At 58.0% G+C, this 57671-nt stretch carries 56 protein-coding genes and 2 pseudogenes (1 of these 58 running past the window's edge); 22 read left to right on the top strand and 36 right to left on the bottom strand.

Going from position 1 to position 57671, the window contains the following annotated elements; genetic code table 11:
* Both F560_RS0115365 and F560_RS0115360 read left to right on the top strand, forming a co-directional pair.
* A protein-coding gene (locus tag F560_RS0115365) for an ABC transporter ATP-binding protein (protein WP_019006637.1) crosses the window boundary here: on the top strand, positions 1-713 show its 3' portion. It extends 1096 nt beyond the left edge of the window; only the last 713 of its 1809 coding nucleotides appear in the window; its start codon lies beyond the left edge, outside the window; it ends in the stop codon at positions 711-713.
* Between the two features lie 91 nt (positions 714-804).
* Positions 805-1578, top strand: a complete 774-nt coding sequence (locus F560_RS0115360; RefSeq protein ID WP_019006636.1) for a Cof-type HAD-IIB family hydrolase — start codon at positions 805-807, stop codon at positions 1576-1578.
* Between the two features lie 84 nt (positions 1579-1662).
* Here the strand turns inward: F560_RS0115360 and F560_RS0115355 are convergent, their stop codons facing one another.
* From F560_RS0115355 to isdC, 8 genes are all read right to left on the bottom strand, one after another.
* Positions 1663-2463, bottom strand: a complete 801-nt coding sequence (locus F560_RS0115355) for a (2Fe-2S)-binding protein (protein WP_019006635.1) — start codon at positions 2461-2463, stop codon at positions 1663-1665.
* Positions 2464-2540: 77 nt separating this feature from the next.
* Positions 2541-3248 (bottom strand): hydantoinase B/oxoprolinase family protein, encoded by a 708-nt coding sequence (locus F560_RS23390; protein WP_019006634.1) that lies wholly within the window; start codon positions 3246-3248, stop codon positions 2541-2543.
* A 98-nt stretch (positions 3249-3346) separates the two neighbouring features.
* Positions 3347-3718: an OsmC family protein gene (locus F560_RS0115345; protein ID WP_169449905.1), complete on the bottom strand. Its 372-nt coding sequence runs from the start codon at positions 3716-3718 to the stop codon at positions 3347-3349.
* A 251-nt stretch (positions 3719-3969) separates the two neighbouring features.
* Entirely contained in the window at positions 3970-4758 is a 789-nt protein-coding gene (locus F560_RS0115340; protein ID WP_019006632.1) for an ABC transporter ATP-binding protein, read from the bottom strand.
* Positions 4745-5731, bottom strand: coding sequence for a FecCD family ABC transporter permease (locus F560_RS0115335; protein WP_019006631.1), 987 nt, complete (start codon positions 5729-5731; stop codon positions 4745-4747). The genes F560_RS0115340 and F560_RS0115335 overlap by 14 nt, the downstream gene beginning before the upstream one ends.
* Positions 5728-6639: a heme ABC transporter substrate-binding protein IsdE gene (gene isdE, locus F560_RS0115330; protein ID WP_019006630.1), complete on the bottom strand. Its 912-nt coding sequence runs from the start codon at positions 6637-6639 to the stop codon at positions 5728-5730. The genes F560_RS0115335 and isdE overlap by 4 nt, the downstream gene beginning before the upstream one ends.
* Positions 6640-6738: 99 nt before the next feature.
* Positions 6739-9060, bottom strand: a complete 2322-nt coding sequence (locus F560_RS0115325) for an NEAT domain-containing protein (protein ID WP_019006629.1) — start codon at positions 9058-9060, stop codon at positions 6739-6741.
* A 22-nt stretch (positions 9061-9082) separates the two neighbouring features.
* The gene (gene isdC, locus F560_RS26080; protein WP_019006628.1) at positions 9083-10234 is read right to left on the bottom strand and encodes a heme uptake protein IsdC; all 1152 of its coding nucleotides are present in this window, start codon (positions 10232-10234) and stop codon (positions 9083-9085) included.
* Positions 10235-10493: 259 nt separating this feature from the next.
* Between isdC and F560_RS0115315 the strand changes: the two genes are divergently transcribed.
* From F560_RS0115315 to isdG, 3 genes are read left to right on the top strand one after another with little or no spacing between them, the layout of a single operon-like run.
* Complete coding sequence (locus F560_RS0115315; RefSeq protein ID WP_026298320.1) at positions 10494-11459, top strand: ABC transporter substrate-binding protein; 966 nt, start codon at positions 10494-10496, stop codon at positions 11457-11459.
* A gap of 4 nt (positions 11460-11463) precedes the next feature.
* On the top strand, positions 11464-12462 hold the full coding sequence (locus F560_RS0115310) for a FecCD family ABC transporter permease (protein WP_019006626.1): 999 nt from the start codon (positions 11464-11466) through the stop codon (positions 12460-12462).
* Complete coding sequence (isdG, locus tag F560_RS26450; RefSeq protein WP_019006625.1) at positions 12459-13700, top strand: heme oxygenase; 1242 nt, start codon at positions 12459-12461, stop codon at positions 13698-13700. Before F560_RS0115310 ends, isdG begins: the two co-directional genes overlap by 4 nt.
* Before the next feature lie 222 nt (positions 13701-13922).
* On the opposite strand, the gene F560_RS0115300 is transcribed toward isdG, so the two are convergent.
* From F560_RS0115300 to F560_RS0115270, 7 genes are all read right to left on the bottom strand, one after another.
* Positions 13923-14756, bottom strand: a complete 834-nt coding sequence (locus tag F560_RS0115300) for an undecaprenyl-diphosphate phosphatase (protein WP_019006624.1) — start codon at positions 14754-14756, stop codon at positions 13923-13925.
* Between the two features lie 133 nt (positions 14757-14889).
* Entirely contained in the window at positions 14890-15321 is a 432-nt protein-coding gene (locus tag F560_RS0115295; RefSeq protein WP_019006623.1) for a threonine/serine exporter family protein, read from the bottom strand.
* Positions 15318-16106, bottom strand: a complete 789-nt coding sequence (locus F560_RS0115290; RefSeq protein WP_019006622.1) for a threonine/serine exporter family protein — start codon at positions 16104-16106, stop codon at positions 15318-15320. The genes F560_RS0115295 and F560_RS0115290 overlap by 4 nt, the downstream gene beginning before the upstream one ends.
* A gap of 343 nt (positions 16107-16449) precedes the next feature.
* Positions 16450-16833 (bottom strand): ArsR/SmtB family transcription factor, encoded by a 384-nt coding sequence (locus F560_RS0115285; RefSeq protein WP_019006621.1) that lies wholly within the window; start codon positions 16831-16833, stop codon positions 16450-16452.
* 1 nt (position 16834) lies between these two features.
* Positions 16835-17257 (bottom strand): SRPBCC family protein, encoded by a 423-nt coding sequence (locus tag F560_RS0115280; RefSeq protein WP_019006620.1) that lies wholly within the window; start codon positions 17255-17257, stop codon positions 16835-16837.
* A 219-nt stretch (positions 17258-17476) separates the two neighbouring features.
* The gene (locus tag F560_RS0115275) at positions 17477-18466 is read right to left on the bottom strand and encodes an alpha/beta fold hydrolase (RefSeq protein WP_019006619.1); all 990 of its coding nucleotides are present in this window, start codon (positions 18464-18466) and stop codon (positions 17477-17479) included.
* An 11-nt stretch (positions 18467-18477) separates the two neighbouring features.
* Positions 18478-19284: a TetR/AcrR family transcriptional regulator gene (locus tag F560_RS0115270; protein ID WP_019006618.1), complete on the bottom strand. Its 807-nt coding sequence runs from the start codon at positions 19282-19284 to the stop codon at positions 18478-18480.
* A gap of 197 nt (positions 19285-19481) precedes the next feature.
* Between F560_RS0115270 and pepT the strand changes: the two genes are divergently transcribed.
* Positions 19482-20717 (top strand): peptidase T, encoded by a 1236-nt coding sequence (gene pepT, locus F560_RS0115265; RefSeq protein ID WP_019006617.1) that lies wholly within the window; start codon positions 19482-19484, stop codon positions 20715-20717.
* A gap of 209 nt (positions 20718-20926) precedes the next feature.
* On the opposite strand, the gene F560_RS0115260 is transcribed toward pepT, so the two are convergent.
* The 4 genes from F560_RS0115260 to F560_RS0115245 all read right to left on the bottom strand — a co-directional run bounded on the left by F560_RS0115260 (position 20927) and on the right by F560_RS0115245 (position 24370).
* Positions 20927-22144 carry a CynX/NimT family MFS transporter gene (locus F560_RS0115260; protein WP_019006616.1) on the bottom strand — a complete coding sequence of 406 codons (1218 nt, stop codon included), beginning with the start codon at positions 22142-22144 and terminating at the stop codon, positions 20927-20929.
* A gap of 108 nt (positions 22145-22252) precedes the next feature.
* On the bottom strand, positions 22253-22861 hold the full coding sequence (locus F560_RS0115255; RefSeq protein WP_019006615.1) for an alpha/beta hydrolase: 609 nt from the start codon (positions 22859-22861) through the stop codon (positions 22253-22255).
* Complete coding sequence (locus tag F560_RS0115250; RefSeq protein ID WP_026298318.1) at positions 22858-23808, bottom strand: ring-cleaving dioxygenase; 951 nt, start codon at positions 23806-23808, stop codon at positions 22858-22860. The genes F560_RS0115255 and F560_RS0115250 overlap by 4 nt, the downstream gene beginning before the upstream one ends.
* Positions 23809-23920: 112 nt before the next feature.
* Complete coding sequence (locus F560_RS0115245; RefSeq protein WP_019006613.1) at positions 23921-24370, bottom strand: MarR family winged helix-turn-helix transcriptional regulator; 450 nt, start codon at positions 24368-24370, stop codon at positions 23921-23923.
* Positions 24371-24626: 256 nt separating this feature from the next.
* On the opposite strand from F560_RS0115245, the gene F560_RS0115240 reads away from it, so the two are divergent.
* Positions 24627-25235, top strand: coding sequence for a nitroreductase family protein (locus tag F560_RS0115240; protein WP_019006612.1), 609 nt, complete (start codon positions 24627-24629; stop codon positions 25233-25235).
* A 105-nt stretch (positions 25236-25340) separates the two neighbouring features.
* On the opposite strand, the gene F560_RS0115235 is transcribed toward F560_RS0115240, so the two are convergent.
* The 3 genes from F560_RS0115235 to F560_RS0115225 all read right to left on the bottom strand — a co-directional run bounded on the left by F560_RS0115235 (position 25341) and on the right by F560_RS0115225 (position 27838).
* Positions 25341-26264: an acetylxylan esterase gene (locus F560_RS0115235; RefSeq protein WP_033396238.1), complete on the bottom strand. Its 924-nt coding sequence runs from the start codon at positions 26262-26264 to the stop codon at positions 25341-25343.
* 85 nt (positions 26265-26349) lie between these two features.
* Positions 26350-26706 carry a GyrI-like domain-containing protein gene (locus F560_RS23375; RefSeq protein WP_019006610.1) on the bottom strand — a complete coding sequence of 119 codons (357 nt, stop codon included), beginning with the start codon at positions 26704-26706 and terminating at the stop codon, positions 26350-26352.
* Positions 26707-26719: 13 nt separating this feature from the next.
* Positions 26720-27838 (bottom strand): polysaccharide deacetylase family protein, encoded by a 1119-nt coding sequence (locus tag F560_RS0115225; RefSeq protein WP_019006609.1) that lies wholly within the window; start codon positions 27836-27838, stop codon positions 26720-26722.
* 269 nt (positions 27839-28107) lie between these two features.
* Between F560_RS0115225 and F560_RS0115220 the strand changes: the two genes are divergently transcribed.
* From F560_RS0115220 to F560_RS0115170, 11 genes are all read left to right on the top strand, one after another.
* Positions 28108-28617, top strand: a complete 510-nt coding sequence (locus F560_RS0115220) for a hypothetical protein (protein WP_019006608.1) — start codon at positions 28108-28110, stop codon at positions 28615-28617.
* Between the two features lie 213 nt (positions 28618-28830).
* Positions 28831-29307, top strand: coding sequence for a C40 family peptidase (locus F560_RS0115215; protein WP_019006607.1), 477 nt, complete (start codon positions 28831-28833; stop codon positions 29305-29307).
* Positions 29308-29495: 188 nt separating this feature from the next.
* Positions 29496-30536: a LacI family DNA-binding transcriptional regulator gene (locus F560_RS0115210; RefSeq protein ID WP_019006606.1), complete on the top strand. Its 1041-nt coding sequence runs from the start codon at positions 29496-29498 to the stop codon at positions 30534-30536.
* Between the two features lie 196 nt (positions 30537-30732).
* Positions 30733-32100 (top strand): ABC transporter substrate-binding protein, encoded by a 1368-nt coding sequence (locus tag F560_RS0115205; RefSeq protein ID WP_019006605.1) that lies wholly within the window; start codon positions 30733-30735, stop codon positions 32098-32100.
* Positions 32101-32134: 34 nt separating this feature from the next.
* Positions 32135-33028 carry a carbohydrate ABC transporter permease gene (locus F560_RS0115200; RefSeq protein ID WP_019006604.1) on the top strand — a complete coding sequence of 298 codons (894 nt, stop codon included), beginning with the start codon at positions 32135-32137 and terminating at the stop codon, positions 33026-33028.
* 18 nt (positions 33029-33046) lie between these two features.
* A complete protein-coding gene (locus tag F560_RS0115195) occupies positions 33047-33925 on the top strand; it encodes a carbohydrate ABC transporter permease (RefSeq protein WP_019006603.1) in 879 nt (292 codons plus the stop codon).
* A 53-nt stretch (positions 33926-33978) separates the two neighbouring features.
* A complete protein-coding gene (locus F560_RS0115190; RefSeq protein WP_019006602.1) occupies positions 33979-34434 on the top strand; it encodes a VOC family protein in 456 nt (151 codons plus the stop codon).
* A 65-nt stretch (positions 34435-34499) separates the two neighbouring features.
* Positions 34500-34985: a VOC family protein gene (locus F560_RS0115185; RefSeq protein ID WP_019006601.1), complete on the top strand. Its 486-nt coding sequence runs from the start codon at positions 34500-34502 to the stop codon at positions 34983-34985.
* Positions 34982-35683 (top strand): SDR family NAD(P)-dependent oxidoreductase, encoded by a 702-nt coding sequence (locus tag F560_RS0115180; RefSeq protein WP_019006600.1) that lies wholly within the window; start codon positions 34982-34984, stop codon positions 35681-35683. Before F560_RS0115185 ends, F560_RS0115180 begins: the two co-directional genes overlap by 4 nt.
* 15 nt (positions 35684-35698) lie before the next feature.
* Positions 35699-36364 (top strand): ThuA domain-containing protein, encoded by a 666-nt coding sequence (locus F560_RS0115175; RefSeq protein ID WP_019006599.1) that lies wholly within the window; start codon positions 35699-35701, stop codon positions 36362-36364.
* 38 nt (positions 36365-36402) lie between these two features.
* Positions 36403-36615, top strand: a complete 213-nt coding sequence (locus F560_RS0115170; protein ID WP_156829012.1) for a hypothetical protein — start codon at positions 36403-36405, stop codon at positions 36613-36615.
* 193 nt (positions 36616-36808) lie between these two features.
* Here the strand turns inward: F560_RS0115170 and F560_RS0115165 are convergent, their stop codons facing one another.
* Positions 36809-39823, bottom strand: a complete 3015-nt coding sequence (locus F560_RS0115165; protein WP_020621288.1) for a family 10 glycosylhydrolase — start codon at positions 39821-39823, stop codon at positions 36809-36811.
* 234 nt (positions 39824-40057) lie between these two features.
* Between F560_RS0115165 and F560_RS0115160 the strand changes: the two genes are divergently transcribed.
* Positions 40058-41098: a zinc-dependent alcohol dehydrogenase family protein gene (locus F560_RS0115160; protein ID WP_019006597.1), complete on the top strand. Its 1041-nt coding sequence runs from the start codon at positions 40058-40060 to the stop codon at positions 41096-41098.
* Positions 41099-41172: 74 nt separating this feature from the next.
* Here F560_RS0115160 and F560_RS24225 read toward each other — a convergent pair.
* Positions 41173-41373 (bottom strand): annotated as a pseudogene (locus tag F560_RS24225) (response regulator transcription factor); the annotation flags it as partial.
* A 257-nt stretch (positions 41374-41630) separates the two neighbouring features.
* On the opposite strand from F560_RS24225, the gene F560_RS0115150 reads away from it, so the two are divergent.
* The gene (locus tag F560_RS0115150) at positions 41631-42680 is read left to right on the top strand and encodes an LLM class flavin-dependent oxidoreductase (RefSeq protein WP_026298314.1); all 1050 of its coding nucleotides are present in this window, start codon (positions 41631-41633) and stop codon (positions 42678-42680) included.
* Between the two features lie 184 nt (positions 42681-42864).
* Here F560_RS0115150 and F560_RS0115145 read toward each other — a convergent pair whose 3' ends face one another.
* The 12 genes from F560_RS0115145 to F560_RS0115090 all read right to left on the bottom strand — a co-directional run bounded on the left by F560_RS0115145 (position 42865) and on the right by F560_RS0115090 (position 56864).
* Positions 42865-43689 carry a carbohydrate ABC transporter permease gene (locus F560_RS0115145; protein WP_019006594.1) on the bottom strand — a complete coding sequence of 275 codons (825 nt, stop codon included), beginning with the start codon at positions 43687-43689 and terminating at the stop codon, positions 42865-42867.
* On the bottom strand, positions 43686-44570 hold the full coding sequence (locus tag F560_RS0115140; protein WP_019006593.1) for a carbohydrate ABC transporter permease: 885 nt from the start codon (positions 44568-44570) through the stop codon (positions 43686-43688). Before F560_RS0115140 ends, F560_RS0115145 begins: the two co-directional genes overlap by 4 nt.
* Positions 44571-44582: 12 nt before the next feature.
* Entirely contained in the window at positions 44583-45875 is a 1293-nt protein-coding gene (locus F560_RS0115135; RefSeq protein WP_019006592.1) for an ABC transporter substrate-binding protein, read from the bottom strand.
* A gap of 117 nt (positions 45876-45992) precedes the next feature.
* The gene (locus F560_RS24675; RefSeq protein WP_019006591.1) at positions 45993-47543 is read right to left on the bottom strand and encodes a response regulator transcription factor; all 1551 of its coding nucleotides are present in this window, start codon (positions 47541-47543) and stop codon (positions 45993-45995) included.
* Positions 47521-49392, bottom strand: coding sequence for a cache domain-containing sensor histidine kinase (locus F560_RS0115125; RefSeq protein ID WP_019006590.1), 1872 nt, complete (start codon positions 49390-49392; stop codon positions 47521-47523). The genes F560_RS24675 and F560_RS0115125 overlap by 23 nt, the downstream gene beginning before the upstream one ends.
* A 193-nt stretch (positions 49393-49585) precedes the next feature.
* Positions 49586-50452: an SDR family oxidoreductase gene (locus F560_RS0115120; protein WP_019006589.1), complete on the bottom strand. Its 867-nt coding sequence runs from the start codon at positions 50450-50452 to the stop codon at positions 49586-49588.
* A gap of 479 nt (positions 50453-50931) precedes the next feature.
* The gene (locus F560_RS0115115) at positions 50932-51216 is read right to left on the bottom strand and encodes an alpha/beta-type small acid-soluble spore protein (RefSeq protein ID WP_026298313.1); all 285 of its coding nucleotides are present in this window, start codon (positions 51214-51216) and stop codon (positions 50932-50934) included.
* Between the two features lie 295 nt (positions 51217-51511).
* Positions 51512-52147, bottom strand: a complete 636-nt coding sequence (locus F560_RS0115110; protein ID WP_019006587.1) for a DUF2997 domain-containing protein — start codon at positions 52145-52147, stop codon at positions 51512-51514.
* A gap of 17 nt (positions 52148-52164) precedes the next feature.
* Positions 52165-53787 (bottom strand): AAA family ATPase, encoded by a 1623-nt coding sequence (locus tag F560_RS0115105; RefSeq protein WP_019006586.1) that lies wholly within the window; start codon positions 53785-53787, stop codon positions 52165-52167.
* A complete protein-coding gene (locus tag F560_RS24670) occupies positions 53774-54379 on the bottom strand; it encodes a 4Fe-4S single cluster domain-containing protein (protein WP_019006585.1) in 606 nt (201 codons plus the stop codon). The genes F560_RS0115105 and F560_RS24670 overlap by 14 nt, the downstream gene beginning before the upstream one ends.
* Before the next feature lie 39 nt (positions 54380-54418).
* On the bottom strand, positions 54419-55438 hold the full coding sequence (locus tag F560_RS0115095; RefSeq protein WP_019006584.1) for a hypothetical protein: 1020 nt from the start codon (positions 55436-55438) through the stop codon (positions 54419-54421).
* 598 nt (positions 55439-56036) lie between these two features.
* A complete protein-coding gene (locus tag F560_RS0115090; RefSeq protein ID WP_019006583.1) occupies positions 56037-56864 on the bottom strand; it encodes a metal-dependent hydrolase in 828 nt (275 codons plus the stop codon).
* 164 nt (positions 56865-57028) lie between these two features.
* Here F560_RS0115090 and F560_RS25090 point away from each other — a divergent pair.
* A pseudogene (locus F560_RS25090) lies at positions 57029-57163 on the top strand (SDR family NAD(P)-dependent oxidoreductase); the annotation flags it as partial.
* A gap of 58 nt (positions 57164-57221) precedes the next feature.
* Entirely contained in the window at positions 57222-57515 is a 294-nt protein-coding gene (locus tag F560_RS0115085; protein ID WP_019006582.1) for a transposase, read from the top strand.
* The last annotated feature ends 156 nt before the right edge of the window (positions 57516-57671 follow it).

Raw genomic sequence — 57671 nt, 5'->3', positions numbered from 1 at the left:
CCGACATCCGCTTGACCATCCGGCCGGGCCAGACCGTTGCGTTCGTCGGGCCGAGCGGCGCGGGCAAGACTACGATTTTCTCGCTGATCGAAAGGTTCTACGCTCCAACGGAGGGACGCATCCGGCTTGGCGAAACGGACATCGCCGACCTGTCCCTGCCGCTTTGGCGGCAAGCGATCGGCTACGTATCCCAGGACAGTCCGCTGATGTCGGGCACGATTCGCGACAATATCTGCTACGGCATCGACCGCCGGATCGACGACCGCGAGCTGAAGCAAGCCGCCGAGCTTGCGAACGCGGCCGAATTCATCGCCAGACTGCCGGCAGGCTACGATACCGAAGTCGGCGAGCGCGGCGTCCGGCTGTCGGGCGGACAGCGTCAGCGGATCGCCATCGCCCGGGCGCTGCTGCGCAATCCGCAGCTGCTGCTGCTCGACGAGGCGACTTCGAGCCTGGACAGCGAATCCGAGGCGCTCGTGCAGCAGGCGCTGCAAAATTTGAAAAAAGACCGGACCACCCTCGTCATCGCCCATCGCCTTTCCACCGTTTTCGAAGCCGATCAAATCATCGTGCTCGAACGCGGCCGGATTACCGGCCAGGGAACGCATGAGGAGCTGCTGAACACCCACCCGCTTTATCAAAAGCTGGTCAGCCAACAGATGAAAGCCGCCCTCGCTTCCGCCGACAGGGAACAGGATTTCGCCGCGATGTAAAGAAGTTGAAGGGTTGCCAGGCCCGAGTCTTCGGCTTTATGATAGGAGGTACACAAAGAGACAGCGGGATAGGGATAGGAGAATGGCGAGCATGGCATATAAAATCGTATTTTTCGATATAGACGGCACATTGGTGGACGAAGAGAAGCAAATTCCCGGGGACGCGGCCAAGGCGATCCGCGAGCTTCAGGAGAAAGGGATTGTAACCGCCATCGCCACGGGCCGGGCCCCTTATTTCTTTCAACCGATCGCGGCGGAGGTCGGCATTGCCTCTTATATCAGCCTGAACGGAGCCTACGTCGTTCACGACGGCGCTCCGATCTACAAGCATACGATCCCGCGGACCGCATTGGAAACGCTTGTCGGCCTGGCGGCTACGCACGGCCATCCGCTTGTCTTCCAAGGAAGCGAGGGGTATTTCGCCAACGCGGACGCCCATCCCCATGTGATCGAATCGATCAGTTCCCTTAAAGTCGAACTGCCGGGGTTCAACCCTTCTTTCTGGGAAACGGACGAGATTTTTCAGGCGTTCCTTCACTGCGAGGAGCATGAAGAGCATCTGTACGGGGAACTGCTGAACGAGCTTCGGCTCGTGCGCTGGCACCAGAAGGCGATGGACGTGCTGCCGAACGGGGGGTCCAAGGCGCGGGGCATCGAGCAGTTGCTCAAGCACCTGGGCATCGCGCCGGAGGAAGCCGTCGCATTCGGCGACGGGCTGAACGACAAGGAAATGCTGTCCTTCGTCGGACTCGGCATCGCGATGGGCAACGCCCACGAGCAGTTAAAGCCGTACGCCGACTATGTTACCGCCAGGGTGGACGAGGGCGGCATCGTGAGCGGGCTTCGGTATGCCGGGCTGATCTGAAGCCGGTTTAACGGGCAAGAGCCGAATCCGGCAACCCGGCTCCGCCGTTCGCGCGCCGCCATGCGCGCTTGAACGGGCGGACCCTTATCGGTTCTGGGCGGCGATCGCCTGCCGCATCGATTCCCGCTCTTCCGAGGTCAGCCGAGGGCAATTGTAGCACTTGGCTCCTTCGGCGCGGCAGTAATACATGCAGCACGACGAACGCATCATCATCCGCTCGCCGGGCCGGTACGGGTCTTCGATATAACGGGGGCGGTACACGAACGGGTTCCGCTTGCGGCGAAACAGCTCCGCGGGCAGCCCGGTTAACGTCCGAACGTCGTGATCCAGCCTCGCCAGCGCATCATCGCGGCGTTCCTCCCGGACGGCGAATTCCCTGACCCTCGCAAGATGCCCGCCGAACTGGCCCCATATCAACTCCGGCTTCACGCCCGCGCCTGCGGCAATCGCTTCGACGGCGGGCACAACCGCTTCCCGGAACCAGGGGATCCACTCCTGGACGGCAGACGCCGCCCGTTCCGTTCCCGGGCTTTCGGGTATATCCTTCCAACGGAGATCGTGGATTTTATAACCGAAATAAAAAAAGCTCCCTTGCGATTCCAACTGGAACGTCAGATTCGACAGCGACAAATCCGGCATCCGGTTGTGCCGCGCCATCACGATCAGCGAGACCGCGCACAGGTTGCACAAGGTCAATCCCGCAAACGATGCCGGCAATTCGAGCCCGGTCGCCCTGACGATCCGGCCGGCCGCCTCCAGCGCGGGCAGCAGCTTGCTTCCGTCGAGCAGGTCCGTCCCCGGAAGCTCCGACACCGGGTTCTCCGCGCCTTCGGGCGAAATGCGGAAAAACCCGCGGATCCATGTAAAATCGATTTCGGTCGACATCGGAAAACCCCTTTGGCTTTCATTGATATCATCATACTGTGTGCGGACCCCTTTTTCAATGAGAAGGATTATTAATATCAATATTTCACCTTGATGTCCCCGGACCGGCATGCCTGTTCCGTATTGCGGATCATGCCGTCAACCGCCTGCAGAACCTTCTCCTGACCGTATTGCCGGATCAGGTTCAGGATCGAACGCTGCGCCTCCCGGCAGCAGGAATGCATCGCCTCCAGATCGGCGCCGAGCCAATCCGGCGTCCGGCTGCTGGCCGTCAGGAAGCGAAACACGTTAGGCTGCAGTTTGCCGCCCGCGAACAGCTTCACCGGCGTCATGCGGACGCGCTCCTGCCACCATTCGTAGGCGGCCGGGTTGAATCCGCCCGCCAGTTCGCCCTCGGAATCCGCAAGCTGCGCCCGGATGGCCGGAAACAGCGTCAGTTGGCCGTTCACGAAGACGGGAATCGCCATCGTCAACGCTTGCCCGGCCGTCCCGCCGGCGTACGGGTCGGCGGTCACGATGACGTCGCCTTCGGCGATGTCGCGGGCGAAAACGCCGAACGCGCGGCGCACCGACGCCCGCAAGGCGCAGAGAGGCGCGTTCCCGAACCGGATCTGATGGGCCAGCTCGAGCCTCGCGGTCAGCACGGCCGCGGCGAACATCCGGTTCTCCGCTTTGTCCGAAGAACGAAAAGCGCGCCGCAAACGATCGCCGGCATGCCGATTCAAGGCCGCGATCTCGCCATAAATCGTTTGCTGTTCGATCCGGTCAGCTGTTGCCTTCGCCACCTTGAACCCCCCTCTCTTTCCCGCCGGACTTCGTCATGCAGCCGCCATTGCCGCCCAAAGACGCTTCGCGCCCGGATAAACGGCATAGGGCTCCTCCGTTACTCCGATTCATAACGCAATTCGCTTCCCCGCTTGAGCGTATTGCCGATCGTGCAGAGCTGCGAAGCGTGCCGAAGCAGCTTCTCCTTGTAGCCGGGCTCAAACAGCGGCGGCAGCTCCACGTCAATCTCGAAGCTTTCCAGACGCGGGGCTCCCGCTGCGGCCTTGGCGGCGCGAACCGCCACGACGAATGCGTCCGCTTCCACCCCGTCGCGCTCCATGACGATATTCAGCGATTTCGCTACGCAGAACGCAAGCGAGCATTCGAGCAGCTCGACCGGCGTCCACGACGCGGACGCTTCCGTTCCCCATACGGCGCCGTCTCCGTTTTTGACCTTGTACTGCCTGTCGCTCCAGCTCACTTCGATCATGCTTGTTCCCCCCATACGGTCCGGACCGGTCAACGCCTTCGTTCGGCGCGACCGCACGCAAACAATCCGATATATGCCCGTCCGCGCCGTCGCTTGCGGCGAGCGCTTTCGGGTATCGGCTTCGTCAAATTCGTTACCGAACGTCTCCAATCCTATTTCTCGATTGATTAGTCAGTCATGTAAATCATATGGGATAACTGCGGGATTTTCAATCCATAAAAATAAGGGTCCCTTCGCTCAGGGACCTTCGTTCAGGGCCGGACGAGCGGCCGGATTCCCGTCAAAATGACGTGCAGCCCCGCCTCCGGCTCCCGGCGGACGATCGCTTCAACCCCGTAAATCTCGCGGATGGCGCGCTCCGTAATCACGTCTTCGGGCTCGCCCGCGGCCACGATCCGCCCGTCCTTCATGACGATAATCTTGTCGCTGTAGCGGATGGCCTGATTGATGTCGTGCAGCACCATCACGATCGTAAGCCCGTGCTTGCGGTTCAGCTCCCTGATGAATTCGAGCATCTCGAGTTGGTAATAGATGTCCAGGTAGGTCGTCGGCTCGTCGAGAAACAGAATCGGCGTCTTTTGCGCCAGCGCCATCGCCACCCATACCCGTTGCCTTTCCCCTCCGGACAGCCTATCGATCGGCAGCTTGCGTTTGGCCTCCAGATTGGTGCAGGACAGCGCCCAGTCGACCGCCCGCTCGTCCTCCTCCCGGTCGCCGCCGAACATCGTCCGGTACGGCATGCGTCCGTACGCGACAAGCCGCTCCACCGTCATGTCCGAAGGCGCGCCGTTCTGCTGGTGCACGACCGCCAGCTTGCGCGCCAGTTCTTTGGGCTTGTAATGGTGAATCGCCTTGCCGTCCAGCACCGCCTGGCCCCCGCCCGGAAGATGGTTGCCCGACATGACGCCGAGCAGGGTGGACTTGCCGCAGCCGTTCGGGCCGATAATCGTCGTGATTTTGCCTTTCGGAACGCTGCCGGAAACGCCTTTCAACTGATCCGTCTTCTTGTCGTAGGAAAAGACAACGTTATGAATCTCCATGCATATGCGCGCTCCTTCTAAGCAGGAAAATGAGGAAGGGGCCGCCGATGACCGTCATGATAATGGAAGCCGGAATTTCGGTCGGAGCCAGCACGGTTCTGCCCAGCGTGTCCGCCGTCAAGATCAGAAGCGCGCCCGAAAGCGCCGAAAAAGGGATCAGCGTCCTGTGGTCCGAGCCGACCAGCGAACGGGCGATATGCGGAACGAGCAGTCCGACGAAGGCGATCAGCCCTCCGATCGCGGTCGCGACGGCGGCGAGCAGCACGGCGACGGCCGAGACGAGCAGCCGGGCGCGATGGACATGCAGCCCCAGGTTCCGGGCGGTTTTGTCCTGCATGGCGAGCAGATTGCACCACGAGGACAGAAGCATGGCCAGCACGAGGCCGGCGGTGCCGTAAATGAGCATCGTCTGCACGTCCGTCCACGTTTTCAGCGTAAAGATCGAGGTCGTCGCCTGGTTTACGCTCGTCACCGCATAGCTTCCGCGGTAGTTGAACGATTGTCCCAGCCCCGTAAAGGTGGCGTTGACGGCAATGCCGACAAGCACAAGCCGAAGCGGGCTTAAGCCCGACTTCCACGAGAGCGAATAGACAAGAAAGCAGGCGAAAACCCCGCCGAGAAATGCAAAGAACGGCAGCCAGAAAAACAGCGTCGGGAAAAGGGTGACAAATAGCAGCGAGATGAGCCCCGCTCCCGAGGAGATGCCGATCACGCCCGCATCCGCCAGCGGGTTGCGCATTACCGCCTGCAGCAGCACGCCGGATACCGCGAGCGAGGCGCCGACAAACAGCGCGACGATCAGGCGCGGCAAACGCAAATCCCGAATCACCTCGACCTTTTCGTTGGTCCCGGTTAATAGCCCTCGAATCAGTTCCGCAAAGCCGACTTTGATGCTGCCGATCGCCATCGAAAGCACGATAGCGGCGAGCAGCAGCAGAATGACGACGACAAAGCTCCATCCTTTCCTGGTCATGGGTACAGCATCCCTACCAGCGCGTCCAGCGCCTTATCGGCCGCCAGATTTCCCGTCGTCCCGAACAGCGCCTCTTCCAGATCGTATACCCGGCCGTTCTTGACCGCATTGAAATGCTTCCAAATATCGTTCTCCTTGAATTCCTTGTCGAACATCTTGATCACCTCGTCCGGCATGCCGTGCGCCGCGCGCAGAATGACGTCCGGATTGGACCGGTGCAAATATTCGCTGTTGGAAGCGAGGTACTCCACCGTCTCTCCCTGCACGACGTTCACCCCTCCGGCTATTTTGACAAGATCTCCGATGTAGGAATGCTCCGTCGCGACCAGATAGCTTCCCGGCACACCCATCAGAATCAGCACTTTGGGATGCGGCTTGCCTTCGACCGCCTTTTTGATCTCCTCGACCTTCTCGTCGTATTTCGCGATGAGCGCCCTCGCTTCTTCTTCCTTGCCGTACTTGCGGCCGATGTCTGCGATCGCTTTCTGCATGGAAGCCAAGCTGGTCAAATCCACGAAGCGCGCCTTAATGCCCGCGCTCTCGAATTTGGGCTGCAAGTCGTACTTCAGCGTCGTGACGGAAAGTACCTCCGTCGGCTTCAGCGACTTGACGATTTCCATATCCGGGCTCATCGGATTGCCGACCTTCGTCACGCCTTTGTAGCGGGCGGGAAGCGTCTTGGAGCTGGTCGGCACGCCCACGAGGTCGATGCCGAGCGCATCCATGATCTGCGTCACGGCGACGGTCGTAGATACGATGCGGTGCGGTTCGGCCGGCGGGTTTGCCTGGCTCGCCTGCGCGGAAGCGGAAGGAGACGGAGACGAAGCGCCTTCGGTCGCGGACGACCCGCAGCCGGCCGCAAACAGGAGCATAAACAGGCATAGCACGGCGCTTGTTTTTTTCTTCATCGTTTCAATCCCCTTTGCTTTCTCTTCATGCCGGCAAAGCACGCGAAGGATGCCGGCAGCCGGCACCCCCGCGAGTTTCGCCGCATTTGGAGACGACGATTACGGCTTTTGCTTCAGCAGCCGCAGGATGAACGTGACCGCTTCCGCCCGCGTCGCGCTGTCGTTGGGTTTCAGCAGCTCGTTCGATTTGCCGCCGATCAGGCCCTGCTTGTAAGCCGTGGCGACATAAGGACGGGCCCAGGATTGGACCTGGTCCGCATCCTTGAACGGCAGCGCCGCCGTTTCGTCGGGCTCGATGCCGAGCGCGCGGACCAGAATGACGGCGATCTCGGCGCGCGTAATCGGATGAAAGGAACGGAACGTACCGTCCGCATAGCCGTTCAGAAGACCGGCCTCCACCGCCTGCGCGATATACGGTCTGACCCAGGGCGGAATGCTGCCGAGATCCTTGAAGGTCAGCCTGTTGGCCGCGCTTTCCAGCTTGAGCGCCCGGGCGATCATCGCCGCAAACTCGGCGCGGCTGACCTGCGCGTCGGGTCGGAACGTGCCGTCCGGGAAGCCGGTTGCAAAGCCGAGCTTCACCGCTTCGTCGATCGCGCCTTTGGCCCAGTGGTACTGAATGTCGCTCAATTGAACCGTCTTGCCGGCCGTACCGCCGTTGCCGTCGCCGCCGGCGGCATCGTTGCCGTTCTCTTCGGACTTCTTATCGCCGATTTCAATTTTGTTCAGCACCGGACGGGGCGCCCCGAACTTCAGATCGACTTCGTAATCGTGGAAATAGTTGTATTCCGGCCATTCGACCTTCACCCAGGCGGGAATAATCGCCGTAAGATCGGCAACTTCGAATTCGACCGTGCGGGTGTTCGCCACCGGGTCGCTTTCGATCGTATTCGGCGTGATTCCGTTTACGGTGAACGCGGTAATCTCCTTGCTTTGCTTCAGGGTGACCGCCACGTAGTTCACTTTGTTTTCGACCCTGAGTTTGGCCGTGTTGACCACATAGCCGTTCATGACGGACGGTTCGGCCGTCCCTTTCTTCAAGACGGTAAAATCCATCGTATAAAGGCCGTCGGACAGCAGATAACCGCCGCTTCCGCCGCCGCCTCCCGGATTTCCGTTCCCTTCGTCGTCTTCGTCAACCGGCGTAGCGCCGCTTAACCGGACTTCGAACGGACGTTCGGATTCTTCCCCGTCAATCCTCAGGTATGCGGTATAAGCGGCGTTCAGATCGTCGATTTTGAACTGCGCCGCTTTCGTCGTAGTGGCGGCCAGCGCCGCGACTTCGGACGTTATCGGTTCGATGAAATCGCTGCTGCCCGCTTTTTGCAGCTTGGAAACGGTCGAGCCTTGGACCGTTTTGAAGGTCACGACATATTGGCCGTTTTGCACCGACAGCCCCAGGGAGCCGTCCACGTAATCCTTGACGTTGTCCGGAAGGGTCAGCGATACGTTGTACTCGCCGTCCGCAAGCGTCGGCGCGATGCTGTCGAGATCAAACGCCAGGCGAATGTCGTGGGTCATCTCGTATGGCGTTTCAACGCCATCGCGGACATAAGACGTGACGATATGCACTTTCGCCTTGAGCACATCGCTCAGCTTGGCGACTTCGAACTGCACGACGCGGGTGTCGGCCTTCTCATCCGCGCTCAGCGTCGCGGCTTCCACAAAGTTCTCGCCGTCCGCCGCCACTTTGAACTCCTTGATCACCGAACTGTCCTTCAGCGTGGCTGTAACCAGCTTTTTCCCGCCTTTTACCGTGAGCCGCTTGGGCGCCAGAAAATAGGCGTTCATCGACGACGGCTGGTCTTTGGTGGCGTGCAAAGCCTGAAAACCGATCGTATACGCGCCGTCCGCAAGCGCCGGTTCCGCCGGACCTACGGACGCGAGCGGAATGGAGGAGGTGTCGAATCCGAATTCGACATCGTATTTGTGGTTGTAGCCCGGTACCGTATCCGATGCGTCGACATGTACGTAAGCCTTCGTTCTTGCGCCTATGTCCTTGACTTTGAACTTGACGGTCCGCTTGTTGGCGGCCGGATCTTCGCTGACGACCGTCACCGCCGGATATTTCTCGTCGTCAGGCCCTTTCTCGTCGCCGCTGTCCACCTCCAGCGAAACCCACCATTTCGCCTGGTTCAGCACGACGGTCACCCAGGTTTCGCCGTTTGCGATGCGTACCTCGGCTTTCGCCTCCTTGTCCATAAAGGTGTCCATCTGGGATGGCGTGTCGGTTCCGAGGCCGGTTCCGGTATCCACTTTGTACACCGTATAATTGACCGAATAAGTGCCGTCTTGATAAACCGCGGAAGAGACCGACGGATTCGACGCGGCGGAAGCTGTTCCCGGAACGAGGTGAAGTCCGGCAACAAGCGTAAGCACCGCTGTCCATAACGCAATCAATTTTACATAGGGCTTGCTCAAGGTCACTCTTCTCCTTTGCCTATTAAATCGATTGTTCCGGGGCCGGATCGGCCGCGGAGCGTTTGCGAAGCTTGGCTCTGCGCAGCAAATACGCCGTCGCGGCGCCGGACAGCACAAGCAGTCCGAGCACCAGCGCGGCCGCGCCCGCGTTCAGGCGGCCGGAGACCTTATCCTCCGGCGCCACGGCGGGGGCGCCGGACTCCGCTTCGGCGGCTTCGCCGGCCGACGCATTCTGCCCGGCCGTTGGCGGCGCAGGCTCGGCGGCCGGGCTGCTTGCCGCCGCTTCTGCGGAAGCGAAGGCGGCCGGAGCCGCTGCCGCAGGCGAAGCGGCTTCGGCGGACGGCGTGGCCTCGGCGGCCGACGGCGGCGCGGCGGTTTTCTCGCCGGCCGAAGCGCCCGCTGCCGAGCCGGCCGGAAGCGGCGAAGCTCCGGATGCTGAGCTGCTAGCCGAAGCGGACGACGAACCGGACTTGCCGCTTTCCGAATTCCCTGCCGGAGCGGCAGCGCCCTTGGCCGGAGCCGGGGATGAAGGCGCGCTTGCAGAAGCGCCTGCAGTAACGCCTTTGGAGACGCCTGCGCCCGCCGCAGCTCCCGCTTTCGCGTTCCCCCCCGAACCGGCAGGCGCTCCGGACGCGTTGCCCGGTGCGGCTTGGGCCGGCGCGTCCGATTTCGCCGTTCCCGCCGGCTTATCGGCAGGCTTATCCGCCGCTTTCACAAGCTTGGCGCTGCCCGTGTCGAACACGAACCGCACCGTATAATCATGGTCGTAATCGATCGATTCGACCGTCACGTGCATTTTCACCGCAAGCGGCGAGCTCAGATCGTCAACGCCAAAACGCACCGTGCGGGTATCCGCCTCCTTGTCGCTGGCCACGACGGGCGCATCCACATAGGAACCGCTTACGGGAACCATGAATTCCGTAATCCATGCGCTGTGGTTCATGCGGATTTTTACGGTCGCCGCGCCGTTTTCCACCGTCATCTCGGCCGGTTTGTCGAAGTAATCGTTTGCAATCGAAACGGAATCGTCGTCCGCCCTTTTGATCACATAATCGATCGTATACGTGCCGTCGGCCAGGTCAAAGGCCGCCAGCGCCGTCGGACAGGACGCAAGCAACGCCGCAAGCCAGACAAGCGGCACCCATGCGCCCAGAATTTGAAACAGCCGTCTCATCGGGAGCAAACAACCTCCTTTCGTTTGGACATCCCCTTTTTATCAATGATTATCATTCTCAATATAGGGGTTTAAAAAAATGCCGCCTGCTGCGGACTTCACCCTCACTCCGCCTATTCCGGATGACACCGATTCTACTTCATCCCATCACCTCGACTTGTTCGGAACGATTCGAGTATACCACTAGAAGATATTGACATCAAGAACGATTCTCATTATCATTGAGAACAAATCTCAATAATTGCAGGGGAATGGATACATGAAACGATTCAAGATATGGGGGCTTGCCCTCCTCTCGCTTGCCATGGCGGGATGCCAGAATGCCGGGGGCTCGGGAAGTCCGGGAACGCCCAATGCGGCCGGCGCCACTGGAGAAAAACCGCTCATGACGATCCGGGACTTTGCGGACCGGACGATCGTTTTTTCGAAAGTGCCGGAGAATATCGTAGCCCTGAGCAACGGGGATATGGATATCGTCTACGCGTTAGGCGGAAAGCTGGTCGGCAGGCCGACTTCCGCCGGACCGCTTCCGGTTCCCGAGGCGGCCGAGGTCGAGCAGATCGGCTCCACGCATCAAGTCGACCTGGAGAAGATTACGCTCGTAAAACCCGATGTCGTGCTCGGCAATGTCTCGTTGAATGCGAAGGACGTTCCGGCCATCGAAGGCCTAGGGGCCCAAATGGTGTTAACCGAGGCCAATTCGGTCGACGACATCAAAAAGCAAATCGCCCTGTTCGGCGACATGCTGCAAAAGCAGGAACAAGCGAAAAAGCTGATCGCGAACATCGATGCGAAGCTGAACGAGGCGAAGGCGCAAGCGCCGGACCCCAAGCCCCGGGTGCTGCTCGTTTACGGTACGCCCGGCACGAATATGGCCGCCCTGCCGAAATCGCTGGGGGGCAATCTGCTGGAATTGGCGGGCGGGGTCAATATTGCCGCCGATTTCCCCGGCTTGCAGAGCTTCCCGCAATACGCCCAACTGAACGTCGAACGCATCATGCAAGCGAACCCGCAATATATTCTGATCATGACGCACGGCGATCCGGAAGCGGTTCGGGCCAGCTTTGTGAAGGAAATGGAGAAAAACGCCGCCTGGAACGACCTGGACGCGGTTCGCAACGGCCGGGTGGACGTTCTGCCTTCCGACCTGTTCGGCACCAACCCGGGGACGCGAGTGACGGAAGCCATCGATCGGCTCCAGGGCATCTTCCGGGCGGTGAAGTGACGGGATGAGCAGCCTTACGTTAAGCAAAAGGCGCAAGCGCATCGTCTGGGCCCTGCCGTTTGTTCTCCTTTTGACCGTGCTCTACGGTCTGCACTACGGCTCGGTATCGATTCCGCCGCAAGAGATTTGGACGGTGTTCTTCTCGGGCGGGGATCCGCTCTACCGTCAGATCCTGATCGACTTGCGGCTGCCCAGAGTGGCGATCGGCCTTCTGGTGGGCGCCTGTCTTGCCGCGGCCGGCGCGCTGCTGCAAGGCGTCATGCGCAATCCGCTGGCCGATCCCGGCGTGATCGGCGTTTCCGCGGGCGGCGGCGTTGCGGCCATCCTGACGATGGTCGTGTGGCCGCAGGCCGGATTTTGGCTTCCGGCCGCCGCATTTGCGGGAGCGCTGGCCTCCTCGCTGGCCGTCTATTTTCTCGCATGGGATAAAGGAGCTTCTCCCGTCAAAATCGTGCTTGCGGGCGTCGCCGTCAATGCGCTGCTCGGAGCGGTGACAAGCGGGCTGATGGTCGTCTACAGCGACCGGGTGCAGGCGGTGATCCCCTGGCTTGCGGGCGGGCTGGAAGGACGCAGCTGGCATCATCTCCGGTTCATGGCCCCTTACGCCGTTGCCGGACTGCTGCTGTCGGTACCGGCGATCAAGCCGGCCAACCTGCTTCTGCTCGGCGACGACTCCGCCAAGCTGCTCGGCCAGCGGGTCGAGCTTCAGCGGATGCTGCTCATCCTGCTCGCCTCCCTGCTCGCCGGAACCGCAGTCAGCGTCGCCGGACTCGTCAGCTTCGTCGGACTGGTCGTCCCCCACGCCATGCGCCTTCTGGTCGGCGACGATTACCGATACCTGCTGCCCCTGTCCGTTGCCGGCGGCGCCGCGCTGGTGACGCTTGCGGATACGGCCGCCCGGACGTGGTTCGACCCGATCGAGCTGCCGGTCGGGATCTTGCTCGCCTGCCTTGGCGCACCGTTCTTTCTGATCCTGCTGCGGAGGAGGAAGCGGCTCATATGACGGCTATGACGGCGATTCAAACGGAACACCTGCAGCTTGATCTCGGGCACTTTCAGTTGGACGGCGTCACGGTTTCGATCCCCGAAGGGCGAATCACCGCGATCGTCGGCCCGAACGGCTCCGGCAAATCGACTTTGCTCAAGATCGTCTCCCGGCTGGCCGCGGCGGACGGCGGCGAGATTCGCGTCGGCGACCGCTTGGTTCAAACGTTTAAGCCCGCGGAGTTTGCGCGGACGCTCACGATGCTGCCGCAGTCCAAGGAGATGTTTCCGGATTTGACGGTGCAGGAGATTGTCGCCTACGGCCGCTCGCCGCACAAGCGGTTCTGGGAGAACCGGATGTCGGCGGAAGACCGGGAAGCGATCGAATGGGCGATGGAGGCGACGGGTACAGAGAAGCACCGGGACCGGTTGTTCCATACGTTGTCCGGGGGCGAGCAGCAAAAGGTCCGGATCGCGATGGCCTTAGCCCAAAAAACCGGCATTCTGCTGCTGGATGAGCCGACCACGTTTCTGGATTTGTCCCATCAGTTGGATGTGATGGAGATGCTGCAGCGCCTCAACCGCGAATGGGGCTTGACGATTGTGATGGTGCTGCACGATCTTCAGCAAGCGGCGGCGTACTGCCATTATCTGATTGCGATGAAGCACGGCCTGGCGGTCGCGGAAGGAGAGCCGCGCAAGGTCATCACCCCGCGGTTTCTCCGGTATGTCTACGATATTGACGCCAAAGTCAGGTTTGAAGAGGATTATCCCATTATTATACCGGTCCAAAAGGCCAAGGAGGACTCGACGATGGTTATCGTGACGAACACATCCCAAATTAAGAAAGGCCATGCGCACAAGCTGATCGAACGGTTTGACAAGGTGGGCAAAGTCGAATTCATGGAAGGCTTTCTCGGTCTGGAAGTGCTGCTGACGGAAAATACGAAGGATTACGAGGAAGTCAGCGTCGTGACCCGCTGGCGGCGCAAGGAGGATTTCCAGGCGTGGACCAGGAGCAGCGCGTTTAAGGAATCCCATAGGCATCGGGATATTCCGGATTATATCCTCAGCAACAAAATCACGTTCCAGGAAGTCAAAATCGTGCGCGAGCCGAGAACGGCCGGCACGGAGCCGGCGGAGACAGCGCAATCGGCGGAACAATCGGGGCAAGCGGTACAATCGGTGCAATCGGCGCAAACGGTAGAAACGGAAGAAACGGCGGAAACCGCGGAGACCGTCGAAAAAACCGGCTGAACGCCGCAAGCGGCGAGCATTCCCGCTCATCCGCTCCGGCGGGCTGTGTGTACCGGATTTAATTGCCTCTATGGCACTTAAATCGGGCGTGCGCCCGATATCGGACTTTGCAATTGCCGTTAAAGCAACTGCATTCACAACCAACCGCTCCGGCGGGACGGATACAAAACAAATGAACCTCCAGCCCCACTTATGACAGTGGTTTTTGGAGGTTCATTTGTTTTACAGATACAGAATCAGTGCAAGAACAACCGCCAGCGCGAGGCGGTAAATCGCAAACGGCACCAGCTTGATGCGGTCGATCAGCTTCAGGAAGAAACGGATCGAAATCAACGCGAACACGAACGAACTGATGAAGCCGACGATGAAGAACGGAAGATATTCCGCGGTAAAGTATTCCCAATTTTTCACCAGCGACAGGAAGCTCGCTCCGGCCATGATCGGCACGGCCATAATAAAAGTAAAGTCGGCGGCGGTCCGGTGGCTCATGCCAAGCAGCACCCCGCCGGAAATCGTCGATCCGGATCGCGAGAAGCCCGGCCAGAGCGAGACGCATTGGAACAAGCCGACCAGCAGCGCCTGCTTGTATGTGACCTGGTCCACCGTTTCGGCCTTCGCTCGCTTGGGCGCAAACCGGTCGGCGGCCAGCATCAGCAGCGCCCCGGCCACCAGGCCGATCAAAACCGTCTCCGTGGAAAACAGATATTCGTCAATGTAGTCTTCGAACAAGAAGCCCAACACGGCGGCCGGAAGCAACCCGACGATGACTTGCAGCAGATTCAGCCGGCTTTTCCGCCCGCCTTCCTGCCCTTTCAGCTTTTTCAGCCCGAGAAGATCCAAAAACCGGTCCTTGAAAACGAACAGAACAGCCAGAATCGAGCCGAGCTGGACGACCACCTTGAACGTGTTGGCGACGGGCTTGGTCAAAAACTGCTCCGAATGAAGCCACATGTCGTCGACGATGACCATATGCCCGGTGGACGATACGGGCGCGAATTCCGTCAAACCTTCAACCGCCCCGAGAACAACCGACTTGAGCAACTCCAACCAATCCAACAGCGTTCACACCTTTTTTGATAAAGTGATGGTTCCGGTTTTTGCGCGCAGCGGTTTCATCATACTGAGAACGAAAGGGAAAATCAATCGGACCCGAGACCAGGACTTGCCGCCGGCCGGAACGTACGGTCCGCTATGCCTTGATCTTGCGGAAGGAAAGATGGATGACCTCGGACAGCACGAGGCCGAACGCGATCGCCCCCGAAAGCGTGAACGCCTGAAACGCCAGCTGCACCGCAAGGTCGTAGTGGTTCTGAACCACATTCCGCATCGCCGCGTACGCGACGCCGCCGGGCACGAGCGGCACGATGCCCGAAACGTTGTAGACGGTAATCGGCGCTTTCAGCCTTCTGGCGAACCATTGGCTTGCAAGCGAAACGGCAAGCGACGCGAGCCATGTCGCCAGCACCGGGTTGGCATCGGCTTGCTGCAAGCCGTAATAAATCATCCACCCGATCATCCCGGCCGCCCCGGCGGGCGCCAGATGGCGGCGGGGCACATTGAACAGCAGCCCGAAAGCGGCGGAAGCGACGAAGCTGGTCAACAGCTGCACGAACGCCGTCATAGCGCCACCCCTCCGCGCAAGGCGAGCACGATCGCGATGCCCGCCCCGATCGCAAACGCCGTCAGCAGCGCTTCGGCTCCTTTGGACAGCCCGGATACGAAATGGCCGGCCATCAAATCCCGGACCGCATTCGTAATCAGCACCCCGGGCACGAGCGGCATCACCGAGCCGATGACAATCGAGTCAAGCTCGCGGCCCCAGCCGGCCAGCACGAACAGGCACGCCAGCAATCCCACGGCGAAGGAGGCGACAAACTCCGCAAACAGCTTGATCGCGATTCGCCCGGAAGCGCAAATCAAGGCCAAATACCCCGCTCCTCCGGCCGCCATCGCGGGAACGAAGTCGTTCCAGCTCCCCCCGAACATGATGAGAAAGCAGCCGCTGGCCACCGCCGCCGCGGCCGTTTTCAGCCGGGCGGGATAACCCTTGCCCCCGCTTTCCGTCTCCTTGAGCAGCCGGTATGCGCCGTCGGCCGACAGTTCGCCGGCGCCGATGCGCCGGGAAATGGCATTGACTTCCATGACCTTTTGCAAGTCGGTCGCGCGGTTCGTAATGCGGCTGAGGCTGGTAAACGAATCCGCCCCTTCCCCCTCGGCTCCTTCGATCGTGAAAATGATGCCGGTCGGGGTCACGAAGCTGTGCGAACGCGGCAAGCCGTAAGCACGGGCGATCCGCGTCATCGTATCCTCGACCCGGTACGTTTCCGCGCCGTTTTCGATCATGATCTTGCCGGCCAGAAGGCACAACCCCGCGATCCGGCGGGTATACTCGGATGACTGCGGCACTGTCGTCTGTCTCCTCCGCTTGACGTTGCAATCTTTTGTCCCATTTTATCAAAAAAGGCGCGAATGCTTAAGAAAAACGCGAACGGTGTCCGGACGGGAATGGTTGCCAATCCCGGTACTCCCGCTTTACGCGGCCGCTTTTAAGGCGTTTGAATCGCCGCCTTCGGCGGAAAATTCCCCTGCAGCTACGGTAAAGTCACTTGCCGCGCGAATTTTTGCGGTACGCATAACGGCCGTTTCGTGCGCCTTCGGGGAGCGTCCGTTGGGAGAATCCCGTCTTTCGCAACGTTCAAAAAAAACCGTCCGGAGCGAATGCTTTCGCTTCCGAACGGTTTTTGGGGGGTCATGCGTCCTTCTTGGGCTTCCTCCATTCCGCCGGTCCCCATCCGTCTTCTCCGTCCTCTCCGCCCGCTTCGACCATGCGCTTAAGCGCGGACAGCTTGTTGTCCCAATACCGGTCGAAATAGGACAGCCAGCGCTTCAGCTCGAGCAGCGGATCGGGCTCCAGCCGGTAGCGCGTCTCCCGGCCGATCTTCCGCTCCTTCACCAGCCCGGCCTCCGCGAGGACGCGCAGATGCTTGGACACGGCCGTCCGGCTTATCGGATAATGCCCGCTGATCGCCGTAACGGGCATCTCCCCGTCTGCGAGCAGCCGGATCATGCTGCGGCGGGTCGGGTCGGCGAGCGCCTGGAAGACATCGTGCTTGCGAGCAGCGGATGCCGGCATGTCAACCCTCGACGTACGCGCGGAGCTTCTCCGCCAGTCCGCTCCAGCCGTTGTCCATCCGCTCGCGCACGACCCGGTGAGACTCGTTGAATTCCGTTACCTTTTCGGGGTCCCAGCCGGAATGGATGAGCGTAAATTCGGTTTTCCCGTCCCGCTCCTTCAATTCAAAGGCAAGCGTCCAGTCCTTCCCCCATCGAAAAGCCAAGCGATGCGGCGGGTCCAGCTCGGTTACCTTGCAAGGAGAGTCGCCGAACGGCCCGGCGTGCAGCGTAAACTCGTAGCCGAGCTCCGGCTTGAAGTCGTTCGGCATGAACCAGGCGGCGATGCCCTCCGCGGTGGCGACGGCCGCCCACACCTTGTCGATCGAAGCGTTCAGCACCAGCGTCTTGCGAATATCGGGAAGCGCCTGCTTCTGCTGATCCATGGTTATTCCTCCTGTCTGAAAATCCGGTTTCGGCAAAACGCCGGTTTTGGATGCGAATATGAAACCGATAGGTTTCGCTTTTTGATTTTACGAAACCTTTGGGTTTCATGTCAAGCGGACGAAAAAACAGGACACCCGGTTAACCTGAACCGCCGATTGCCGGATGCCCTGCCTTTTTGGGCCTATTCTATATCGTATCCAATTTGGGCCTGATGGGCTTCATGCGCCCGGTTCCTGCGGTCTGTTTGCCATTGAGGGACCAGCCTCGCTTTCCAGCGCAAAAACCAGCTCCGCCGCTTTCGCCGTTTCCTCCGGATGATGCTGCGGAATCATATGGGCCGCATCGGGCAAAACCATCAGCCTCGAACCGGCCAGCTCGCGATGCAGCCGGAAGCTGTGTTCCTTCGTCGAAAAAGGATCGTTCTCCCCGACGACGATCACGGTCGGCACGCGGATTTCGGCATAGCGCGGGCTCAGCGCTTCCGCCGCCGGAACGAACGCGAGCACATCCTCGCGATTGGCCTTGAACTGGGACGGACGGAGCCAGAGAGCCAGCGCTCTTCGGAGGTACGCTTGCGGCACGGGCTCGGGAGCGAAGGTCGCCTTCAGCATGCCGCGGGCCGCCAATGGTCCGAGCGCCGCCAATAGGGCGTGCAGCGCCAAATCGCCCAAAACCGGCAAAACGGCCAATACGGAGACGGGATCCCATCGGCCGGCGGGATACCCTTCTTTGTACATGCCCCCTCCGAGCGTGACGATTCCGGCGGTGTCTTCCGGATAACGCAGCGCGTACGCAAGCGCCAGAAGTCCGCTCCAGGAATGCCCGACGATGACGGGCCGCTCAATCCCGAGTTCCTTGAGCGCCTCGTGAATCAGTTCCGCCTGCTTCATCGGCGTCAGCCTCGGGCCTCGCGGCCGTTCGCTGTGTCCGTAGCCGGGGCGGTCGAAAGCCAGCGCCCGCCGCCCTCCGGCCGCGCAAAGCCTTAGCGCTTCGTCGAAATCGCGGCCGTCCAGCACCCCGCCGTGCAGAAAAACGACCGGTCTTCCTTCTCCCGCTTCGGTGTAATGCAGCTTGACGCCCTGCACGGACACGAAGCGTCCGGCGGGCCGATAGGTCCGTTCCGCCCGATGCACCCGGCGCTTGCCGTACCCGTACGATACAAGCCAAAACACGAAAATGGCCGACAGGAGCCAACCGTAAACCGCCATATGCTCGCCTCCTAGGTCCGTCCCCGGAATTCAACCGGCTTCCCGATGGGTGCAAGCCCGTTCCACAGCAGGCGGGCGGCATCCGAAGCGAACCGCTCCGCTTTCAGCTCTGCGGGAGCCAGCATCCAGGAAACCAGAAGACCGTTCAGGACGGTTTGAATAAACACCGCCAGCGAGCGCGGATCCACATCGGCCCGCAGCGCGCCCCGCTCCTGCAAGCCCGCAAACATGCCGGCGACAGCGCCATAAAACGTTGCGAACGCCTGCCGCAAGCTCTCCCTGGCGTCCGGATCGCGGCTCGAAACCAAAAACTCGAAAAACAGCAGCGGACGCTCCGGCACCGCCATGCAATGGCGGAGCTGTTCCGACAGCCACTCCGCCAAAGCTTCCTCCGGCCGCCCGGCACCGACAATCGTTTCCGCCTGCTGCGGCACAACCCGCGCCTGCTGCTCCAAATTCCGCCTGCAAATGGCCAGGTAAAGCTCGGCTTTGTTCGCGAAATGCCAGTAAACGGCCCCCTTCGTCTGTCCCGCTTCCGCAGCCACCTGGTCCATGGTCGCTCCCGCATAGCCATGCCTGGCAAAAACCCGAATGCCCGCATCCAGCAAGCGGGTTCGCCCGTCTTCGCCGGAAATGCCGAGCTCCTCCTGCGTCTGAAGCAGCAGCCGCTTCAATTCGCGCTTATCGCCAAGCCGCCGCCGAACGGTCGTCCAGTGCACGCCCGCCCGGCGGGCGATATCGGCATAGCCGATCCGGTCCGCCGGCCGCTCCGCCGCAAGCTCGCGGACGGCGCGGAAAATTTCGTTTTCGCTGCCCATCCCCGTCCGATCCCCTCCAAAAAGTGATATTAACATTCTTATTAGTATGCTATTATCATATTTAGAGACGATCCGGTTGTCAATCCGGGCGTCCGGCGAGGAACGCAAGATACTTTTTGTTTTCCGCGCAGGAACGGTTTACAATGAAAGGTAAAAGAAAGGTAAAAAAATCAGTCTCGCGAGGAGATGAACCGTCGTTGAAACAAGACCTGATCCGCAGATTAACCGCTTATGCGCAGGTGGATACGCAGTCCGATGACAGCAGCGATACGTGCCCGTCCACGGAGGGACAATGGACGCTGGCCCGCATGCTGGCCGAAGAGCTGAAATCGATCGGCATGCAGGACGTCACGATCGACGGCAACGGTTACGTGATGGCCACGTTGCCCGCGAATACGGACAAAGAAGTGCCCGTCATCGGCTTCCTCGCGCATATGGACACGGCGACCGAATTCACCGGAAAAGGCGTGAAGCCGCAAGTCGTCGAACGCTACGACGGCAAGGACATCGTCCTGAACGAAGCGCAGCGGATCGTGCTGTCGCCTCGGGATTTTCCCGATCTCGCCCGTTACGTTGGGCATACTCTGATCACGACGGACGGCACGACGCTGCTCGGCGCCGACGACAAGGCGGGCATCGCCGAAATCATGACGGCCATGGACTATTTGCTGCGCCACCCGGAAATCAAGCACGGCAAGATCCGGGTCGCTTTCACCCCGGACGAGGAGATCGGCCGCGGGCCGCACCGGTTCGACGTCGCCGCCTTCGGCGCCGAGTACGCGTACACGATGGACGGCGGACCGCTTGGCGAGCTGCAGTACGAGAGCTTTAACGCCGCCGCGGCCAAGATCACGTTCAAGGGGAAAAACGTGCACCCCGGCACGGCCAAGGACAAAATGATCAACTCCATCAAGCTGGCGATGGAGTTGCACAACCGGCTTCCGGCAGACGAAGCGCCGGAGCGGACGGAGGGCTACGAGGGCTTCTTCCACCTCCTGTCTTTCCAAGGGGATGTGGAAGAAACGGTGCTTCGCTATATCATCCGCGATTTCGACCGGCAGCGGTTCGAAGCCCGCAAAGCGCTCATTTCCTCCCTGGTCGACGAGATGAGAGCGAAGGTCGGCGCGGAGCGCATCGAGCTGGAACTGAAGGATCAATACTTCAATATGCGGGAAAAGATCGAGCCCGTCCGCCATATCGTCGACATCGCGAAGCAGGCGATGGAGAATCTCGGCATCCGCCCGGACGTCAAGCCGATCCGCGGCGGCACGGACGGCTCGCAGCTGTCGTATATGGGGCTGCCGACGCCCAACATCTTCACCGGCGGGGAAAACTACCACGGCCGCTACGAATACGTCTCGGTCGACGATATGGTCAAAGCGACAAGCGTCATCATCGAAATCGCCCGGCTGTTCGAGCAGCAGGCCGGTTAAGCCGCGGGAAGCCTGTCCGGCGCATGCGGCCCCTGCCGTCCGGGTGGACGGCCCGGACGCAGCAAGGCCCGGCATTCCAGTATCGGAATGCCGGGCCTTTGTCGTGTTGCCAACCGTCTGCCCGAAAACGTTCCCGCGCCTTCGGACCGCGAGGCTTGCATCCGCATCGGACTCGCGGAAAGTCCGGATTTGGATGATGACTATAAAATTCAAGATGCCGCTATCTCCGTCCTGCGGGCCGCAGCGCCGACCAGCCGGTTGCTGCCCGCCCCAAGCCCGCAGAAAAACAAGGCCACGGATACCGCAACCATCAGAAGCAGCGGAATGTGCCAGCTATGCGTAACGTCGTGAATATAACCGAACAGAGCCGGGCCGACCGCCGCCAGCAGATAGCCGAACGATTGGGCCATGCCGGACAGCTCCGCCGCCTGTTGGGACGATTCCGTACGCAGGTTGAAGAACATCATGGCCAGGCTGAACGTTCCGCCTCCGCCGATTCCGAAAATGATCATCCACAGCAGGATCCATTGGGTGCCGCCGTAGAGCAGGCCGAGAAACGCGATCAGCAGCAGCAGGGAGCCTGCCGCGGCCAGCCACCGCTGATGGGACATGCGGCCGGCTATAACCGGAACGATGAAGGTGAACGGAAGCTGCGAAAGCTGCATGACGGACAGCAGCAGGCCCGCCCGATCCGCGGGAATGCCGCGCTCGGCGAGAATTTCCGGCAGCCAGGCGATCGCGACGTAGAACGTGAGCGACTGCAGCCCCATAAACAACGTGACTTCCCAGGCCAAAGGAGAGCGCAGCAGGCCCGATTGGGTCCCGCCTCTCCGGGCCTCAACGGCGGCTTCCGCCCCGCGGCCGCGAACCAGCGGCAGCCAAAGCAAGAGCGCCGCCAGGCAGAGCGCGCTCCACACGCCCAAAGCGCCTTGCCACCCCCAAAAAACGGCAATGGGAATACTGATGCCCGAGCCGATGGCTCCGAACAAATTCATGGACACGGAGTATACGCCCGTCACCGAGCCGATCCGGCCGGGGAATTCCTGTTTGACCAGCGCGGGCATCAGCACGTTGCAAACCGCAATCGCCACGCCCAGCATAGCCGTTCCCAGAAACAACGAAACGCTTCCGGACGCCGAACGCAGCAAAATGCCCGCGCCCAGCACCAAGATGGCGGAAAAAAGGACCGGTCTCATGCCGAAGCGCCGCGCCAGCCCGGGAGCAAACGGCGAAAACAGGGCAAAGGCGATCAGAGGCAGCGTGGTCATGGTACCGGCCATGGCATTGGATAGGTGAAGCTGATCCCGAATGGCTCCGGCCAAGGGACCGACGGATGTCAAGGGAGCCCGCATCGTGGCCGAGATGAGAATGATCCCGCAGATCAGCAGCCAGACCGGGCGGCTCCCGCTATGAAACTTAGAATTCATTGACCGTTCCTCCAAAACTTGGCGTTGTCCTCGTTCGAGGAATGCAAGTAATTCTAAGTTTAAAGCCTGAATCTGTCAATGAGAACGGCCGATTCTTCGCTTGCGCGGTCACGCATAGACCGAGGCGAACCAAGCCGCGGCGGCGGCGACCTCCGTGCCGGTCAGCTGATGGCCTCCGGCCTCCCAATGAACGGAGACGGAAGCGCCCGCCCGCTCAAGCAGGCCGGCCAGCTCCTCGGTCTCCTCCGGAGCGCAGATCGGATCGTGGCGTCCGGCGCCGATAAAGCAGCTTATGCCCGAAAGATCCGGAAGCGCGATGCCGCGGCGCGGCACCATCGGATGATGGAGGATCGCTCCGCGCAGCGCGTCCGAATAGTGGAACAATAGGCTTGCGGCGATGTTCGCCCCGTTGGAATAGCCGATGGCGACGAGATTGCCGCGGTCGAATTTGTATTCGGCGGCCGCTTGGTTCAGAAAGCCGTACAACTCCTTCGTCCGAAACACGAGGTCCTGCTCGTCGAACACCCCTTCGGCCAGCCGGCGGAAAAACCGGGGCATGCCGTTTTCCAGCACGTTGCCGCGAACCGACAACACCGACGATCCCGGGGAAATGCTTCCCGCCAGCGGAAGCAGGTCGCGCTCCGTGCCGCCGGTGCCGTGGAAAAGCACGAGCACCGGCACCTTCGGATCGGTTCCTTGCTGAAAAATATGCTTCATCCTTTATCCTCCTTAAGCGCCCGCAGTTCAAACGGCGGCAGCCCTTTTTCGATTTGCGCGCGATACGGCTCGTACCAGGCCGGCAGCATCAGCTTCTCGCCCAGGCGGTCCGGCTCCTCGTCCTTCGCAAATCCGGGCGGATCGGTCGCGATTTCGAACAAAATGCCGCCCTGCTCGCGGAAATAAACCGCGTTGAAATACTGCCGGTCCGTAACGGGCGTCGGATGAAAGCCCGCCTGCTCGACCCGCCGCCGCCACAGAAGCTGCTCCGCATCGTCCTTGGCCCGCCAGGCGATATGGTGAACCGTTCCCGCTCCGCCGGCGCCGAAGCTCGTGACCGACGTATCCAGATCGATGAGATTGCCCAGCTGTCCTTCGGCACGAAACCGCACGACGCTCCTTTCGCTCCCGGTTCGTTCAAGGCCCATCACCCGCTCCAGCACAAGACCCGTGTGCTCCGGAGCGGCGCTGTACAGCACCGCCCCTCCGAAGCCTTTGATCGCTTTCTCCGCCGGCACGCCGCCGAACGACCAACGGCTAGCCGGTCCTCCCTCGCGGGCGACGATCTCCAGCTCCAGGCCGTCCGGATCCCGAAACCGGATGTACGTTTCGGAAAACCGGACGTGTTCCGAAACCGCAATGCCGAACTTGGCGAGCCGCCCCTTCCAGAAATCCAGCGTCCCTGCGGGAACGGCATAGGTCGTCACGCCGACCTGTCCCGCTCCGATTCGTCCCCGGCGCGATGCGGGCCAAGGGAAAAACGTCATGATCGTCCCCGGGCTCCCCGTCTCGTTCCCGAAGTACAAGTGGTATACCTCCGGCGCGTCGAAATTGACCGTTTTCTTGACCAGCCTTAGCCCGAGCACGCCCGCGTAAAAGTCGACCGTAGCCTGCGCGTCTCTTACGAATGCGGTAATATGGTGGATGCCTGCCGTTCGCAAGGTCATGCCGTCCCACTCCTTTTTTTCAAATTCAAGTTTCTTAAAATCGAGATATTTGCGGCGCATGCTTTCCTCCCGCGCGCGGCCACAAGGCAAACCGTCCCGCGGTCTTCGGACGCTATCCTTCCGGATAGCGCCGCTCGGCAAATTTCCCAAGCTTCTTGAGCAGCCGGCTCGCCTCTTTCTTCTCTTCGGCCGTCAAGCCCGCCACCGCCCGGTGAATGACGGAAGCGTGCTGCGGGAACACCTCTTCGATGAACGCCTTGCCCTTGTCCGTAATCTCCGCAAAAACAAGCCTGCGGTCCTCGGTCGAAGCTCTGCGGAACACATAGCCCTTGTCCTGCAGCTTGTCGACGACATACGTGATATTTCCGCTGCTCATCAGGATCTTGCCTCCGATCTGCTGGATCGGCTGCGGACCTTTATGATACAGCAGCTCCAGCACCCCGAATTCGGTCCGGTTCAGACCGTACCGCTTAATATCCCGATCCGCGTGCGCGTTTACCCACTGGCTGGCTCTGGAAAGCGCGATGTACAGATCCAGGGAGTCCTCTTGTCCGTCGGCCATGCGGCACCCTTCTTTCGCGAATTGCACAAGTCCATTATCTTAAAATTAAGATACATGAATTCGAGGGATTCGTCAACTCAAACCGTTTTAGTCTGATTCCGTTTTTAAGTTGCTATAGATTTGTTAGTTAAATGGCGTTATAATACATGACTGGAAGCCCCGGCATACGGAAATAAATTCTGTTAGGCTTCAGGGACGGCCGGACCGCAACCGGCCACGCCAAAGCCGGGCCAGCAAAAAGGAGGACCATACGAACATGAGCAATCCGAATGCAACCGCAACCCCGTTCCGTCAAGCTGCGCACCCGATCGACCCGATCTATCTGAACCGCTGGTCGCCCCGTTCCTTCCTGGAGAAGGAAGTGCCCGAGAGCACGCTGCTCACCGTGCTGGAAGCGGCCCGCTGGGCGCCTTCCGCCTTCAACCTCCAGCCGTGGAGATTCATCGTCGCCAAGACCAAGGAAGAACGCGAACGCTTCTTCCCGTTCATCGGGGAGTTTAACCGCACCTGGTGCGAGAAAGCGCCCGTTCTCATTCTGATTGTGTCCAAGACGACTTGGGAGCAAGGCCAGATCGGCTCCCATGCGTTCGACACCGGCGCCGCCTGGGCGTTCCTGGCGCTGGAAGCGACGCGGCAAGGACTGGCGACGCACCCGATGACCGGCATTGATTTTGCCAAAGCCCGCGAGATCGTCGGCTTGCCGGAGGATTACGCGGTACAGGCGCTTGTGGCGCTTGGCTATCAAGGGCCCAAGGAAAACCTGCCCGAAGCGCTGCAGCAGCGCGAACAGCCTTCTCCGCGCAACCCCATCGAAGATTCGATTTACCAAGGCGCATTCGGCCAACCGTTCCAACCGCTTAAATAAAACCAAAACCACCGTCAGGGGCATCGCGCTTGACGGTGGTTTTTTTCGGCGCTTCGGAGGCTTTCGGGCAAAAGGGACGGAACGTTTCCCTTGCGCCGCGGGTCGTCAGCCCAGGCCGAAGTGCTCCCTTACAAACTGGAGCATGAGACGATTGTGCCCGGGAACGACGGCGTGGCCGGTAAACGGGTAGACGCGGATCGTTTTGGGCCCCGGAATCCGGTTGTAGACGGCAAAGATCGTTTCCGGCAAACAAACGGTGTCTTTCAGTCCGACGGACAGCAGCGCCGGGATGCGGATGCGGTCCGCCAGATTGACCAAATCGAAATAGCTGAGCGTATCCAGCACCTGATCCAGCTTGTCGGGGAACCGGGCGACGAATTCCGCCGCTTCCGTCAGCGAGCCCGTGGAGTTGAGCAAACCGAAGTCCATCTGGCACATGTTCGGGATGTTCGCGAGGACCAGCGCGGGCTTCTCGCTCAGCGCGGCCGCGATCAAGGCGAGCCCCCCGCCCTGGCTCGAGCCGACGACGGCGATGCGGGACGGATCGATTTCGGGCTGCTCGCCTGCCCATTCGAGCGCCTTGAGGCTGTCGACCGCAATCGCCCGGTAATAGCAGCGCTCCTTGTCCGTGATGCCCTGCGTGATCCAGCCCTTGGTCATCCCGAACGTCTGCGGCAGCAGATTGCCCGTCTCTCCGCCCTGTCCGCGGACATCGACCGCGAAAACGGCCAGCCCCATAAGCAGCCACTGGCTGTATTCTTCGGGAAAGCCGCTGCCCCCGGTGTACCCGTGATAGTGCACGACGCAGGGCAAATTCCGCTGCGGAACGAAGGCCGGCAACAGAAACCAGCCGTGAAGGGGCGTTGCGTCAAAGCCTTCGTACGTAACCCTGTAAGCGTCGACAAACTGCAGCGGCGTATCCCGCTTCTCCCGCCGGCCGTTTAGCGGCTTCGGGCCGAACTCCGCCAAGGTCCGCTCCCAGAAGCGGTCCAGATCGTCTCGGGCCGTGGAAGGAGCATCGATCCGCATCAGCTCGTCGATCCGCTGCTGAATGGCGTTCGGATAAGTCGGATTCAAGCGTCCGCCTCCTCGTTGGGTCGGTCTGGCCAGGCCGTTACGCCTGCTTCTGTTCCATCGGAATGAGGATGACAAACTCGGGATCGGGGTCGTCCGGGTCCTGAAGGAGCGGATATTCCTCGAAATGGGTCGGCCCGCCTTGCAGCGGCGAATCGCCTTGTTCCTCCATCCATTGATAGACGTTCCGATAGGACTGTTCGATGCTTTGTCCTTTCCGGTGCTCGGTCCGGGCATACGTTAACGCCGGCACTTCGATCTCCGTCATGCCTTCCGGCACCTGTCCCCGCTCCGCGACTTCCACCGCCGAATAATGCGTAAAGCGGTCCGCGCCGGGCGCGGCATGATAGAACAGTCCCAGCAAACCCCGGTTTGCTTCATCCTTCCATCTCATCATACAATATACAACTCTATCTGCGATCCTGCCAGAAATTCAGCGGCTCCATCTTCTCGTCGATGGCCACAAACTTGTACCCCTCGTCCTCCAGCGCATCCAGGATGCGCGGCAGCAGGGCGATCGTCGCCGAGCGGTCGTGCAGCAGCACGACCGGCGCGGTACCTTTCTTTTTGAGCGCGCGCACGTCCTGCACCAGCTTGCTCAGCAGCTTGTCCGGCTGCTTTTTGTACATCCAATCGTCCGTGTCGACGTTCCAGTCCCACAGATGGTAACCCGCCTTGGCCGCCGCATCCCGATATTCCTGCGTGAAATACGGCTTGCTCCCGTAAGGCGTCCGAATCAAGGTCGCCGTCACGTTCGCGGCCTTCTTCAGCCGGCTGTTCGCTTCGTTCATTTCGTTTAGCGCGGTTTGGGGGGTTTTGTAAAACTTCTTCACGTCATGCGTCATTCCGTGCAAACCGAGCCGGTGGCCTTCCGCCGCCATCCGTTTGACCGCCTCCGGATAGCCTGAGATTCCGGGACCCAGCATAAAAAACGTCGCTTTCGCCCCGTGCTCGTCCAAAATGTCGAGAAGCTCCATCGTATGCGCCGTGGGACCGTCGTCGAAGGTCAGATAGATCGGCAGCTTGCGCGCCGCCTCTTCCTGATCGATGCGGGCTTTCTCCCGCTTGACGAATTCCCCGCCGTCAAGCTTCGCCCCGCCATTGGTCATCCGCATCATCGGCAGCTCCGGATACGAGGCCAGCTCATAACCGAAATAAGCCGCCAAGAACGAAAGCGGGACCATCAGACGGCCGTTTTGCACAAACAGCCACAGCTCGATCCGCTGCCCTCCCGGCTTGACCGCCTTGTTCTCCTTGACGAGCAGCGTGACGGATTTCGTTTTGCCGGATAAACGGACTTTCGGGCCCGCCGCCTCGACTTTCAGGTTCATCGCCGCCGCCATATCCCTTACCGGGACGAATACGGTCGAAGCCCGCTTCTCGGGCTGCGCGTCCGCAAACGAAAGCCTTTGGTCGTTGACGGCGATATACAGCTTTTGTCCCGAACGGGCGAAGGCCGAAGAGGAATGTCCAGCAAACAAATAGACGAGAATCAGAGCCAAAGACAAAAAAACGAGTTTGGTCCGCATCTAGGCCAACTCCCCGCTGCCGTATGGATTCTATCGTGTATTACAAGACTATCATTTTTCGGAGAAAAATGGAACGAATCTCGCATTCCCCGAATAAGGAGCGGTTGCAGCGGCGGGTACGCAGCCTTAAACCGGCGCCGCTAGCACATTTTTTCTCCAAAAACCATCCGTCTTGGGACCGATCCGAAACTTCCCTAAGGTACGAAGAAACCGCCGGACGGCGGTGATAAGCTTATAGCAAACCGTCAATCTTAAGGGAGTGAACGATTTTGCAGATCAGCCGCAGCGGCCTCCTGGGGCCGATTCTTGTTCTTTTGGGCGTCATGATGCTGTTTTGGGGCGACTTCAGTCTCGGTGCGGGTGAAATATTCGCTTATTTCTGGCCGGTTCTGTTCGTGATGCCGGTCGGATTGTTTTTCCACTGGATGTATTTCTCCGTTCTGGAGCGCAGAGGGGTAGGCCTTCTCGTTCCCGGAGGCATTGTGCTCGCGGCGGGAATCGTCTGCCAGATTGCCACGCTGTTCGACAGCTGGGATGTCATGTGGCCCGGGTTCATATTGGCCGCCGCCGTCGGCCTCTTCGAGCTGTATTGGTTCGGCGGCCGTAATAAATGGCTGCTCATTCCGATTAACATCTTGTCCGCTTTGTCCTTGCTGTTCTTTGCCGTCTTTTCCGTCGCCAGCCTGTTCAGCAGCCTGTCCAGCAGCCGACCGTTCGTGACGTTGGCGCTTATCGTTGCCGGGGGACTGCTGATGCTGAGCGGGCGCAGAAGCGTTTGACCGAATAGGCGCATGAACAATTAGGACTTTTTTATCTATTCGCTTTCCAAATTAAAGAATTTTAACGGTTTTTTAAGAAAAGGGCTGCGACCTTTGAGGGAGCGGCCCTTTTTTTCACCTTGGGAAAATTTATGAAATTTCGAATGTGTTATAGTGTTTCTCAGCAAAAAACGGTCTCTTTCGTCCAAATCATACAAGGAGGATCATGGCTCGATGATGAAACGAAAGTTTGCGAAACTCGCATCCATCGGTTTACTGACGGCACTGGGATACTTCGGGTTCACCGCCGTTTCGTCAACCCAGGCCAGCGCGGCTACGGCGGAATCGCTTCGGCTCGTCGCTCTGGGCAAGGAATATATCGGAACGCCATACCTGTACGGCGCCCCAAGCTTTATCGAATACGCGTTCGACTGCTCTTCTTACGTTCAATTTGTGTACAGCAAATTGGGCATTTCGCTGCCCCGCACTTCCGGCTCCCAAGCCGCGGTCGGCGAGAAGGTGAACAAAGCCTACCTGAGCATGGGCGATCTGGTCTTCTTCAAATCCGACAGCAATGCGATCGGTCACGTCGGCATCTATGCCGGCAACGGCAAGTTTCTGCACGCGTCGAGCAGCAAAGGCGTCACGCTGTCCGATCTTAACTCCAGCTACTGGAAAGTGCGCTATGTAACGGCTCGCAGGGTGCTGTAATTCCTGCTTTCTCCGGCCGCTTTGTTTGGTTTCCAGGTGTAGGCGCGCCGGGCGGTTGGCCTCCCCGCTGCGGGGTTGCATCGAAGAGCGGCCTTCCTAAAAACGCGAAAAGATGGAATTGACAGGAGAATCATCCTTCTGTATGATGAACCCATGAACGCGCGTTTATAAGGAAAGGTGCAAAACGATTGAAAAAGGCTGAAATCAACAGCACGGAAATCGCCAGGCTGGCAGGCGTATCACGCAGTACCGTGAGCAGGGTGATCAACAACTACCCGAACGTCCCGGCGGAAACGCGCGAAAAGGTGATGAAAGTCATCCGGCAGTACAATTACTACCCGAATATGTCGGCACAAGTGCTTGCGGGAAAGAAGACGCGGACGATCGGCCTGTTCCTGATCGACGCCGGCCACGTTTCGAGCGACATTCTGACGAACATGCTGATTTCCAGCGTCATCGAGAACGCTTCGGCATACGGTTATTACGTGCTGACGAACATTATCCGCAACACGCAGGACCAGGACGCGGTCAGGAGCGTCAAGGAGATATTCTATCAACGCCGGATTGACGGCGGTATTTTTATCGGGGCGGCCAATCACGAGCCGCTCATCGAGGAACTGATCGCGGAAGGCTTCATGATCGGCATCGTCGACCAGCATCTGCCGGGGCGGACCGAGCCGAACCGGATCGTGGCCAATTTCGACAACGACCGGGGCATGGAACTGGCGATCGATTACCTCGCCGGTCTCGGGCACAGCAAGATCGGCGTGATCAACGGCGATATGAAACGCCAGTCCGGTCCCTCGAAATACGAGGGCTATCTGAAAGCCATGGCAAAACGCGGTTTCGAGGTACGTCCGGAATGGGTGCTGCCGGGAGACTTCCACCAGGAAGCGGGCTACCAAGCGATACAGAAGCTGCTGCAAAGCGCATCCAGCCTGCCCACGGCCATCATCGCCGCCAACGACAGCGTCGCCTTTGGTGCCATTCAAGCCCTGCACGAAAACGGGCTAAGTGTTCCGCGGGACATCTCGGTCATCGGGTTCGACGATCACGCTTTAAGCCGCATGCATCAGCCGCCCCTGACGACGATCCGGGTCGACTTTATGCACATGATGAACCGTCTGACCGGCGCGCTGATCAAGAAAATCGAGCAGGGCGCGGACCGGTTCGAGCCTTTTACCATCGGCTGCGAGCTCGTCGTGCGCGACTCCTGCAGGCCGCTCTAATTTTTTTTACCGCTTTGTGAACGCGCGTTTACACCACTACTCGTTGCTATTCCGACTTTAAATTTTTTTCGGTGCTTGTGAACGCGTGTTTATAGAATAACGCAGCCTTAAGGAGGGATCGGAATGTAGCTGAGCTTGCCCGTCGGAAAACCATTCTGCTTGCTGTACAACCAATTCCTTTTAAGGAGGAGTCCTCGTGAAAAAAGGTTGGCTCGGTTGGGTGTGCACGATCATTGTATTTGCGCTAATGACAGCCGGCTGCTCCGGAGGCGGCGCCGGCAAAGGCACGGACGGCAGCAGCCCCGCCGGCTCGGGCGGCAAGACGAGCGAAGGTTCCGAAGCGGCCGGCGTAACCTTCAAATATTGGTATCCCTGGGGCGGCGACTCCGAGAAATGGGATAAATGGCGGATGGAAGCGTTCGTCAAGGCCAATCCCGGCTACAAAATCGACGCCACCTATGTCCCGCCGGACGGAGGCCTTACCAACGGCAAGCTCGTGGCGGCCATCTCGGGCAAAAACCCGCCGGACGTTGTCATCAGTTCCGAATATGCAAGCGCTTACGCATTGGCGGCGCAAGGAGCGCTCGAGCCGCTGGACGACTTGCTGGCTAGCGCCGGCTTTCAGCAGTCCGACGTGCTGGAATCCTTTTACGACCTGATGAAATACAACGGCAAGACGTATCTGTTCCCCCAGGATTCCAACGTAAACCTTCTCTATTACAACGTGAAGATGTTCAAGGAGGCCGGTCTCGATCCCGATAACCCGCCGAAAACGATCGAGGAGCTGGATGCCGCGGCGGAAGCCTTGTCCAAAGTAAGCGGCAACGGCATCGAGCGTCTTGGCTTCATTCCGTGGCTGGACGCCGGCGACGATGCGTTCCTGTGGGGCTGGATCTTCGGCGCGAACTTCTACGATCCGGCCGACAATAAGATCCTGCTGAACGACGAGAAGCTGGCCAAGATGTACAGCTGGATGAATACGTACGCGCAGAAATACAATCCGGAAAAAATCAAGTCGTTCACGTCCGGTTTCGGAGGCGCTTTCACGCCGGACCATCCGTTCTTTACCGGCAAGGTCGCCATGACGGTCAACGGCAACTGGTTCGCCAACGCGCTCAAAATTTACGCGCCCGATATCGAATACCGCGTCGCGCCCATTCCCTACCCGAAGGGCGGGCGCGAGAAGGCGACCACGTTCGGCACCAACGTCTTCATGGTTCCGAAAGGCGCCAAAAACCCGGAAGCGGCCGTCAAGTTCATGCTGTACGCCGGCCAGCCGGAGATTCTCGCCGACAACATCAATACGTGGCGGTCGATCTCCATCTACAAGAAGCCGAGCGACGCGATCAAATGGGATAAGGAAAAGGATCCGGTGTACGAGGTGGTCCGCGAAGTCGCCCAGTCTCCCAACTCCGGCCATCCGGCGCTGACCGCGGTAGCCAAGGAAATGTCCAACGAACTGAAGCTGCTCCGGGACAACGTCATCTACAACAACAAAGACCCGAAGCCGCTTCTTGAGGACGCGGAGAAGAAGCTGCAGAAAGAAGCGGACAAAAAGAAATAGCCGGTCTTCCCCCCGGCATAAGGTGGTGGATTTCATGAGCGGCCATGTTCGTTCTTATCCTACAAGCGCCGGCATCACTCCGTCCAAAGTCCGCTCCAGGAAACGAACGGAACGTCTGGAGCTTGCCGTCGTGTATGCGATCCTGATTTTGTTTGCGCTCGCATTCATTCTTCCGTTTCTGTGGCTCGTGCTAGGATCGTTCAAGAGCAGCACGGAGCTGTTCGCCAATCCTCCCGTCTGGCTGCCTTCCAGGCTCCATTGGGAGAATTACGCGACGGGATTTACGGAATTTCCTTTTCTGCTGTACTTGCGGAACACGCTGCTGATCGCCGCCGTCAACATCGTCGGGGCGGTCGTCTCCAATACGATGATCGCCTACGGTTTTTCCCGCATCGACTGGAAATACCGCGACGGGGTCTTCGTGCTCGTGCTCGCGACGATGATGCTTCCGTTTCAGGTGACGATGATCCCGCTTTTCATCCTGTTCCAGAAGCTGGGCTGGATCGGCACGTTTCTCCCGCTGATGGTGCCGGCCTTCTTCGGCAATCCGTACTTTATTTTTCTACTGCGGCAGTTTTTTGTCGGCATTCCGAAGGAGCTGTCCCAATCGGCGAAGGTGGACGGAGCGAGCGAATTCCGGATTTACTGGCAGATGATCGTTCCGCTCTCGATGCCGGTTGTCACGACCGTGATGATCTTCTCTTTTACGCACGCCTGGGGGGATTTCATCGGACCGCTCGTGTTCCTGAGCGACAACAAGCTGTATACGCTGTCGCTCGGCATCCAGCAGATCATGTCCGAGAACGACCCGAGATGGCCGCTGCTGCTTGCGGTCGGCGTCAGCATGACGCTGCCGGTCATCGTCATCTTCTTCCTGCTGCAAAAGTATTTCATCCAAGGCATAACGTTTTCCGGAATCAAGGGGTAAAGGGGGGTTGCGGCGAATATGAATATGAACCAAAAAAACACGATCAACGGCATCCTGTTTATTCTGCCCTGGATCGTCGGCTTTCTGGCGTTTACCGCTTATCCGCTGGTCAGCTCCTTCTATTACTCGCTGACGGATTACGACATCATCAACGCGCCCGTGTTCGTCGGATTTGACAATTACAAGCAGCTGTTTACGGGCGACAGCTTGTTTTACAAGACGCTGGGGAACACTCTGTACATGATTTTTGTCGGTCTGACGGTCATAACGCTCGTCACGCTGGTTGTCGCCATCCTGCTGAACAACCGGAAAATCAAAGGCCTGTCCTTTTTCCGGGCCGTCTTCTTCCTGCCGACGCTCGTGCCGTTCGTCATCCTCTCGATCCTGTGGATCTGGGTGCTCCAGCCGGATTCGGGCGTCGTCAATACGATTCTCGGCTGGCTAGGCATCGACGGCCCGGGCTGGTTCGCCAGTCCGACCTGGTCAAAGCCCGCTTTCATTCTGATGGGCATCTGGGGTGCCGGCGGTTCGATCATCATTTATTTGGCGGGGCTGCAGGGCATTCCGGAATCGCTGTACGAAGCGGCGGCCATCGATGGTGCAAGCGCTTTCGGAAAGGTGTTCCACATAACGATCCCGATGCTGCGGCCCGTCATTCTGTTCAACGTCATCACCGGCATCATCGGCACGTTCCAGTCGTTCGCGGAGGCGTTCATCATCACCGAGGGCGGCCCGGACGGCTCGACGACCTTTTATTCGCTGTACCTGTACCAGAACGCTTTCCAGTATGCCAAGATGGGCTACGCTTCCGCAATGGCCTGGATTCTGCTCGTCATCGCGCTGGCGTTTACGCTGCTGCTCTTCAAGGTATCCAACCGCTTCGGGAGCGACGAGTAGCCCGTCTTTTGCATAAGCACCTTTTCCAAATCACCCAAAGGAGTGCATGACAAATGGCAAATGGCATCCTAGGCACGAAGACGATTACGCAAATCGGCATCCTGGTCAACGACATCGAGAAGGTGAGCCAGGCTTACGCGGACTTCTTCGGCGTGGAGAAGCCGAACTTCATCGTGACCGACGCCCCCGACATCGCGCAGACGGAGTACCGCGGAAGCCGCACCGAAGCCCGGGCCAAGCTGGCGTTCTTCGATATGGGATCGCTGCAGCTTGAGCTGATCGAGCCGGACCACAACCCGAGCACCTGGCGCGAATATTTGGACGAACACGGCGAAGGCCCGCACCACATCGCGTTCGTGATCGAAGGGATGAAAGAGAAGATCACCCTGCTCGAAGGCAAGCAAATGGCGCTGCTGCAAAAAGGCGAGTACACGGGCGGACGCTACGCCTATATGGATACCATGAACGAGCTGAAGGTGATCATCGAGCTGCTCGAGAACGACAAGTAACCCGAAGATGCGGCCCATCGCGCCGCAAACGAAATCCTTACGAACCGGCAAAGGACGTGCAAACCATGCGGCATATCGACAACCACAACCTGGTCAAAATCGGCATCGTCGTCGACGACATTGAAGCGGCGGCGAAGAAATACTGCGAACTGTTCGGCATCCCGATGCCGTCCTTCAGCATTCCGGACCCGGACGCCCCCGTTGCGCATACCGAGGACAGCTACACCTGGTACCGCGGCGAGAACGTACCCGCCCGGACCAAATTCGCCAACCTGCAAATGGGCCCCGTTACGGTCGAGCTTCTGGAACCCTATGACGAGGCCAGCCCGTGGAACGAGTTCAAACAAAAGCACGGCCAAGGCGTTCACTTCATCACGTTCACGGTGAACGGCTTCGAACAGCACATCCGCTTTGTCGAGAAGCAGGGTCTGCCGCTGATTCATAAGGGCGAATACGGGTCCGGACGGTACTGCTATTTCGACTCCGAGGGGCCGCTCGGGGTCGTACTCGGTCTGCAGGAGCTCGGACAAAGGCAGGCGGATGCCGGATGAACCTGCTCATTACAGGGGCAAACCGCGGCCTCGGGCTCGCGCTTGCCGCCGAAGCGCTTAGGCGGGGACACCGCGTTCTGGCCGGAACGCGCTCCCCCCATGACGCCGGCTCGAAGCTGGACGCGCTCCGGTCGGCGTTCCCGGACCGGCTATCCGTCCATATCCTTGACGTCGCGCGGGAGGAACATGCCGCCCGCCTTGCCGCGGAACTTGCGGAGCAAGGCGTCGTCCTGGACGGCATCATCAATAATGCCGGCATTCTATTGGGCCGGGACAGCCCGATCGAGCAGCTCGACATGGATCAGGTCCGGCAAACGTTCGAAATCAACCTGTTCGGACCGATGACGGTCGTCAAGCATATGCTTCCGCTTATGGCGCATTCGGCAGGCGGCATCATCCTGAACATTTCATCGGAAGCCGGGAGCCTGACCAACGCCTACGGCGGGGATTATCCGTACGCCATTTCGAAAACGGCGCTGAACATGTTTACCGAGCAGTTAAAGCATGCGGTCAAGGACCGCGGAATCCGGGCGCTGAGCGTTCATCCGGGCTGGATCCGGACCGATATGGGCGGCGGCCAGGCGCCGGGCGATCCGCGGGAAAGCGCCGCGGGCATTCTCGATCTGGCGGAAGGAAAAACGGTGCCGGACTGCCGTTTTGCGTTCGTCGATTATTTGGGGCGGCCGATGGCGATTTGAGGAGGAGGAGCGAATATGAAAACGATTCTGGCGGTCGTAGGCGATTATTACCATCCCGAGCAGGCCATTAAGGCCGCCCTGGAGAAAGCGGTAGCCACCACCTCGGGCCGCGCGGAGATCCAGCTCCGCTACACGACCGCGGACCGGCTGGCCGAAGGGCTCTCCGACAAGCCGGATGCGGCTATCCTGTTCAAGGAAGACCGGATCAATCCCCAGGACGAGCAAGTCAGGATGTGGATGACGGAAGCGGCGGAAGCCGCTATCGTCTCATACGTTCGGGAAGGCGGCGGCTGGCTCGCATGGCACTCCGGCCTTGCCTCCTATCGCGAGGACGGAGCGTATGTTGCGATGCTGCGGGGCTATTTCAAGTACCATCCCGACAAGCATCAAATCGTGCGCTACGAGGCCGTCAGCGCGGGCGGAGGTCCGCTCGGCCTTGCCGGCGCGGCATCCGCGTTCGACATTCTGGATGAGCACTATTTCGTTTATTGCGACGAAGCGAACACGAACGTCTTCCTCCGCTCCGCGTCGGTGGACGGCGAATCGATCGCCGGCTGGTCGCACGCGTTTGGCCAAGGACGCGTCTTATGCCTGACGCCGGCGCACAACCCGGAAGGGCTACTCCATCCCGGCATGATCGATACGCTCGGCGCGTGCATCGTGTGGTGCGCGGGAGGCTGAACGCTCTCGGGCATGCTTTCGCGCCGGTTGTCTGGAGCATGACGTCCGTCGGGCACACGTGGAACGTCGTCAGCTACCTGCGAACCTCTAAAACGCTCAGCACGGGCGGCAATCTCCGCGACTTCATCAACGACGCCAGAAACAAGGGTTGGATCAGCCCGAACCCGTACATCGTCGGAATCGAGCTCAGCAACGAAATCATGCAGGGCCACGGCTTCTTCAACTGCACAAACTACAGCTTGTCTCCGTAACCGGTTGAGATCGTTTCGGCAAGTCCATTCAAGCCCCCGTTTTTCGGGGGCTTGTATGTTATGAATCCCGCGCAAGGAGTCTGGCTGCCAAGTGGTCCGGAGCCGACCCGGCGATCGAAATGGAGAGCACCCGCACGATAGAATGCCCTTCTGCCCGCCGCTTTACGCGCTGCCGTTTTCGGAGCACGCTCGTTTAGCGGCCTTCGGCATTGCGGGGTTTACCCGGTTTGCCTGGTTTGTCGGGTTTATCGGGTTTGCCGGGCCTGTCGGGTTTATCCGGCTTACCAGGTTTGCCGGGTTTGCCCGGTTTGTCCGGCTTATCCGGCTTGTCGGGCTTATCCTTGACCGTCACCGTCAGTGAGCGGCTTGCTTCACTTTCGTTATGCAGCCTGTCGACCGCCGTAACGATATAGGTATACGGCTGGCCTTTCTGCACCTGTTCATCAATAAAAGTTTGCTTTCCTCCCGGCCCCTTGCGCAGCTTGCCGACAATCGCGGAAGGATCTTCGATGCTGCCGGCCTTTCTGCCGTCAAAACGGTACACCACATAATAGCTTTCGTCGCCCTTCGAATGCCACCTCAGCTCCACAACGCCGTCCTTCGACGAATCGGCCGATAGGCCCGACGGCGCCTCCGGCGCCTCGGCGTCCAGCCAGGGCATGGACGGAACGAGCGCGGGATAGCGGTAGAAGTCGTTGCGCAGCCGGTCCGTAAAGCCCAGCGGGTTCGCGGCGAACCATTTTGCGCTGAAAAACATGCTGCCCGACACGTCGTCGAAATTCCGGTTGTACAGAAGCTGGTTCGGCATTTCCTCCGCATTCAGCCAGCCATCCGCCGTTCCGATCCGATAAACCGCTTGACCGCTGTACAACTGCACGTTTTTGCCTCTGACCACTCCGCTCCACCACTCGATCAGCTTGTCGTAAGCGGCGGGCGAGTAGCCCATGTACCAGTAGATTTGCGGCGCGATATAGTCGATCCATTCGTTCTCGACCCATGCTTTCGAATCGGCGTAAATGGCCTCGTAGCTGCTGAGACCGTTGGTGTCCGAGCCGAGCGGATCGGCGCTTTTGTTTTTCCAGATGCCGAAGGGACTGATGCCGAATTTGACGTAACTCTTCTCCCGCTTGATCGCTTCCCCGACTTCCTGTACGAACCGGTTGACATTGTCCCTTCTCCAGTCGGCCTTATTCGTGAAGTTCCCATGATATTTCGCGAAGCTCGCATCATCCGGAAAGTCGACGCCGGCCACCGGATACGGATAAAAATAATCGTCAAAATGAACCGCATCGATGTCGTACTTCTTGACGACTTCCATTACGCTGTCGATAATAAACCGCTTGGCTTCAGGGTTCCCCGGATCGAAGTAAAGCTTGCCTCCATATGAAACGACCCAGTCGGGATGCTGTCTGGCCGGGTGATTTTCCACGAGCTTTGCGATATCGTCCTGCAGGCTGATCCGGTACGGATTGAACCAGGCGTGAAATTCCATATTGCGCTTGTGCGCTTCTTCCAGCATGAACGCCAGCGGATCGTAGCCGGGGTCCTGCCCCTGCACGCCGGTCAGCCATTCCGACCAGGGACCGTATTCGGACGGATAAAAAGCGTCCGCCGTCGGCTTGACCTGCACGATGACCGCGTTCATTCCGGCCGCCTCCAGCTGATCGAGCAGCTCGACAAACTGCTTCTTTTGCTCCTCCGCGCCGGTTGTCCCCTTGGCCGGCCAATCGACGTTGTCGACGGTCGCAATCCATGCGGCCCTCATCTCGGCTTTCGGGATGGCGGTTCTCCGGTTGACCGTCAAATAAATCGAGCTGCTCTTCCCTGCGTACGTTGCCGTAATCCGCGCCGCGCCGACCCGGATTCCCGTAATCTTCCCGGAGGCGTCCACCGCAGCCGTTTCCGGATTGCTGCTCGTATAAACCACTCCTTCGGTCAGCTTCACCGGCTCGTTCAGCCAGGTATATGTGCCGTAAACGGCCGTTTCGGCGCTGTCTCCCTCGTACATTGAGGTCACGCCCCGCAGCTCGATGCTCTGCAGCACGGGAACGGGATCGCTGACCGTCACTTGATGAACGGCAGATACCCCTTTGTACGTGACGGTGATCGCCGCCGTGCCCTTGGACTTGGCCGTAATCCGGCCCGAGGCGTCCGCTTCCGCGATCTCCGGGCGGTCGCTTGCGAAAGTCACCCCTTCCACAAGCGGAATCGGCCCGGATATGCCTTCATATACCGCAAAAGCTTTCAGCTCGCCGGACATCCCGGATTCCAGCCGCTGCGGCCCGGACAGCTCGAGTTTTTGCAGAACCGGAGGCGTCTCCGTGACGATCAGCGTGCTTCGGGCGGCGGGCGCGTCCCTATACGTTGCCGTAATCGTCACGATTCCCGGCGCCAAAGCCGTTACGGTCCCGTATGTAGTGCCGGACACGGTCGCAACGGTCTCGTCGCTGCTGACAAAGGCAACGCCTTCCGCCACCCGCTCAGGTTGGCCGGCATTCGCATAGGTCGCATAGAGATGAATGGGTGCCGATTCGCCGACCTGCAACGGCGTCAGCCCCGCCAGCTCGAGACCATAGATTTCGGAATTCGTATAGAAGGCGGACAAGCGATCGAAATACAAGCTGCCGCTGTTTTTGTTCGTATCCTTGGTTTCCGCAACGTAGATCTGATTGATCTTGAGAGGAGGAATCGCGGAGGAAGGAACGGGAATCGTTACGAATCTCCAGCCTTTCCAGTTGAGGCCGCTTGCGGACGTGATATCGACCGTCGATTTGATGCCGGCGCTGTCCTGAAGCTGCGCGCGCAGCCAGTGGTTGTTGCCGTCGCCGTACACCCAAAGCCCCAGCTTGACGGGAGACCCCGTAATGCTTCGGCCCGCCTGGCCGTCCGGGTCCTTGAAGTTCAGATAAGCGGCGGAGGTTCCCGCCTGTCCGGTAAAATCATAGTCCAGCCTCGCCGCATGATAACCGTAATAAATGCTTTCCGGCCTGCTCGCAAGCTCCAGCTTAACCGTGTTGGCCCTGACCGAGCTGGCCGACAGGAGGGTGAGCTCTTCGAAGTCTTCAATGACCGAAGGCGATTCCCCTTCCCCCTCCGCATAGACCCGTAAAGCGTTTCCCAAACCGGTTAAGCCCGTTCCCATCAGGAGCAGAACCGCCAACACGAGGGATACGATTCTGTCCCGCGCTGAATGCCGTACGATTTTCATGTCCGTTTCACTCCTCGTCCCTTTACTATATAAAATCTATACTTATCGTAATGAAGAAATATTTCGAACATCAATTGATTTTTTAAAAATTATTTTTGAAAAAATATTCAACAGACACGCCGGCTACCAATGATTTCATGCGCTCTTTTGGCGCCAAGTTGTTGTCTCTTGCCATTTATATGGGTATACTGAGGGAGGAGAGGGAACTCTCATGATTAAACGAGGAGGGTTTTTATGAAAGCGCTTGTTTATAACGGACAGAATGGAAAAGAGCTCGTTGAAAAGCCAAAACCAACCCTCTTGAAGCCGACGGATGCCATAATTAAAATTACAAAAACCACCATCTGCGGCACGGATTTGCACATACTGGGCGGAGATGTTCCCGCTGTAACGGCAGGCCGGACATTGGGACACGAAGGTGTCGGCATCGTCGAAGAAGTCGGATCGGCCGTCAACAATTTCAAGCCGGGGGACCGGGTGCTGATTTCCTGCATTACGTCCTGCGGTAAATGCGAAAACTGCAAGAAAGGCCTGTACGCCCATTGCGATGACGGCGGATGGATTCTGGGCCACTTGATCGACGGCACGCAAGCGGAGTATGTCCGCATCCCGCATGCCGACAACAGCTTGTACCACATTCCGGAAGGCGTGGACGAAGAAGCGCTCGTCATGCTTAGCGATATTTTGCCTACCGGCTTTGAAATCGGCGTGCTTTCCGGACAAGTTAAACCCGGCGATACGGTAGCCATTATCGGCGGAGGCCCCGTAGGCATGGCCGCTCTGCTGACGGCTCAGTTCTATTCTCCCGCCGAAATCATCATGGTCGATCTGGACGACAACCGTCTTGAAGTCGCCCAAAAATTCGGAGCGACCAAAGTGGTGAACTCCTCCGACGGGAAAGCGGTTGAAAAGATATTGGAGCTTACGGGCAATAAAGGCGTAGACGTTGCGATTGAAGCCGTCGGAATTCCCGCGACCTTCGCGCTCTGCCAGGAAATCGTCGCCGCGGGCGGACACATCGCCAATGTCGGGGTACATGGCAAAAGCGTCGAGCTTCACCTCGAAAAACTGTGGATTCGCAACGTCACCATTACGACCGGCCTCGTCAGCACCAATTCGACGCCTATGCTCCTGAACACGGTAAAATCGGGCAAGCTGAAACCCGAGCAATTGGTTACTCACCGGTTCAGTTTCGATCAGATCGAAGAAGCGTATGACGTCTTTAGAAACGCGGCAAAAAACAAAGCGTTGAAGGTCATTATCTCCAACGCCTGAGTCTTGCCGTACGGTAAAAACGCGGTTTAACGTATGGGGGCTGTCCCGGACTTATTCCGATGGACAGCCCCCGTTTATTGAACGATCCCATTCCGAAGCGCCATGACGACCGCTTGCGTCCGATCTTCGCAGCCGAACTTTTGCAGAATGCGGTGGACATGCGACTTGACGGTCCCTTCGGAGATGACCAGCTTTCGGGCAATCTGGTCATTCCGCAACCCGTAAGCCATCTCCTGCAAAATTTCCCGCTCCCGATCCGTCAGCGGCTCCAACAGAATCGAATCGGGGTCCGCTCCCGGAATCGCGAAACCGGAGCTAAAGCGGAAAATCATCAGGTCTTGCAAGAGGGCGGTCCCGCTTCATCCCGGCGGGCCGCCTTGATTTTTGCTTCCACGGATTGCGGTGCTGGGCAGCCGTTCAGTAATCGTCTCCTCCATTATATAACTTACTTTAGTTGAGAGGCATTAAAAAATAGAGTAAACTATAGAGAAAATAAAGGAGGCGAAACGAATTGGCCGAATTGGCAAAACCGATGGAAATCGGGATCAGCACCTTTTTGGAGGCGACGCCGGACCCGGTGACGGGAGCGGTCATCAGCCATGCCGAGCGGCTGCGCAACGCGGTCGAGGAGATTGTCCTGGCCGATCAGGTCGGTCTGGATGTGTATGGGATCGGGGAGCATCACCGGCCCGATTACGCCGGGAGCGCACCCGCCGTTGTTCTGGCTGCGGCGGCGGCCATGACCAAGCGAATTAGGCTCACAAGCGCCGTTACCGTGCTGTCTTCGGACGATCCGGTGCGCGTGTATCAGGCTTTCGCCACCCTGGACGGGATCTCGAACGGCCGGGCGGAAATCATGGCGGGACGGGGATCGTTCATCGAATCCTTTCCGCTGTTCGGATACAGCCTGGATGATTATGACGAGCTGTTCGAGGAAAAGCTGGAGCTGCTGCTGAAAATCAGAGCCTCGGAAAAGGTGACCTGGCGCGGCGGCCACCGTCCCGCCATCGATAACCTCGGCGTCTATCCCCGGTCCGTCCAGAATCCGCTGCCGGTGTGGATCGCCAGCGGCGGGAATCCGGAGTCTGCCGTGCGGGCGGGGAAGCTGGGCCTTCCGATCGTGTTCGCCATTATCGGCGGAATGCCGGAGCGGTTTGCTCCATTGGTCGCCCTGTATAAGGAAGCTGCCGCGCGGGCCGGGCACAACCCCGACACGCTGCCGATCGCGACGCATTCGCACGGCTTTGTCGCCGATACGACCGAGCAAGCGGCCGAACTTTTCTTTCCTCCAACGCAGGCCCAAATGAACGTCATCGGCCGCGAGCGGGGGTGGCCGCCCTATACACGCGAAACGTTCGATGCCGCACGCAGCCTTCGCGGCGCGCTTTATGTCGGCGATCCCGAATATGTCGCGGAGAAGATCGTGCTGCTTCGCAAAAATCTGGGGGTTACGCGTTTCTTCCTGCATGTGAACGTCGGGACGATGCCGCACCGCGAAGTGCTGCGCGCCATCGAGCTGCTCGGCACCAAGGTCGCGCCGCTCGTGCGCAAGGAGCTTGCCCGGATCGAGGCGAAGGAATAGGACAACTCTTCAGTCTGGTTGTAGGGCAATTTGTCTCGTTCGCCTTTGGAAACTAGGCTTTTTTCAATGAGCTGATTGCCCGACACCTCACTTTTTCTACTCCCCTGACAGCAAAGAACCCGGCACCCTTTCGCAAGGGACCGGGCCAATCGAATATCTCAAGATTACTGTACGTGAGCCATGGCTACCCTTTCACCGCGCCGCCCACGATGCCTTTCACAATCTGTTTCTGCATCAGAATGAAGAAGATGAAGATCGGCACAAGCGTAATGACGGTCATCGTCATGAACATCGGCCAGTTGACGGTGAATTCGCCCTTGGCTTTGTAGATTTCCAGCACGAGCGTCGCATTGCTGCGGGAGCTTAGGAACAGCAGCGGAGCCAGGAAATCGTTCCAGATCCACATCGCCTGGAAGATGATGCTGGTCACGGTGATCGGCTTGAGCAGGGGCAGGATGATGCGCCAGAAAATGCCCCAGATCGAGCAGCCGTCGATGATGGCCGCCTCGGACAGATCTTTCGGGATGGTCCGCATGTAGCCCATCATCAAGAAGAAGACGAATACCGCTCCTCCGAGATACAGGAGGATCAATCCGTACAGCTTGTTCACCAGCTGCATATCGGTCATCAATTGAAATAGCGGGATGAGCGTCGTCTGGAACGGAATCATGAATCCCGCCAGCAGGTAAAGCGTGACGAGCCGGTTCAACCTGTTCGGATTGAATACGACCGGATAGGCGGCCATGGCGCCGATCAGCACCATGACCAACACCGAACAAACCGTAAGGATCAGACTGTTGCTGAAGCTTTGAAGGATCGGCGTTTGCTCGAACACCTGCTTGTAATTGTCAAAAACCCATTCACCCGGCAGGCTCATCGGTCTGGAAATCGCTTCATGCTCGGACTTGAACGTGTTGACAATGATCAGGTAAAACGGAAAGAACATGACGATGCCGACCGGGAGCATCAGAATGTCGAGTATCCACGAACGTTTCAGCGATCCCGTCATTGGATCCGTTCCTCCCTCTTCTGCATCATCGTCACCTGGAAACAAGCGATCACCAGCACGATCAGGAAGAAGACGACGGACATGGCCGAGGCCAGGCCGAACTGCGTTTCGGAAATCCCCCGCAGCACGATGACCTGCGTGATCGTATGCGTCTCGAAGCCCGGTCCCCCTTTGGTCAGCGCAAACGGAATTTCGAACACCTTCAGCCCGCCTGTCAGGAGCAGCATAACGCTGACGGTCATCGCAGGCGCGAGCAGCGGCAGCGTGATATACCGGATTTGCTGCAGGCGGCTGGCGCCGTCGATCGCTGCCGCTTCAAAATAATCCTTGGGGATGGATTGGAGAAACGCCAGGTATAACACCGCATGCCAGCCCGTTTGCGCCCAGACCGCCACGATGATCGTGGATAGTTTGGCCAGTAAGGGATCGGACAGCCACGGTTGCGCGCCAAGGCCGAACACTTCCCGAAGAATCGTGTTGAATACGCCCGATGCGACAGGCGAAAGAATAAATCCCCAGATGAAGGCCAGCAGCAAGCCGCTCGGAATCGACGGGAAGAAGAAGAGGGCCCTGTGGATGTGCTTGGTAAAAAAGTTCTGATCGAGCAGGATCGCCAGCGGAATCGCCATGACGGTGATCAGGGCGGTGCTGCACAGGGCGAACGTCAACGTGAACAAAATGCCGGATACGATCGCATCGTCGGAAAACAATTTGATGTAGTTTTTCAGACCGACGAAATGGTAATCGGTGCTGTAACCGTTAAAGTCGGTCAGACTGAGCTCAAACGACCGGATGAGCGGAACGATCGTGAACAGCGTATAAATAATCAAGATCGGGAGCAAGAAGACTTCATACTGCAGATATCGAAGGAATTTTACCACATTGGCCTCCTTCTATTTGTTCTCCATTTCCTTCAGTTTCTTGTCGATCGCCGCCACGGCTTCTTCCGGCGTAATCTTGCCGACCGCCATATCCTGGGTGACGATGACGAACTGGTTCCGGAGCGCTTCCTGATGTCTCGGCCAGGACACCATCGGAAGGTAGATTTTCCCCTTCATTAACCCTTCCTCGTAGGCCTGCTGCATCGACGGATGCACTTTCGCTTCAAACCCTTTCGCCGTCATGATGGATCCCGTGCCTTGATAGAACAGTTCCAATCCTTCCTGCGTGCTCAAATATTCGATGAACTTCAGCGCTTCTTCCTTATGCTTCGTCTTGCTGTTCACGGCAAAGCCGACGCCCGGCGCCCCCACATAGTAGGTCTCGCCCGGAACCGGTCCCGGAACGGGGATCATGCTGAAATTCAGGTTGGGCGTCGCCGACAGCTTGGCGATGCTCCAGGGGCCGCCGAAGAACATGGCGACGTTGCCGAGCGTAAATTCGCTCTCGATCTGGTCGCCGGTCAGTCCGATCATATCCGGCGTAATAATCTTCTTGTCGATCATGTCTTTTTTCCACAGTTTGAACACTTCCAGCCAGCCGTCCGCGAACGTTTTTTCGCCGGAGAAGATTTTTTCGTCGAAGTTCGGATCTTTCGAAAGGGTCATATTCCCGTACAGGGAGGAGTGAATCTGGGTTAAGTCCTGCATGTTGTCGTACAGCGGCGTAATGCCGGCTTCTTTCAGCTTCAGGCAGACTTCGACAAATTCGTCCCAGGTGGTCGGAAGCTTGGTAATGCCCGCCTTTGCAAAAAGGTCCTTGTTGTAGAACCAGCCGCCCACCCAGCCGTTATTGGTGAAGGCGTACGTTCTGCCGTTCTTGCTGAGCATCGGCTTGTTGCTGTCCAGCATCACGTCCATGAACGGATAGTCGGTCAGATCAAGCGCGTGTCCGCTGTCGATGACCTCATTGCGGTTCTCCGCGGCGATGATGAAGATGTCGGGCGCCGAATCGGACAGCAGCATCGTCTGCAGCTTGGCGATGTAGTCCTTGACTGGCGGAGCGAACTGGAAGTCAAACGAGATGTTCGGGTATTTCTTCATGAACCCGTCCATGACCGGTTTCATTTCCGTCTCGTTGTTCCACGCCAGAATGCTGAGCTTCACTTTTTCCTGTTTGCCGCTTTCCCCGGATGCCTGATCGCCTGCGCCGCTCTGCTTGCCGCCGTCGCTCGCGTTGCCGCAGGCCGACAGCGCAAGCGATACGGCCACGATCAAGATGAGAAGCAAAAATCCCGTCTTTCTCATGTTCACAATTCCCCCGTCAGAAGAGTTTGGAAGCACTTTCACGATTCATCATAGACGAAACAAGGCCGGGGAATAAATTCATATTGTTGCACAATGATTTGTATTTCGTTGCAGCGCTCAGGCAAGAGGGGTTCCGGCGGACGCGCCCCCCTTGGACTGGCGAAATTCTCTGGGGGTCATCCCGTAATACTTTTTGAACGCCCGGCTGAAGTGGCTCTCGTCGACAAAGCCGGTGGCAGCGGCAATCACGCTGTTTTTCAGATCTGTGCCGGTCAGCATCTCCGCCGCTTTTTCCATCCGCACCTGCGTCACATAAGTCCAATAGTTCACGTTGAATTGCTGCTTGAACACCCGGCTCAACTGAAACCGGTCGATCGCGAACAATTGCGATACGGTGTGCAGGGACAGATCCTCTCCGTAATGAAGCTGGACGTACTCCCTGACTTTCATGACCGTTTCGCTCAGGCCAGGCGCCTCCTCCATCGCTTCCGCCAGCTGCCGGATCATGGCGGTGAAGGCGGCCTCCAGCTCGGCGATATGACGGGATTGCCTCAGTGTATCCAACGAGATCCCATCCAGAAAGGCATTCTTCATGCCCGTGCGGTTCATCGCCTGTCCGATGGTGTAAAGATAATGCAGCGCCAGCGCGTACACGTTGTCGGGATGAATGCGCTTTTGGCGGAAATCCCGGAACAGCTCGGCCACAAGTTGGATCAGCGCTTGCTGGCGGAATTCGAGCGCGACTTTCTCCTTGAAGGCATTTTTGTATTTTTGGAAATCGCTTACACACCAATCCTGGCTAAAGCAACCCTCCGTGTACATGCTGACGTTCTCCGGCGCGTAGAAGTTCAGCAGATTGGCTTCTTCGCTTTCCCCGATCAGGTCCAGCAGCAAGGAAGGGTCCGCCGCCGTGCGGCTGACGCCGATGGAAACCCGGGCCTCCGGAAAGCTGGCGGTCCATCGGGCCGAAACGCGCCGAGCCAGCTCCAGAAGCGACGATTCCGGCTCCGGCAGTTCGGCGGTTAGACCCAACAGACAGGAATAACCGTTCGGGCTCTTGCGGTAGATCACCGGACGGACGGTGGCTTCCGAATCGGCCGGTCCGCCGGAACCGCCTTCGGAGATCCACGCTTTCATCAAGCTCTCGGAGCCGGACTCGCCGTATACGTCCAAAACCGCATAGCGCCGGATCCGCAGCGCCTGAAACGCCTCTCCGATCGCCTGCAGCGACCCGGGTTCGAAGACACGGGAATGAACCAGCCTCCCGAATGCATGGGTGATCGACGCTTCCCGTTCCTTGCGAATGTCCGACACCAGACTCCGGACCGCCGCTTCCATCAATGAGATGTCCACCGGCTTCAGCAAGTACTGGACCGCGTTCAGCTGCAAGGCGTCGCGCGCGTATTCAAATTCGTCGTGGGCGCTCAGAATGATCGTTTTCGGCTTTCGCGAGCATTCCTGCAGCGATTTAAGCGCTTCCAGACCGGTCATGAACGGCATGCGGATGTCGAGGATGAGCAGGTCGGGCGCAAATTGTTCGGCGAGCCGCAACGTTTCCTTGCCGTCGTAGGCGTGCCTGACGTCCGTTATGCCGAGCGCCTCCCAATTCATCGTCCGGTCAAGGAAAATATGGAGAGATTCCTGGTCATCCGCAATCAGCAGCTTCATGGCGGTCGCCCCTTTCCATGTGGTCTTTCGTCATGACAGGCAGCAGAATATAGACCGTCATGTGAACACCCTCGGCGCTCCGGATGCGCAAGCCGTAATCGTCGCCGTATTTCAGCTTGATCCGCTGGCTCACATTGTACAGTCCGATGTTGCCCGTATGCCGGCCCGTCGGCCGGTCGGAATTGCCGATATGTTGTCTTAACGATCGCAGGCTGTTCTTGTCCATCCCCTTGCCGTTGTCGCGGATCGTGATGAGCAGTCCTTTCCTGACCAGCGACGCGCGGATCTGGATCGATCCTTCGCGCCGGTCATCGCCGAAGCCGTGCCGGATCGAATTTTCCACGACGGGCTGCAAAATCAGCTTGGGGATTTGATAGTGCAAAATGGCGGGATCGGCGATCGTACAGGTGTAGGCGATGCGGTCGCTGTACTTTTTGTTCATGATGTACAAATAATCCTTCACATGATCCAGTTCCGTCTTCAGATCGACCAGTTCCTCCGATTGCCGCATGGAGTATCTGAACAAATTGCTGAGCGAGACCACGATATGGTTGGAGGATTCAATGTTACCGCATACAATTTCGGTTTGCAAAAGCTGCAGCGTGTTGAACAGGAAATGCGGATTGATCTGCGACTGAAGCGCCTTGAGCTCCTCTTCCTTGAGCGCGATGCGGGACAGGTAATTTTGCCGGATCAACAGGTTGATCCGATCCATCAATTCCATGAATTTGGTGCCGATATGATTGAGCTCCCGGTAACGGTAGTTCCTCGTTTTGACATAGAGCGTGTCTTCTTCGCCCAGCCTGTCCAGCGTCCGAAGCAGCTTGTTGACCGGACTGGAGATGCGGAAGGTGATCGCCAGGCTGATCAGAATGTTCAAGACAATGCCCAGATACAGCATGCGGGCCAGATTGGTTTTGATCGGCGCAGATTGGCTGGTGATTTCCGACATCGGCACAGTCGAGATCATAATCCATCCGGTCAAGTCGGTAGGCTGAAAAATCACCAGATGCTCCTCGCCGTTGATTTTTGCCGTATAATGGCCCGACCGGTTCCGGTCAATCGTGTTCAGCCCCTCGATGTCCAAAATTTGACCGATTTTGCCGCTGTCCTGATGGACGATGATCCGCCGGTTCTCGTCGATCATAAAGATGTTCCCGCCGCTTTGATAGGCGTTGCGTTCGAACATGCCGTTCATCTTTTGCAAATCCAGGTTGGCGATGACCGCTCCCACCACTTCGCCGCCAAAACCTCTCACCTGCATGGCGACCGACAGCGTGGGTTGGTTGTAACGGGAAATATCGTGCTCCAGATAATAGTCCTGTTTGTGAACGCCGACGCTGAAGAAATTGCCTTGCGGTTTGGCGTTGAACGCCGTCTTCACCCAGGGCTGCTCGCCGAACCGATAGTCCCAGCGCAATGATTTGCGGCCGTCCAGATTGTTCACGTAGCCGTTCTTGCCCAGGATCAGCACGTCGCTGATCAGGGATTGAAAGGTGTATATCCCGCTTGCGATCTCCGCGACCGCTCGTTCATGATTCAGGATGTTCGCCATGACCACGGGACTTTTTTCCGTCATGATCGAGATGGTGGCGTAATTTCCGGCGAGCATGACCAGCGAGCGTTTCGTTTCCTCCAGATTGAAGCCGATCCCCTGCGCGGCCTGTTCCATGACCTTGTTGCTGGATTTGATGATCTCGTCCGTGATCATGCGGGTGGAATCACGGATGGATAACACGCCGAGCAGCAACAGCAGCAATAGGTTCACCAGCAGGTAGGAAAACAGGATCGTCCGGTAGATCGATTTCTCGAATAGGAAATAACGCAGCATCGGGTATACGCTCTTCATCTCAAGGCCTCCGGCGATGGAAGTCGAAGTTTATTAAAGTATACGTGTCCCGGGCTATATTGAAAAGGCTGTCCTCCGGTTGATATGCTCCCCTTAAGGTAGACAGGTTAAAAAATAAAACCTGCTACTGTGAGGGGAGCATATCACCTGAAGGACAGCCTTATCTGTTGTATGGCTATAGCTCGCTTAGAACTCAAGATTGCGCTTGGCTAACGATTTCCCGCAGAACTTCTTCCAGCGGGGTGATTGGCCGGCCCAACAGCTTCTCGAAATCGTTGCTTTCGATTTCCAAAGCTCCCTCGCGAATCGCGCTCTGGATCCCAACGAGAATGGGAAGCACCGGTTCCGGCACGCCCGCTTCGGCCATTATTTTGGCATAGGTATCGTCATCCACTTGTTGTACGGGTACCTCTCTCCCCAGAACGCGGGCGAGAATCGATGCCAGTTCTTCTTGGGTAAGCGGTTTGCCCGAGAGCTCATAGATGCTATTCTCATGACCGTCGCCGACTAGAACGGCTGCCGCTGCTTGCGCATAGTCACGGCGCGCCGCCCACCCAACCTTGCCGGAGCCTGCCGAGGTCAGCCAGGGCGCTCCTTTCAGAACAGCTTCAATGGTGCCGATTTCGTTTTCAAGATACCAGTTGTTGCGCAAAAAAGAGTAAGGAATGCCCGTCTGACGAATGGCCTCCTCCGTTGCGCGATGCACCGGAGCAAGAAACAACGGGCTTGTGTCCGCATGTCCAAGGCTTGTATAAGCAATGAAGCCCACGTTGGCGCGCTTGGCAGCCTCTACCGCGGCCTTATGCTGGCGAATCCGGGTGTCGTTGTCCCCATCCGTGGATATAATCAGGAGCCGGTCCACACCGGCAAACGCCTTATCCAGCGTTTCGGGTCGGTCAAAATCGCCATGACGAACGTCGACGCCGCGCGCACGAAGACCTTCCGCTTTCTCCGGGTTCCGGACGCTGACCGCCAGATGTTCAGCCGGTACGGTTTGCAACAAGGTATCTACCACGATCGATCCCAGTTTCCCCGTCGCGCCTGTAACCAAAATCTTCATCGGATTTCCCTCCAGTATGTTTATAAAACATGAGATTAGAAGAGCTATCTTTGAGGCATTTATTGCTTAAGCCGAGCAGGCAATCGGTCTAATACTAGCTCCTCTTACCTGTAACCATTGTAGTTACTTCTTTGCGGGATGTCAATCGATCATGTCGTTTGCGGCATGAACTCGAAGGCCAGGTTTAAGAAGCGGCGGCGAGAAAAACAACAACAGCGTGTGAATGGTAACAGCCGGGATGCCATTGGAACGGTCGATCCGTCCACCGCGTTATGACTCGATCTCCATCCATTTTTCACGATAATCTTGCGGACAATGCACGCACAACCGCAAAGCTCTTGTTCTTGTCCCTTTAGGGCAAAAACAGTCCGCAGATAAAATGAAAAGCCCCCGACAGTTCCGTAGGCATATGCCCTATCCGACCGCGGGGGTTCTTGTTTGGCTATGAAGAAGAATCTGCGTGAGATTTCAAATCAGATTCAAGGCCGCTCCCGATTCGCCAGCCGCTCCTGGGCGAGACGAATCATTTCGCGAACCATCGGTCCGCCGATCTTGCCGCCGACCCGGCCGACCGATTCCGTCGACAGCTCGCCGTTGTCCCGCGGCCGAAGCGGCACTCCGAGATCTTTGGCCACCTCGAATTTCGCGTCGTCCGGCCGATTCGGGTTCACGGCATAGCCTTCCTGCTTCATCACGTCAGCTTTGAAGTGCTGCATCCCCTGTTCCGCACCCGGCACAACATAACTTCTTTTCCTTCTGCCCACGCACGCTCACTCCCCGACACCTTTTCCCTTAACATGCCCGGAAACGAGAAAATCCATTCTTTTACGGAAGCCTTCCTATGGTTTCTGCACGGCCTTCGAGCTGCAACCGCAGCGTTCAGTTTCATCAGCAGACAGGAAAACAGAATTGTCTCCGAAACAAAAATGTCCTGGTTCCGTTTATTTGAAAACCGGCGCGCCTCGAGCATTGGATTTCTAGGATACATCAAAGTTTAAAGGCACCCGCTTGGGTGCCTTACGCTGGAACAGAAGTGTGAATTCTTTATACGGCGAACCTCTAGCCTCGCGTCAGCCGCAGCACTTGAAGTTCGCGGTCTTCGACCGTCGTTTGGTAAGCAGGCGTCCAAGTCCTTTGGAGCGACGACGCTACCGGACTCGCTAACAAGCGCTCCAGGACGGCGGTGGCATCCGTGCAAGAGCGCCCCGTTACACCCTGCACTCGCTCCTCAATCACCCCGTCTGCCCTTTTGGTCACGGTGACGGATTTTCCGGCTGTGCCAAAGGTGAGGACAAAAACGGGCCCTTCCGCCGTCACGCTCTCGCTCACTTCCGCATGCAAGCCCGCTTCCCGGTATCGTCTGCAGGCTTCGTTGACGGCACATCGCAGGTAGGCGGCCTGAACCTCGGCCAGCAGCTCCTTACCCGCGGCCTCAAGCGCCTCGCCAGAGAGGCTGCCGCATTCAAACACCGGCTGTAAACCATCCTCCGTCTCCATAAAAATCAGGTGAAGACGACCTCTTGTGCCTGTAAGCAGCTTGCCGATCTCCGAGCCGCCTATCCCCAGCTTCTTCTGCCATTCCCTCCCGAACGATTGCCATACCCTATTCTCCGGGTTCAGTCCCGTCTCGCGCATTGCGCGGAACAGAAGCCGCTTGTCCCGAAAGACCATAGGGTAAGTCGTACAGTGACTCATGTCGGTGCCCCCGTCCCTCAGAAGTCAATATTGCGTCCAACCGTTACCTCCCGCGCTTCGGCGGAGAACGATGACGTCTGCTCGGGCGCATAGCTCGCTCTCACCGCATTTTCCGCCGCCCAAGTACGCATATAACCGATATCCTCTTTGCGCACGCGGCTTAGCGGCACAGATTGAAGGATCGCCTTCTCGATATCCGCGGAAGTGATGTCGCCCTCCGGATGAGCAGCCGTATTTCTTGCAAAAAATGCTTCCAGCAGCGCCTGATTTACGCAGGCTTCGATCTCTGAGCCGGTCAACCGTACGCCGTCGCCCCAGGTAGCTTCACCCGACAGCTTGACCAGTCTTGCTATATCGAATTTAGCCGGATCGCGCTTTATGCGTTTAATATGAATGCGGAATATCTCCGCGCGTTCTTGTTCGTTCGGCAGATCGACGAAGAAAATCTCGTCGAACCGGCCTTTGCGGAGCAGTTCGGGCGGAAGGCTGGCGATATTGTTCGCCGTAGCGAAAACGAAGACGGGACTCTTTTTTTCCTGCATCCACGTCAAAATGGTACCGAACACGCGCGAGGTTGTGCCTCCGTCGCTCTGATTGCTGCTGGCGTGCCCGGACAGGGCCTTCTCGATCTCGTCGATCCAGAGAATCGAAGGCGAGACCGCCTCGCACATGAAAAGAGCCAACCGAATGTTGGCTTCCGACGTGCCGACGTACATGCCGAACACCCGGCCAAGGTCGAGCCGCAGCAGCGGCATTTTCCAGGAGGCGGCTACACATTTGGCGCTCAGGCTCTTGCCGCAGCCCGGCACGCCGACGAGCAGGACGCCTTTGGGCCAACTAATTCCAAACCGCTCCGCTTCGGGCGTATAAGCCATCTTGCGAATCTCCAGCCACTTTTTCAAATTGTCCAGTCCGCCGATATCGGAAGTCTCCAGTTTCTCCGTGTCGACGTATTCCAGAATCCCCGCTTTGCGGATGTTTTGCTTCTTCTCCTCCAATATAAAGTCGATATCCTGGCTGGTGATCCGCTTATGCTTGACGAGCGACTTGGCCAAACAGTTCTCGATCTCGCTCTTCGACAGACCAATCGACGCTCTGCCGAGCGCATCCAGCGTGGCCTCCGAGCAGTCGATCTCCAACTCGGGACGGTCCGCGTACTGCTGCGCGAACTGGGAGATAATCGTCTTGAGCTCGGCAAGATCGGGATAGGGCATATCGATGATCGCGACTTCCTTCTGGAGCTCGATCGGAATGTCCATCAGGGGTCCGACGATGATCGAATTAGACGGCATGCCCTCTCGGATCTCCTGTGCGAGTTCCTTGAAACGCCGGATGAAAACCGGGGAGCTGTTCAAATGGGACTGAAGGTCAAGCCAAACGAACAGGGAGGGCTCCTCTGCAAGCTTCTCCGCTCGGTTGATGGCGGCCATCAGATCAACCGTGTCGGGATGGACCGCCGTCTTGCCCTCGATAATCAACCCTTTCGTGCACGACCACGTCAGCAGTCGCTTGTTCAGCTTGCGGGCCAGGCCTGCGAGCAAATCAAGCGCTCTCTCCTCCTCCAGCGTATTAATCAGAATAATGCCGTAACGGGCGCGAATAAGAACCTCAAGCTCTTGGATGAACTCATCTCTGGTCATGTTGGAACTCCTGTTTCATCAGATTGAAAAACACTTCGCGCTGCGATTCGTCCGGGTATCCGGACAGCCTCAGCCGGCTGCCGGACTGAAGCGATACTTCCAGGCGCCGTTCAGGCATCAGCGTGTGCGGTTCGATCCGATTCGTTACGAGGATGAGGCGCTTGCCTCTCCAAATTTCGAGCGGGTCGTCCGATGCCAAATAGGGCCCGGCGAGCACCGCATCGGCCTGCAATACCGCGGAACGGGCAGACTCGGAGGCGAAAATCCGCTCGGGAGTGAAGCCGCTGAAAATCAGCACCGTACCGGCATTCGCCCGCCGGAAGGACTGGATCAGGGCGGAAACGGCCTCTGGCTGCTCCAACGGCTCACCGCCGGACAGTGTCAGGCCATCGACGGGCAGCCGCCCGAGATCATCGCCCAACGCTTCGGGATCAACCCCTTCCGCCGTGAGCGGCATGATGGGATGCGTATCGGGATTGAAGCAGCCCGGGCAGCCGATGCTGCAGCCCTGCACCCAGACGACCGCCCGGGCGCCGGGACCGTTGACGAAGCTGCAGCGGTTGATTTCATGAACAAACAATTTGACGCTCACCGGCTCATCACGTCTCCCTCTGCCCGATTCGCCGTAGGCTTAGAAATCAAGCATGCGCCTGCCTGCCGGAACAGATACAGGGCTCGCAGAGGACTCCTCAAGGTCCGTATGCGCTGCATGCTCTGCGGTCTCGTTTTGCCGCTCTTGCTCCTGCGCCCCGGGTTGCGTCTCATGCAGATCGAGATGCCGGATGACCGGGCGCGGCCCACCGTCCTGAAATGCCGTTCCTTCGGGATGAGATCGCCCGGCCTTCTCCGGCTCCGCAACGGCCCCAGTCTCCGCGAGCGCCCGATCCAGCGCGCGCAGAAAAGCTTGAAAGAACTGTTCCGGAGAGTCCTGATAGCTCTCCCCGACCAAGGACAGGCGGATCACCGTCTCGTCTGCCAAACCTAGCGTTATAATCATCCCCTGACCTTGCTTCCCTGAGGCAATTACGCCGAGACCGGCAATTTCTTTCAACCGGATCTCATAGCGTTCACCCGCTTCGGGCGACGTCATGTGGATGACAATAAGACGGTCCGGTGTCAGCACAAGCACCTTGGCGTCCGCCGGAACCTCCGACCAGACGGCGAAGTCCTTGTACAATCCGATCACCGGTTCGTCCGGTTCGATAATGCCCAACTCCTCCAGCTCGAAGAGGCTCGCGTCGTCGATATCGGTATGCAGCCGGATTCGGCGCTTGACCACCGCCTGGATGTAGTAGATCCCAAACAGCGCGGAGAAAGCCATATACCAATTGAAATAGCCGGCCCACCAGAATAAGAGAAGCAGAAGAATAAGGACCCATTGCCCCGCCGTCAGATAAATCTTTTTGCTTCGGGGAGACATTCGGTAATACCAGTAGCCCTTACCGGGCCGGTAAGGGGTCAGCGTGACGTTAATCTGCCTTCGGATGATGATGAGCGCCGCCAGCGACAGAATTGTCATGACGGCGCCCAAGACCCCCATCAACCCTTCTCCGTCCGCAAAACCGATGATGGCAACCAGACCGAAAAATAAAATCCCGAACCACGACGCCATTTTTTTGCCCCTCATTTGCCGTAATGCCTGTTGATCCATGAAATGCGCTCCTTGAAGAAGATATTCGAATTAAAGCTATCAGTTGAAAGAGAGACATCCGGAATTCGGTTGCCCTCTTTCCCCCAAGCAGAATTACCGTGCGATATTACGTAGCATAACCCCAAGATAGAAAATGTTGGGGTCTCTGGTCAAATTTTATTCCTTTCGACGGCGTTCGGCAATGGCTTTTCCAAAATATTCTGCAGGCCTGAGGGCTGACTACTCCTGAGGAAACTTCCGAAGCAAGGAAGCTGCGACCCAGGCCAATAGTAGCCGAAAGTAGGGTGAGGAAGAAGGTGGCATTCGACGAATCAAGCGGGTCTAATCCGACGACAGACTCCTGCAAACCATAATCGGTTACTTACAGACAAGATCATCGACTTTTTCATTTCGCGAAATTTGATTGAAAGTTTGTTAAAACCGGCGATGTTCTGCAGAGATAGTGAATCTATTCTGTAGTAAACGAGGAATGAAGACTAGGTGGCACGACCATCGGACAGAGTAAAAGTCTAGCCACGGGGGTCTTTATCTGAAAGGTTGTCAAGCCAGCATAGGTTTATTGGGTCTACCATGTCCGCTACTCCATGTAAACCATGTGTTATGGGACGGGACTCCAATGAATGCCGTCTGCTGATTCGAAATAGACAATCTGATTGTTTATTTCATCGCGGCATTTTATGAGGGTATATCCGTCTTTTTCGGTCCATTCTTCTACTCGGTACTGCAATTTGACTTCAGGCGTGTAGTAAAAAATACTTTGGTCAATTTTGCTGCCCGTGGCGTTACTATCGCCGCTAGCCAGAAATGAAACGGATTTTATATGATAGGACCAGTTCGACGCTTCCCAGGGCCACTGTCCTTTCGGAAACACGGTTACCGTTGCATTGGGGATGGGATACTGTTCCATCAGAGCGTTCGTTACCATCACTTTCGAAGCAAGCTGAAAACCGAAATACAATATGATAACGGAAACGCCTACGGCGGCCAGCAATCGGATTTTCTTAAGAGCAAAACCGACGGCTATTGCAACGAACGCCACGATCCAAACCATAGGGGACGCTTTGCTAATGATGCTGTACCCCAAATCATTCTTTATAAGTGGATAAAATAATTCATTACCGTCATCCAAAAAATCCAGAAGGATATGTCCAAATACAATTGCCGCAAAAAAAGCACCAAAAAGCCTGATGAAAGGTTCGTTTCTCAAATAAAGCTTCAATACCCAAGCACATAGAACTGAAACGAACGGCGCAACAAAAAGAGAATGGAGAACCAGATCCTCAAACAGCACTTTTGTCACGTCCGGAAGAAGAGCGGCAACAACACCTATAACGAAATAAAGCCAAGTTCTTTTCGCCGTGCTAAACAGCAGCGCCAGGACTGCTCCGGCAAAGGCGTGGTGTAGAATATCATTCCAGTTTATCATCACGGTCTCCTCATCTTTGAGAACGAAGCATGCATCACCAGGAGTTTCATTTGCTGCACGAATTCCAGTTGAGTCTATTTTACTCTATAATTAGATAAAAATAGAATCCCAGGATAATTGTATACAATCCTTAATATCTTGGAGTAACTAAAGGAGATGAAGTTATGGATTTAAAAAACAAAGTGGCTCTTGTTACAGGAGGCGGTACAGGAATCGGCAGAGCTACTTCTTTCGCACTTTCTAAACGAGGGGTAGCCGTGGCTGTAAACTATTCGCGCTCAAAAACGGATGCGGAAGAATATAATGCTCCCATAGGTTGAGACACGAGAGAGGTGATAAATAAGTTATAATGAGGCTATGGAAAAACAGAACCGATATTCCTCAGAATTCAAGACAAAGGTTGTGTTGGAGGTCCTCCGTGAGGAGCATACCGTAAATGAGATCGCTGCTAAGTATGAACTGAGCCCGGTGATGGTTAGCCGATGGAAGGCTGAGTTCCTTGAGCGTGCTTCAATGGTGTTCGAAAATAAAACCAGCGAAGCCGACAAACTGAGAAAGGAGTATGAGAGCAAGCAGGAGCATCTAGAGAAGCTGGTTGGCCAACTCACAGTCGAGGTCAACTGGCTCAAAAAAAAATCTGGCCTTAAATGAACCGCTCGAAGCTCGAAAAGCGATGGTAGAGCGCGACAATGCTGAGATTACGATTAAGCGCCAGACAGAATTGCTAAGCGTGAACAGGACTAGCGTCTATCGTCCCGACAAAGAGCATTATGAGAGTGAAGAAAATGTACAGATCATGCATCGAAT

The sequence above is a fragment of the Cohnella laeviribosi DSM 21336 genome (assembly GCF_000378425.1).
GTDB classification, from domain to species: Bacteria; Bacillota; Bacilli; order Paenibacillales; family Paenibacillaceae; genus Cohnella; species Cohnella laeviribosi.
This window is presented reverse-complemented; position numbering and strand designations above follow the sequence as displayed.

Coding starts and splice junctions, on each gene's coding strand:
- F560_RS0115360 (WP_019006636.1), top strand. CDS start 805: ATGGCATATAAAATCGTATTTTTCGATATAGACGGCACATTGGTGGAC.
- F560_RS0115355 (WP_019006635.1), bottom strand. CDS start 2,463: ATGTCGACCGAAATCGATTTTACATGGATCCGCGGGTTTTTCCGCATT.
- F560_RS0115345 (WP_169449905.1), bottom strand. CDS start 3,718: ATGATCGAAGTGAGCTGGAGCGACAGGCAGTACAAGGTCAAAAACGGA.
- F560_RS0115340 (WP_019006632.1), bottom strand. CDS start 4,758: ATGGAGATTCATAACGTTGTCTTTTCCTACGACAAGAAGACGGATCAG.
- F560_RS0115335 (WP_019006631.1), bottom strand. CDS start 5,731: ATGACCAGGAAAGGATGGAGCTTTGTCGTCGTCATTCTGCTGCTGCTC.
- isdE (WP_019006630.1), bottom strand. CDS start 6,639: ATGAAGAAAAAAACAAGCGCCGTGCTATGCCTGTTTATGCTCCTGTTT.
- isdC (WP_019006628.1), bottom strand. CDS start 10,234: ATGAGACGGCTGTTTCAAATTCTGGGCGCATGGGTGCCGCTTGTCTGG.
- F560_RS0115315 (WP_026298320.1), top strand. CDS start 10,494: ATGAAACGATTCAAGATATGGGGGCTTGCCCTCCTCTCGCTTGCCATG.
- F560_RS0115310 (WP_019006626.1), top strand. CDS start 11,464: ATGAGCAGCCTTACGTTAAGCAAAAGGCGCAAGCGCATCGTCTGGGCC.
- isdG (WP_019006625.1), top strand. CDS start 12,459: ATGACGGCTATGACGGCGATTCAAACGGAACACCTGCAGCTTGATCTC.
- F560_RS0115295 (WP_019006623.1), bottom strand. CDS start 15,321: ATGACGGCGTTCGTGCAGCTGTTGACCAGCTTCGTCGCTTCCGCCGCT.
- F560_RS0115285 (WP_019006621.1), bottom strand. CDS start 16,833: ATGCCGGCATCCGCTGCTCGCAAGCACGATGTCTTCCAGGCGCTCGCC.
- F560_RS0115280 (WP_019006620.1), bottom strand. CDS start 17,257: ATGGATCAGCAGAAGCAGGCGCTTCCCGATATTCGCAAGACGCTGGTG.
- F560_RS0115275 (WP_019006619.1), bottom strand. CDS start 18,466: ATGGCGGTTTACGGTTGGCTCCTGTCGGCCATTTTCGTGTTTTGGCTT.
- F560_RS0115270 (WP_019006618.1), bottom strand. CDS start 19,284: ATGGGCAGCGAAAACGAAATTTTCCGCGCCGTCCGCGAGCTTGCGGCG.
- F560_RS0115260 (WP_019006616.1), bottom strand. CDS start 22,144: ATGAATTCTAAGTTTCATAGCGGGAGCCGCCCGGTCTGGCTGCTGATC.
- F560_RS0115255 (WP_019006615.1), bottom strand. CDS start 22,861: ATGAAGCATATTTTTCAGCAAGGAACCGATCCGAAGGTGCCGGTGCTC.
- F560_RS0115250 (WP_026298318.1), bottom strand. CDS start 23,808: ATGACCTTGCGAACGGCAGGCATCCACCATATTACCGCATTCGTAAGA.
- F560_RS0115245 (WP_019006613.1), bottom strand. CDS start 24,370: ATGGCCGACGGACAAGAGGACTCCCTGGATCTGTACATCGCGCTTTCC.
- F560_RS0115240 (WP_019006612.1), top strand. CDS start 24,627: ATGAGCAATCCGAATGCAACCGCAACCCCGTTCCGTCAAGCTGCGCAC.
- F560_RS0115235 (WP_033396238.1), bottom strand. CDS start 26,264: ATGCGGATCGATGCTCCTTCCACGGCCCGAGACGATCTGGACCGCTTC.
- F560_RS23375 (WP_019006610.1), bottom strand. CDS start 26,706: ATGATGAGATGGAAGGATGAAGCAAACCGGGGTTTGCTGGGACTGTTC.
- F560_RS0115225 (WP_019006609.1), bottom strand. CDS start 27,838: ATGCGGACCAAACTCGTTTTTTTGTCTTTGGCTCTGATTCTCGTCTAT.
- F560_RS0115215 (WP_019006607.1), top strand. CDS start 28,831: ATGATGAAACGAAAGTTTGCGAAACTCGCATCCATCGGTTTACTGACG.
- F560_RS0115200 (WP_019006604.1), top strand. CDS start 32,135: ATGAGCGGCCATGTTCGTTCTTATCCTACAAGCGCCGGCATCACTCCG.
- F560_RS0115195 (WP_019006603.1), top strand. CDS start 33,047: ATGAATATGAACCAAAAAAACACGATCAACGGCATCCTGTTTATTCTG.
- F560_RS0115190 (WP_019006602.1), top strand. CDS start 33,979: ATGGCAAATGGCATCCTAGGCACGAAGACGATTACGCAAATCGGCATC.
- F560_RS0115185 (WP_019006601.1), top strand. CDS start 34,500: ATGCGGCATATCGACAACCACAACCTGGTCAAAATCGGCATCGTCGTC.
- F560_RS0115180 (WP_019006600.1), top strand. CDS start 34,982: ATGAACCTGCTCATTACAGGGGCAAACCGCGGCCTCGGGCTCGCGCTT.
- F560_RS0115175 (WP_019006599.1), top strand. CDS start 35,699: ATGAAAACGATTCTGGCGGTCGTAGGCGATTATTACCATCCCGAGCAG.
- F560_RS0115170 (WP_156829012.1), top strand. CDS start 36,403: ATGACGTCCGTCGGGCACACGTGGAACGTCGTCAGCTACCTGCGAACC.
- F560_RS0115165 (WP_020621288.1), bottom strand. CDS start 39,823: ATGAAAATCGTACGGCATTCAGCGCGGGACAGAATCGTATCCCTCGTG.
- F560_RS0115160 (WP_019006597.1), top strand. CDS start 40,058: ATGAAAGCGCTTGTTTATAACGGACAGAATGGAAAAGAGCTCGTTGAA.
- F560_RS0115150 (WP_026298314.1), top strand. CDS start 41,631: ATGGAAATCGGGATCAGCACCTTTTTGGAGGCGACGCCGGACCCGGTG.
- F560_RS0115145 (WP_019006594.1), bottom strand. CDS start 43,689: ATGACGGGATCGCTGAAACGTTCGTGGATACTCGACATTCTGATGCTC.
- F560_RS0115135 (WP_019006592.1), bottom strand. CDS start 45,875: ATGAGAAAGACGGGATTTTTGCTTCTCATCTTGATCGTGGCCGTATCG.
- F560_RS24675 (WP_019006591.1), bottom strand. CDS start 47,543: ATGAAGCTGCTGATTGCGGATGACCAGGAATCTCTCCATATTTTCCTT.
- F560_RS0115125 (WP_019006590.1), bottom strand. CDS start 49,392: ATGAAGAGCGTATACCCGATGCTGCGTTATTTCCTATTCGAGAAATCG.
- F560_RS0115120 (WP_019006589.1), bottom strand. CDS start 50,452: ATGAAGATTTTGGTTACAGGCGCGACGGGGAAACTGGGATCGATCGTG.
- F560_RS0115110 (WP_019006587.1), bottom strand. CDS start 52,147: ATGAGTCACTGTACGACTTACCCTATGGTCTTTCGGGACAAGCGGCTT.
- F560_RS0115105 (WP_019006586.1), bottom strand. CDS start 53,787: ATGACCAGAGATGAGTTCATCCAAGAGCTTGAGGTTCTTATTCGCGCC.
- F560_RS0115095 (WP_019006584.1), bottom strand. CDS start 55,438: ATGGATCAACAGGCATTACGGCAAATGAGGGGCAAAAAAATGGCGTCG.
- F560_RS0115090 (WP_019006583.1), bottom strand. CDS start 56,864: ATGATAAACTGGAATGATATTCTACACCACGCCTTTGCCGGAGCAGTC.
- F560_RS0115085 (WP_019006582.1), top strand. CDS start 57,222: ATGGAAAAACAGAACCGATATTCCTCAGAATTCAAGACAAAGGTTGTG.